We start from the raw sequence: 57,671 nt of genomic DNA, 5'->3' as shown, positions 1-57,671 counted from the left end.
GGGCAGAACCGCTCCCTGAAGGCCCGCCGCAGCTGGGCCGAGCGCGAGCCGCGCCAGTGCCCGGACGCGAAGATGTCGGCCAGCTCGTCCTCGCCGCGCGCCACCGCGCCCGGCGGGAAGGCGCGCACGTCGAAGTAGGTGCCGCGGGCCGCCTCGTACGCCTCCCAGTCGTCGGCGTGCAGGACGATCGGCCGGTCCAGGTTCGCGTAGTCGAACATCAGCGACGAGTAGTCCGTGACCAGGGCGTCCGCCGCCAGGCACAGGCGCCCCGCGTCCGGCTCGCCGGACACGTCGGCCCACCGCCCGGCGAGGTCACCCGGCAGCGGCTGCGCGTCCACGTGCGGGGCGTGCACCAGGACCGTGAAGCGCGGACCGAGGCGGCGCAGGAGCCGCTCCAGGTCGACGCCGAGCCGCTGGGTGCGCCGGTAGTCGCGGTACTCCGGCGCGTACAGGATCGCCGTCGTCCCCGGCCGCACGCCGAGGCTCTCGCGGATCCGCGCCACCTCGGCCGCCGTGGCCCGCTGATAGCGGTCGTTGCGCGGACAGCCGTACTCCAGCGTCGTGTACGTCGCCGGGTACGCCCGCTCACCCGCGAGGGTCGCGTGGCGGTTGGCGGACAGGACGTAGTCCCAGGTGTCGGCGTCGCGCAGCCGCGCCTCGACGTCCGTGCCGCACGCCGCCGCCGGACGCTCCAGGAGGTCGGCGCCCTCGTGCCGCAGGGGCGTGCCCCGGTGGGCCCGCACGACGAGCTGACCGGGGCGCTTGACCGCGCGGCGGTCGAAGCCCGCGTCGCTCACCAGGTACGCGGCGCGCGCGAGGGCCGTCCAGGCCGCGGCCGTGCCGGGCGTGAGCCTGCGGGTCGCGGCCGGCACCGTGTGGTGGTGCGCGGGCGCCGCGAGCCACGCGGTGCGCACGTGCGGCACAAGCTCGCGGAACGCGGCCTCCAGGGCGCCGGGGTCACCGCTGTACCCCCGCCCGTCGCCCGCCGTGAACACCGCGAGGTCCGCCCGCACCGGACGCCGCAGCTGGATCCGGTAGTGCAGCCGCAACAGGGCCTCACGGGCGCGCCCCAGCACCCCGGCAAAGACCCGCGCGGCCGTCGCGCCGCTCCTGCGCACCGCCCGCAGGACCTGGTACGCGCGGTGCGAGCCGAGCCGCACCAGGGCGTGCCGCAGCCGTGCGCCCGCGCGCGGCCGGGAGCCGGGGACGTGGAAGCGGCGGTAGTGGGCACGCGCCCGGCGCAGGAACTCGGGCCGTGATGCGCGCGGGAGCCGCTCCGGCCTGGAGTAGATGGCCAGGAGATGGTCGACCATGCGCCGGAAGACCAGGGCCCGCCACGCCTCCGGCAGCTGGGGCCGCGTATCGAGGAAGGCGAACACCCGCTCGTACTGGTCGAAGACGTCGAAGTGCGCGCGGCCCGCCGTGCCGAGGATCCCGCCGCGCCGCCGCTGCCGGTAGCGGACGCACACCCGGTCGAGCGTCGCGATGGACTTCGCCGACATCATCAGCGGGTACGTCCACGGCGCGTCCTCGTAGGTGCCGGGCGGGAAGGTGAGGCCGGTCCGCTCGACGAACTCGCGGCGGTACGCCTTGTTCCAGGCGACCATGAGCAGCCGCAGCAGGCCGCTCCTGTCGGCCAGTTCGAAGGGGGCCGGGCCGTCCTCGTGGAGGAGGTGCGCGAGCTGGTTGCGGACCCGCTCGCCCGTCCAGTACGTCCGCTCGTAGTCGTAGACCAGGACGTCGGGCTCACCGGTCTCCTTGAGCCGGTCGGCGACGGCCTGGAGGGAGCCGGGCGCCAGGCTGTCGTCGGCGTCGAGGAAGAGCAGGAAGTCGCCGGTGGCGTGCTCCAGCCCCGCGTTCCGGGCGCGGCCGAGGCCCACGTTCTCTTCCAGATGGACGGCCTTGACGCGGGCGTCACGCCCGGCGAACTCGTCGATGATCGCGCCGCAGCCGTCCGGCGAGCGGTCGTCGACCGCGATCAGCTCCCAGTCCGCGAAGCCCTGTTCCAGGACGGAGGTGAGGCACTCGTGCAGATACGCCTGCACCTGGTACGCGGGGACGATGACACTGAACCGGGGCACGGCACATCCATGGGTCGGCGCGGGCACTCTGCCCGGGAACGCCCGGTGAGGTGATCTGGTTACGCCGGGGTGTCCCCATCGGGGGACGCCCGTCAAGCGGACAGAAAGGGGACGGTCCGGTGCCGGACCGTCCCCTTTCGTTCAAGTGGCGCTATGCGTAAGGCAGTTGATCGGCCCGGTGCCGCCGGGCGCGCGGGCGCGTACGCGTCCCCATTTGACGGCGCCCGCCCCGGCCGGCCGGCCCCGCCACCGGCGACGGCGCCCGCCGCTACTTCACGGCTCCCGCCATCACGCCGGACACGAACTGCCGCTGGAACGCGAAGAACACGGCCAGCGGGATCACCATCGAGATGAACGCCCCGGGCGCGAGGATCTGCACGTTGTCTCCGAAGAACCGCACCTGCTGCTGGAGCGCCACCGTGATCGGCGGGCTGCCCGCGTCCGCGAAGATCAGCGCGATCAGCATGTCGTTCCACACCCACAGGAACTGGAAGATGCCGAGCGAGGCGATCGCGGGCGCGCCGAGCGGCATCACCACGCGGAGGAAGAGCCGTAGCTCACCGGCGCCGTCGAGACGCGCCGCCTCGAGCAGCTCGCGGGGGATCTCCGCGAAGAAGTTCCGCAGGAGGAAGATCGCGAACGGCAGCCCGAAGGCGGTGTGGAAGAGCACCACGCCCGTCGTCGTCTCGAAGATCCCCACCTTGCCGAAGAGGTCCGACACCGGGACGAGCGCCACCTGCACCGGCACCACGAGCAGCCCCACCACGCCGAGGAACCACCAGTCCCGGCCCGGGAACTCCATCCAGGCGAACGCGTACCCGGCGAGCGAGCCGATCACCACCACCAGCAGCGTCGCCGGGACGGTGATGGTCACGCTCGTCAGGATCGAGTCGGTGATCGTCTCGTCCTTCAGGAGGCTGGAGTAGTTCTCGAACGTCAGCTGCGACGGCGCGCCGAAGACCTTCCACCAGCCCGTCTCGCTCATGTCCTCCTTGGTGCGCAGCGAGCCGAGCAGCAGGCCGAGCGTGGGCACCAGCCAGAACAGGCCGATGAGGACGAGGAAGACCCGTACCGCGGTGCCGCCGAGCAGCCCCGCGATCCGCCCGCCGAGCGACTGCCTGGCCTTGACCGGGCCCGTCCCCGCCCCCGCGGCGGCCCGAGTGTGCGTGCTCATCGCTTCGCCTCCCGCCGCAGCCGCCGCATGTTGAACCACATCACCGGGATCACGAGGAGGAAGAGCAGCACCGCGATCGCGCTCGCCACACCGTCGTTCTGGTCCCCGAAGGCCGAGTTGTAGAGCTGGACGGCGAGGACGTTCGCCTCGTCCTTGGAGGAGCCCGGCGGGATCACGAAGACCAGGTCGAAGATCTTCATCACGTTGATCATCAGCGTCACCAGGACCACCGCGAGGACGGGCGCGAGCAGCGGCACCGTCACCCGGCGGAACACCTGCCACTCGTTGGCGCCGTCCACGCGCGCCGCCTCCAGGAGTTCGCGCGGCACGCTCGCCAGGCCCGCCGCGATGAGCACCATCGCGAACCCGGCCCACATCCACACGTAGCTGCCGATGACGGCGGGTGTGATGAGCGAGGGGCCGAGCCAGTTCACGCCGTCGTACGGCTCGCGGAAGTTCGACGCGGGGTAGCGCAGCAGCGCCCCGTCCGCCTCCTCGGGCAGGGCGAACGTGCCGTCGTCCGCCGCCTTCGTGGACGCCACCACCTCGCCGTCCTTGACCGCCTCGATCTTGATGCCCGGGTAACCCAGCTCGGCGGCGTCCGGGGCGTTGACCTCGCCGCGGCCCTTGCCGCGGGTGAAGTCCTGCCAGGCCGTGCCGGTGACCTTGCCGGGGTCGGCCTCGGCGGGCTTCGCGGACGCGGCGCTGTCGGGCATCCGGTCGGGCGGCACGCCGGTCAGCGGCAGCGCCACCGGCTGCCCGGCGCGTACGGGGGCGCGCGTGACGAAGGCCCCGCCGCCCGCCTCCTTCATCGGGGACCTCGCGGCGAGGTGCCCGCTGGGGAAGTGCGACGACTCGGCGAACGTGTCGTGCACGCCCACCCACACGGCGTTGGCCACCCCGCGGTCGGGGTTCGCCTCGTACACGAGCCGGAAGATGATCCCCGCCGCCAGCATCGAGATCGCCATCGGCATAAAGATCACGATCTTGAACGCCGTGCCCCAGCGCACCCGTTCGGTGAGCACGGCGAAGATCAGGCCGAGCGCGGTCGCCACGGCGGGCGCCAGCACCACCCAGATCGCCGTGTTCTTGACGGCGGTGCGGATCCCGTCGTCCTCGAACATCGTCTCGTAGTTGTCGACGCCCGCGAAGTCGCCGCCCTGGTCGAAGAAGCTGCGCAGGACGGAGAACCCGATCGGGTACAGCACGAGCGCGCCGAGCAGCACCAGGGCGGGCAGCAGGAACAAGGCCGCCACCGCCTTGCGGGTCCCGGTCACGCTCCTGCGGGGACCGGCGCCGCGCGGGCCGGTCGTGGACGTACGCGCCGTTGGCCTTGCCGGGGGCACCGCGGCGGTGCCCCCGGCGTCCGGAGTCGTCATCGCCCCGTCAGCTCTTCGGGTACGCCTTGGCCGCCGCGTCCTCCAGCGTCCGCTGGGTGCCCGCGACGTCATCCGGGTTCTTCAGGAAGTCCTGGAGCGCCTTCCACTCGCCCTTGCCGGGCGTGCCGCCGAAGGCCGGGGGCGCCTGGTCGGACATGTCGAAGCGGATGTCGTCGCCCGCCGCGATGAGCGCCTTGGCGATACCGCGCTGCACGTCGTTCGGGTACGCGGCCACGTCCAGGTTCTTGTTCGGCGACACGAAGCCGCCCGCCTCCGCCCAGATCCTCGCCGCGTCCGGCGACGCCAGGAAGGTGAGCAGCGCCTGCGCGCCCTTGCCGTCCTTCAGCGCGACCGCGGCGTCACCGCCGACCACCGCGGGGGACTCCTTCCCGACCGCGGGGAACGGGAACGCCTTCGCGTCCGTGCCCACCTTCGCCTTCGTCTCGGAGATCGAGAGCGACACCATGTCGCCCTCGAAGACCATGCCCGCCTTGGGCTGCTCGCCGCCGACGAAGGTCTGCTTCACCGAGGCCGGGAACTCCGTCTGGAGCGCGCCGTCCGCGCCCCCGGCGATGAACCCCTTCTTCCCGAAGAGCCCGCCGAGTGTCGTCAGCGCCTTCTTGACCGAGGGATCCGTCCACTTGATCTTGTGCTGGGCGAGCTGGTCGTACTTCTCGGGGCCCGCCTGCGAGAGATAGACGTTCTCGAACCAGTCGGTGAGCGTCCAGGCCTCCGCCCCGCCCACGGACACCGGCGCGACCCCGGAGTCGTACACCGTCTGGGCGGTCTTCATGAACTCGTCCCAGGTCTTGGGCTCTTCGACGCCCGCGTTCTCGAAGACCTTGGTGTTGTACCAGACCAACGACTTGTTGGCCGCCTTGAAGTACACGCCGTACTGCTTGCCGCCGATGGCCCCGAGGTCCTTCCAGCCCTGCGCGTAGTTCTCGTCCAGCTCCTTCTGCGCCGCCGCGCCGAGCGGCTTGGCCCACTTCTTCTCCACGGCCTGCTTCACCGCGCCGACCTGCGGCAGCATCGCCACGTCCGGGGGCTCGCCGCCCGCCACCTTCGACGCGAGGAAGCTGATGATCGGCTCCTGCGCGGGCACGAACGACACATCGGCGCCCGTCCGCTCCTCGAACTCGTCGAGGACCTCGAGGAACACCTTGCGCTCCGCGCCGCCCCACACAGCCGAGACCGACAGCTTCTGCCCGTCCAGCTTCGGCAGTTGAACGGTGGCCGCCGTGTCTTCCTTGCCGCCCTTGCCGCCCTTGCCGTTCCCCTCGTCGTCCTTGTCGTCGTCACCGCCGCATGCGGTGAGGCCAAGGGCGAGGGCGCCCACCGCCGTGGCGGCGACCACCCTGCCGGTCGTCCGTGTACGAAGAGTGCTGCGCATCGCTGCCCCGTTCTCTTCCCCTGACAGTCCCGTTCCGGCCTGTCTACGCCTGGGGAGGTGGGGCGGCAAGACGGCCTACGCTGTCAAGTCGCCGATCGTGATGCCGTTGTGACGGTCCCTCACCCTCACCTGCCCGCTGTGGCCCGCACCGCGGCGCGGCCTCACAGCAGGGACGGCACCTGGTCCGCCGAGACCTCGCGGGCCGCCCGGTCCAGGGCGCTGGCCAGGAGGGCCAGGTCCGTCGGTCCGTTGCCCAGTTCGCGGACGGGGCGGCGGGTGGGGGGATCCCCCATGCGGTCCCACTCCAGGGGGACCACGGTGGGCCGCAGCGTCGCCGTCCGAGGGATGCGCCCCGTGACCCGCCCCGCCTGGAACGCGGTCACCCGTCCGTCCGGCCCCCGCAGCACACCCCGCCCGGGCGCCGCGTCCTCCGCCCCGCCCCCGGGCGCGTCCAGCGTGACCCGGAGCCCGGCCCGCCGGCCCACCTCCGTGCCGGCCACGCGCTCGGCGTCGCGCACGGCGGCCACCAGATGCACCCCGAGCCGCTCCCCGTCCCGCGCCACCGCGTCGAGCGCCCGGACGACGGACCCGGCGGCGGGCCGCCCCGGCGACCCGAGCGCGGGCGCGAGCAAGGAGTCGTAGTCGTCGACGACCACGACGAGCCGCGCGAGCGGCGGCCCCGGCTCGGGCCGCGCCGCGGCCCCGGGCGGCCGCAGCCGCAGCGTGGAGCTGCTCGGCGCCTCGATGTCCCCGGCCCCCGACGCCTCGGCGTCCACCGCCCCCCGAGGCGCCACGATCCGCCCGGCCACCGCCCGCCCCGTGTGCCACTCGGCGAAACCCTGCCGCCCGAGCAGCTCGGCCCGCCGCTTCAGCTCCGCGGTGAGGGACTGCGCGAACTCCCGCATCCGTACGGGGTCGTTGGCGGCGAGGTGGGTGCCGACGTGGGGCAGGTCCGTACAGGCCCGGAGCCCTTCGCCGGGCCGCTCGCCCGTGCCGGTGCCACCCGCCCCGCCGCCGTCCCGCCCGTCGACCCCGCCGTCGACGAGGACGACGCCGAGCCGGTCGGGCCGCTCGGCCGCGGCGAGGGACGCGGCGACGGACCGCAGCAGCTCCGTGCGCCCGCTGCCGGGCGGACCCGCCACCAGCAGGTGCGGCCCGTCCGCCGCGAGGTCCACCACGACGGGCCCGCGCGGCCCCGCGCCGAGCACCGCCCAGGCCCGCCCGCCCAGGGCGCCCGTGTCGTCCCCCGCCGCCGCCCAGCGCGCCATCAGCGAGGCGGGCGTGGCCCGGGCGAGCCCCAACTCGTCCAGGAGCCGCGCGGACTGCGGCAGCGGCACCGCCACGCGCGCGTGCCCGCCGCCCGTGCCGTCGGGCCGCAGCGGGGCGAGCGCCCGCGCGAAGCGCTGCGCCCACGCCGCCGACACGGCGTCCACGACGGCGACCGTGCCGTGCCCCGCGGGCTGCCCGTCCGCCGTGCGCAGCACCCGCAGGGCCGTCGCCACGTCACCGCTGAGCAGCGCGACCGCACCGCAGGCCCGGAAGGCGGGCGACACCGAGCACGCCGCCTCGTACGTCTCCGTCACCGGCGACGCGGGCGAGGCCGCGGCCGTCTCGGCCAGGCACACCACGTGGATCCCGGCCTTGCCGCCGTCCCGCGCGAGGCGCACGGCGGCCTCCCGCAGCGTGGCCGAACCGGGGTCGCCGTCGACGACCACGACCGTGCGCGGCCCGGGCGCCGCCGCCGTCTCTACCGCCCGCTCTCCGCCGGGGCCCGCCTCTGGGGCGTCCGGCTCGTCCAAGGGCTCGTCCAGGGGCTCGCCCCGGGGCTCTTCCAGCGGCTCGTCCAGGCGGCGCAGCAGCTCGGCCGTGCGCGCCGCCGCCTGCTCGCGGTCGTACGCGAGCAGCAGTCGGCAGTCCTGGCCGTGCGCGGGCCGCAGATGCGGCAGCCAGCCGAGCCAGGCCCACTCCTCGGCGCGCTCGCCCGGCGTGCGCGCGCGGTCCGTGCTGATCAGCACGATCTCCAGGTCCGTGGGGGAGTGCAGCGCGGCCAGCTGCGCGAGCACCGAACGGGCGAGGCCCGCGAGCCGCTCGCGCGGCCCGGCGATCCCGAGCGCCCCCGCCTCCCGGAGGCTCACCGTCACCGGCACGGCGGGCAGCAGCGCGCTCTGGCCGGGCGCCGCCCGGTCGACCGTGCCGAGGCGCACCGCGAGCGCCTCCGGGTGCCCGGGCCCGCGCTCCCACAGCCGCGTCCCCGGCCCGAGCGCCGTCAGGAGCAGCGCCGCCGCGTCGGGCCACACCTCGGGCACGGGCTCCGGGAGCGGGGCGCCCTCGCCCCACTCCTCGTACGCCCCCGGTCCCTCCGGGCCGTCGTACACCTCGTCGTACGCGCTGTGCTCGCGCGCCGTCTCCTCGCCGCGCCCTCCGGTCAGGCGGCGCGCCCACGCGGACAGGCCGCCGCGCTTGCGCGGACCGCGCGGCAGGGGCGTCCCGCGCGCGGGGGTGCCGTTGTGATGCCGCTCGGCCTCGGGCGCTCCGCCCTGCCGGGGCACCACGGGGGGCTCCGCGCCTCCGCCGCCCCCGGAGGCGCCCCACTCGGCCGTGCCGTACGCGTGCTGCGTCGCGCCGTCTCCCGCGGACGCGGGCCGGGCGGGGGCGGCGTGCGTACCCGGTGCGGCGGGGTGGCCGGGCGTCCCCGGCGCCCCGGAGCCTTCCGCGGCGCCCGCCGAGGCCCTGGCGCCCCAGGCGCCGTCCGTGCCCCTCATGCCCCTCATGCCCCCCACGACGCCCGTGCCGGCCGTGGTCCGCGCGCCGCCGAAGCCCGCTCCTTCTTCCTCTCCTCGCCCGGATCCCCGTACAACTCCTTGCCCGGATCCCGATACAGCTCCTTGTGCGGCGACCCGCACGCGCACGTGTCCCTCGCCGTCCGCCGCGGTGTCCAGCACGCCGCCCATGCCGCTGCCCGTGGTCAGCCGGAGCACCGACTCGCCGATGCGCAGGAGCGAGCCGGAGGTGAGCCGCACCGGGCGGTCGGTGAGCACGCGGCCGTCCACCTCCGTGCCGTTCGTCGAGCCGAGGTCCGTGACCGTGACCCGGCCGTCCGGGTCGAGCGTGACCGCGCAGTGCAGCCGGGACACGTCCGGGTCGTCCAGGGGCACATCGGCCTGCGCCGAGCGGCCGACGCGGATCTGGCCGCCGTGCAGCAGGTGCACCCCGCCCGCGTCCGGACCGGCGACGACATGCAGCTGGGCGGCGGCGTCCGCCGGCTCGGGGCCCGGCTCCGCGGGGGTGCCCACGCACAGCACCGCGCCGTCCACCAGCGGGGGCTCGCCGAGCGTGCAGCGCTGGAGGTCAAGACGCTCCGACTCCGCGTAGAGGACGGCGGGGCCCTCGCCCGCGGCGACGGCGGCGGCGAGGCCGGAGGCGACGGCGGCGAGCGCGGTCCCGGCGGGCGCGGTGACCAGCACGTCACAGGCCGCCGCGGGGCGTCCCCCCGGCTCGGCGGTCTGGCCGCCACGCGGCCCGAGGACGGTCAGCCGGATCTGCATGCCGTCAGCGGTCCCTTCTGCGCTGGGCGCCCGGCACGGGGACTCGCGCTGTGATTCCCCCCACCGCACACGGGCACGTCGGCCAGTACGGAAGCATCCTCGCACCTGCCACCGACAACACGCCCGCCCCCCACCCGTAAGTGATCTTGATTGGTCGCCTCTGTACGGAAACGTGCCCGGAAAAGTGCGGGAAGCGGGCCAGAAGGAAAATCGTCACCCCGCGTCCACGAAAACCCCGGCGCGACCCCCTGCCGAACCCCTACCGGAACCCCGCCCCGAGCCCCTTTCGGACGCCCGTCCGGGGCCGTCGGCAACCAACGGCCCTGGTAGCGCGTCTTCCCTGCGAACAAAGGTCCGCACGGGCGGCGGCCACTGGCAAGATCGTCGTCCGGTGCCCCGTCCGGCGGCACTACAGTGGGTCGGAACGCCCATCGCGGCGAGGGCCGACCGGGATCCCCGGGTCACCGGGAGCCTGAGGACCACAGATCCACACCGATCCAGCAGGGAGCGCATGACGTGCGGCCGGTAGGCAGCAAGTACCTGCTCGAGGAGCCGCTCGGGCGCGGCGCCACGGGCACCGTCTGGCGAGCCCGCCAGCGGGAGACCGCGGGTGCCGAGGCGGCCGTCCCCGGCCAGCCCGGCGAGACCGTCGCGATCAAGGTCCTCAAGGAGGAACTCGCGAACGACGCGGACGTCGTGATGCGCTTCCTCAGGGAGCGCTCCGTCCTGCTCCGCCTCACGCACCCGAACATCGTCCGCACCCGCGACCTCGTCGTCGAGGGCGACCTCCTCGCCCTGGTCATGGACCTGGTCGAGGGCCCGGACCTGCACAAGTACCTGCGTGAGAACGGCCCCTTCACCCCGGCCGCCGCCGCCCTGCTCACCGCGCAGATCGCCGACGCCCTGGCCGCGAGCCACGCCGACGGCGTCGTCCACCGCGACCTGAAGCCCGCGAACGTCCTGGTCAAGCAGGACGCCAACGGCATGCACCCGATGCTCACGGACTTCGGCATCGCCCGCCTCGCCGACTCCCCGGGCCTCACCCGCACCCAGGAGTTCGTCGGCACGCCCGCGTACGTCGCGCCGGAGTCCGCGGAGGGCCGCCCGCAGACCAGCGCGGTCGACATCTACGGGGCCGGCATCCTGCTGTACGAGCTGGTCACCGGCCGCCCGCCGTTCGCCGGCGGCTCCGCGCTCGAAGTCCTGCACCAGCACCTGAGCGCCGAGCCGCGCCGCCCCTCCACCGTGCCCGACCCCCTGTGGACGGTCATCGAGCGCTGCTTGAGCAAGGACCCGGACCGCCGCCCCAGCGCCGAGAACCTGGCGCGCGCCCTGCGCACCGTCGCCGACGGCATCGGCGTGCACGCCTCCGCCGCGCAGATCGCCGCCGCCGAGGGCGTCGCCGCCCTGCTCGCGCCCGACCCGGCGCCCGCGCCGGTGCCGGACACCCCCGGCGCGGCCGACCCCACCCAGGTCCTGCCGAACACCTCGGGCCCCGGCGCCTTCGACCCGGCCGCGCCCACCAGCGTCATGCCGCACACCGGCGGCCCGCACGCCGACCCGACGGCCGTCATGCCCCCGGTGGGCCCCGGCCAGGGCCCGGACGACCCGCACCCCTGGCAGAGCCAGATGCGGGCCGCCCGCGACCGCAACGACCAGACGCAGGTGCAGTACCTGGACCCCAGCCAGGACCCCCTGCGCCGCCGCCCGCAGCGCCAGGTCGCCCGGCCCCAGCAGCGACCTCCGCAGCCGCAGCCGTACGCCCCCCAGCACCAGCCGCAGCCGTACCCGCCCCAGCAGCAGTACGCGCCGCAGCACCAGCCCCAGCCCTACGCGCCCCAGCAGCCGCAGCCCTACGCGCCCCCCGCGCCCGCACCCCAGCAGCCGCAGCCGCCCCAGCCCGAGCCGCCCCGCCAGCGCCGCCAGCGCAGCGCGAACCCGACGAAGATCCCGGGCCTCGGCTGCCTCAAGGGCTGCCTGGTCGTCCTCGTCATCCTGTTCGTCGCGAGCTGGCTGGTCTGGGAGCTGAGCCCGCTCCAGGACTGGATCGGCACGACTAAGGGGTACTGGGACCAGCTCCAGGACGTGTGGAACAAGGTCTCGGAGTGGAGTTCGAAGATCAACGGATGAGGACACGCCCGGGCCCCGGCCCGGGCCGGGGTGCGGCAAGACCCTCACGACCCAGGGGATTTGTCGACATCTGAGGGGTGATTTCCGTTCCCGGAGTGAAGGTTGGCGTCACGGACGCGTACTTTTGACGCCAACACACATCCGTAGGAGCAGTCTTGGCACGCAAGATCGGCAGCCGGTACACCGCCCATCAGATCCTGGGCCGTGGCAGCGCCGGCACGGTGTGGCTCGGCGAGGGCCCCGAGGGGCCCGTCGCCATCAAGCTGTTGCGCGAGGACCTGGCCTCCGACCAGGAGCTGGTCGGCCGCTTCGTCCAGGAGCGCACGGCCCTGCTCAGCCTCGACCACGCGCGCGTGGTGGGCGTCCACGACCTGGTCGTCGACGGCAACGACCTCGCGCTCGTCATGGACCTCGTCCGCGGCACGGACCTGCGTACCCGCCTGGAGCGCGAGCGCCGCCTCGCCCCCGAGGCCGCCGTCGCCATCGTCGCGGACGTCGCCGACGCCCTGGCCGCCGCGCACGCCGCCGGAATCGTCCACCGCGACGTCAAGCCCGAGAACGTCCTCCTGGACATGCAGGGCCCCCTCGGCCCCGGCGGCTCCCACCCGGCCCTCCTGACGGACTTCGGCGTCGCCAAACTCATCGACACCCCGCGCCGGACCCGCGCCACGAAGATCATCGGTACGCCGGACTATCTGGCACCCGAGATCATCGAGGGCCTGCCCCCGCGCGCGGCCGTCGACATCTACGCCCTCGCCACCGTCCTCTACGAACTCCTCGCGGGCTTCACCCCCTTCGGCGGCGGCCACCCCGGCGCGGTCCTGCGCCGCCACGTCACCGAGACCGTCGTCCCCCTGCCCGGCATCCCCGAAGAGCTGTGGCAGCTCATGGTCCAGTGCCTGGCCAAGGCGCCCGCGTCCCGGCTGCGCGCCTCCGAGCTGGCCGCCCGCCTGCGCGAACAGCTCCCCCTGCTCGCGGGAATCCCGCCCCTGGACGTCGACGAGCCCGACGCGGAGCCGCAGGGCGCGGACGCGCGCGACGAGGCCCCGCAGGAGCCCCGCCCGCGCCCCCCGCGGCGCGGCGCCGTCCCCCTGGTCCCCGGGGCCACCCCCGCCGACGCCAACCGCGACACCCACACCTCCATGCGCGTCCCCGGCCCCGAGGAACTGGCCGGAGGCGCCCTGGGCACCGCCCGCGTCCCCCGCGAGACCGGCACGGCCCGCCCCGGCTCGGCCCGCCACCGCTCCACCACGCGCCGCCGCCGCATCGCCATCGGGGCGGCGGGGGCGGCACTGGCCGCCGCGATAGGCGCAGGCGCCTGGTACGCCACCACGGACGACCCCCCGCCCCCCACCCCCAAGAACTCGGCACCCCCGGTCCCCTAGCCCTCGGGGCCCCGGAGCCTCCGCCGCGCGAGGGAGCGGGCCGTCGGGGGCGCGGGGCCGGGCCGGGCGCCCCACGGTCCACTCGCCCTCCGCGCCGCCGCCCCCCGACCCGGCGGCCGCCGCGTCGCCCCACCTTCCAGTTGACTAGAACGAACGCTCTATCCAGAGGCTTCTCAGTTTCCCGTGCGGCCCGGTCTCATGGACCCACGCCGACTTCGCGCCGAGGTAGGCCAGGGACCACGGGGGGAGGGACCGTGGCCGCAGCCGTTACGCTGGTGTCGTGGCAGTCGTCGACGTATCCGAAGAGCTCAAGTCCCTCTCCTCGACCATGGAGTCGATCGAGGCCGTCCTGGACCTCGACAAGCTGAGGGCAGACATCGCCGTGCTCGAGGAGCAGGCGGCCGCGCCGTCCCTCTGGGACGACCCCGAAGAGGCGCAGAAGATCACCAGCAAGCTGAGCCACCTCCAGGCGGAGGTGCGCAAGGCGGAGACCCTGCGCGGGCGCATCGACGACCTGGGCGTGCTCTTCGAGATGGCCGAGGAGGAGGACGACCCGGACACCCGCGCGGAGGCCGAGACGGAGCTGACGGCCGTCAAGAAGGCCCTCGACGAGATGGAGGTCCGCACCCTCCTGTCCGGTGAGTACGACGCCCGTGAGGCCCTCGTCACCATCCGCGCGGAGGCCGGCGGCGTCGACGCCTCCGACTTCGCGGAGAAGCTCCAGCGCATGTACCTGCGCTGGGCGGAGCGCCACGGCTACAAGACGGAGCTGTACGAGACGTCGTACGCGGAAGAGGCCGGCATCAAGTCGACCACCTTCGCCGTCCAGGCTCCGTACGCCTACGGCACGCTCTCCGTGGAGCAGGGCACGCACCGCCTGGTGCGCATCTCGCCGTTCGACAACCAGGGCCGTCGGCAGACGTCCTTCGCGGGCGTGGAGATCCTGCCCGTGGTCGAGCAGACGGACCACATCGAGATCGACGAGAGCGAGCTGCGCGTCGACGTGTACCGCTCGTCGGGCCCCGGCGGCCAGGGCGTCAACACGACGGACTCCGCGGTCCGCCTGACCCACCTCCCCACCGGCATCGTCGTCTCCTGTCAGAACGAGCGCTCGCAGATCCAGAACAAGGCGACCGCGATGAACGTCCTCCAGGCGAAGCTCCTCGAGCGCCGCCGCCAGGAGGAGCAGGAGAAGATGAACGCCCTCAAGGGCGACGGCGGAAACTCCTGGGGCAACCAGATGCGTTCGTACGTCCTGCACCCGTACCAGATGGTGAAGGACCTGCGCACGGAGCACGAGGTCGGTAACCCGGAAGCGGTGTTCAACGGCGAGATCGACGGCTTCCTGGAGGCCGGAATTCGCTGGCGCAAGCAGCAGGAGAAGTAATTTCGGCGCTTTGTCGACACGACGGTTTCCCGTCGGGGTCGTCGGGCGCTGTGCGAGATTTCCGGTAACCGCGGCCCACAGGGTCGCGGTTGCCTTGTTTCGCGGGCCAGTTGTGGGCTTCTCGCGTCCTTTACGTCACAGTCGCATGTCCGCTCGATGGGCAACTGAGCGCATAACGGGCATCGCGCGCGCAACGTCCTTGACGGTGCTCAGAAAGGTGGAAGGCTAGCGGGCGGCATGCGCATCTCTGGGGCGCGTGTGATCCGGGGGGCCGATCACGAGCCGCCCCGTGACCGGGGCCCCGGGCGCTGCCTCACTGACGTTTTCAGCTACTGGGGGTAGCAGCCTGATGACCAAGAAGACGCGGATCCGCATCGCGCGGATAGCCGCCGGCGCGGTGATCGCCGCCGGTGCGTCGCTCACCGCCGCCGGTGCCGCCTCGGCCCTGGACGTGGGCGTCGACCTGGGCGGCTCGGGCGCGAGCGCCTCCGCCGACGAGAACGGCGTGGGCGTCGACGTGGACCTCCCGGGTGACGACGACGACCCGCCGGAGCCCTCCAACCCGCCGGAGCCGACCGGGGAGCCGACCGAGCCGACGGAGCCGCCGGAGCCCACCCAGCCGACCCGGCCGCCGGAGCCGACCCAGCCGACGAGGCCGCCGGAGCCCACCAAGCCGCCGAAGCCCACCGAGCCGACGAACCCGCCCAAGCCCACCAGCGACCCGGGCGACCCGGGCGACGGCGGCACGGGCGGCGGCGGCAACGGCGCCGACCCCGCGGGCGGCGGCGACAAGCCCGTCGAGCAGGGCCAGGGCAAGGACAGCCTGACCGACACCGGCACCTCGCCGCAGCAGGTCGACCAGGTGGCCGACACGGGCCAGGGCAAGGACGACGGCGAGCTGGCCGAGACCGGCGCCACCGAGACGACCTTCCTGGTCATCGGTGCCGCGACGATGATCGCGGGCGGCATCGGCTTCCGCCTCCTGCCGCGCCTGGTCGGCAACCGCGGGGCGGCCGCGTAACCCTCCCGGGTGGACGAACCGTGGAAAGGCCCGGAGCCACACGGCTCCGGGCCTTTCCGCACGCACTGCCGGAGGCGGGCACGGCCCGCCCGGGGGTCACGCGGTCTGGTGCGCGAGCAGCGCCACCGCCGCGATCAGGACGACGAGCAGCCCTATCAGGGTCGCGGGGCTGAGGCCGCCGAAGGGGCCCTCCTGCTGCATGCGCTCCCGGTTGGCCCGGCACACGGGGCAGCGGCCCTCGCTCACAGGCGCCGCGCAGTTCGCGCACACCAACCTGTCAAAGGTCATGTGCTTCTCCTCCCGCACAGTCTCAGCCTGCCCAACGCTCTGGGAACCTCAACCGTTCCCCCTACCACTGTGCCAGCTTCCGCGGATTTCGGCGCGGCCCGCCGTCCTGCGCCGGTTTCCGGCCGATCCGTTCCTCCCGGGATCCGCGACAAATCGCGCAACTCAGGACGCCGACTGCGCTCGCGTACCGCATTCGCGTAGGGTCACGCTCACCTACCCCCGGCTACCCGTGGTGCACCCGTGATCCGATTCGACAACGTCTCCAAGGCCTATCCGAAGCAGAACCGCCCGGCGCTCCGCGATGTGTCGCTGGAGATCGAAAAGGGCGAGTTCGTCTTCCTGGTGGGGTCATCCGGCTCCGGAAAGTCCACCTTCCTGCGGCTGATCCTCCGCGAGGAGCGCACCAGCCACGGCCAGGTGCACGTCCTGGGCAAGGACCTGGCCCGGCTCTCCAACTGGAAGGTGCCGCACATGCGCCGCCAGCTGGGCACCGTCTTCCAGGACTTCCGGCTCCTGCCGAACAAGACCGTCGCCGAGAACGTGGCCTTCGCCCAGGAGGTCATCGGCAAATCGCGCGGCGAGATCCGCAAGTCCGTGCCCCAGGTGCTCGACCTCGTCGGGCTCGGCGGCAAGGAGGACCGGATGCCCGGCGAGCTGTCCGGTGGTGAGCAGCAGCGCGTGGCCATCGCCCGCGCCTTCGTCAACCGGCCGAAGCTCCTGATCGCCGACGAGCCGACGGGCAACCTCGACCCGCAGACCTCCGTCGGCATCATGAAGCTGCTCGACCGCATCAACCGGACCGGCACCACCGTCGTGATGGCCACCCACGACCAGCAGATCGTGGACCAGATGCGCAAGCGGGTCATCGAGCTGGAGAAGGGCCGCCTCGTCCGCGACCAGTCCCGCGGCGTCTACGGCTACCAGCACTGATACGACGACCGCCCCGTCGGCGGCCGGCCCCCTCCTGTTCCTGTGCCGGCCCTGACGTCCCGCCTGCCGGAACCACCTGTTCCACCTGATCCACCGAAAGGCCGCCATGCGCGCCCAGTTCGTCCTGTCGGAGATCGGCGTCGGTCTCCGCCGCAACCTCACGATGACGTTCGCCGTCGTCGTCTCCGTCGCCCTCTCGCTCGCCCTGTTCGGCGGCTCGCTGCTCATGCGCGACCAGGTGAGCACGATGAAGGGCTACTGGTACGACAAGGTCAACGTCTCGATCTTCCTGTGCAACAAGGCGGACGCCGAGCAGGACCCCAAGTGCGCCAAGGGCGCCGTCACGAACGAGCAGAAGGACCGGATCCTCACCGACCTCAAGAAGATGTCGGTCGTGGACACCGTCCAGCACGAGACGGCCGACGAGGCGTACAAGCACTACAAGGAGCAGTTCGGCGACTCCCCGCTGTCCAGCTCCCTGACCCCGGACCAGATGCAGGAGTCGTACCGCATCAAGCTGAAGGACCCGGAGAAGTACCAGGTGGTGGCGACCGCCTTCTCCGGGCGTGACGGCGTGCAGTCGGTGGAGGACCAGAAGGGCGTCCTGGACAACCTCTTCGAGCTGCTCAACGGCATGAACAAGGCCGCGCTCGCGGTGATGGCCCTGATGCTGGTCGTCGCCCTGATGCTGATCGTCAACACGGTGCGGGTCTCGGCGTTCAGCCGTCGTCGTGAAACCGGGATCATGCGCCTGGTGGGCGCGTCCAGCCTCTACATCCAGATGCCGTTCATCCTGGAGGCCGCCGTCTCCGGGCTCATCGGCGGCGGCCTCGCCTGCGGGTTCCTGCTGCTCGGGCGGTACTTCATCATCGACCACGGCCTGGAGCTGTCCGAGAAGCTCACGCTGATCAACTTCATCGGCTGGGACTCCGTCTTCGCGGTCCTCCCGCTGGTCCTCGTCATCGGGCTGCTCATGCCGGCCCTTGCCGCGTTCCTCGCGCTGCGCAAGTACCTGAAGGTGTGAGCGACCGGGCGGCGCGGGGTGCCGCTGATGTGAGGAGTGCCTCGGGCGCCGTACGGTCAACGGACCGTACGGCGCCCCTCGTTGTCCTAGACTCACCGACATGTCAGGCCCCGATTGGCTCGCCTCGCCCCGCCGCGTCCGCCGCGGGGCGGCCCTGACATTGGTGTTCGCGAGCGTCCTGGCCACCGGCGCGGCCACCGGCTCCTGGAGCGAGGACGCCCCGGAAGGCCGGAACTCCACGGCGCCTCCCGCCCGTTCCGTCGCCGCCTCGCGCGACCGCGACCGGGACGACGAGGACCGGGGCCGCGACCCCGCCGATCCCGCCGAGGACGCGGCGGACGCCGCCGCCGAGGCCATGGCCGACGGCAAGTCCGGCACGGAGGCCGCCGAAGCCGCCGAGGACGCCGTCAGCCGCAGCGGCGACCGCTGGGCCTCGGTGTACTCCCAGGGCGAGTACAAGGAGTTCGAGCAGGCCCTCGACGGCGTCTACACCGGGGTCGGCCTGTGGGCCCGGCGCACGGCCGACGGCCGCATCGAGGTGTCGAAGGTGCGCGGCGACGGCCCCGCCGCCCGCGCGGGCATCCGCCAGGGCGACCGGCTCACCACCGTCGACGGCCGCGAGGTCAGGGGGCGCCCGGTGACCGAGGTCGTGTCCCTGCTGCGCGGCGCCCGCGAGGGCACCCCGGTCGCGCTCGGCCTGGAGCGCGGCACGCGCGCGTGGCGGACGACGCTGCGCCGCGAGCGCCTGTCGACGGACTCGGTACGCGTGACCCGGCTGACCGGCGGCGCCGTGAAGATCAAGGTGGACGCCTTCACCAAGGGCTCCGGCGCGGCCGTGCGCGACGCGGTGCGGCAGGCCCCCCGGGGCGCGGGCGTCCTGCTCGACCTGCGGGGCAACGCGGGCGGCCTGGTCACCGAGGCCGTCACCGCCGCCTCGGCGCTCCTGGACGGGGGCCTGGTGGCGACGTACGACGTCCGAGGCCGACAGCGCGCGCTGCACGCGCGGCCCGGCGGCGACGCCGCCAGACCCGTGGTCGCGCTCGTCGACGGCGGCACGATGAGCGCGGCCGAGCTGCTCACCGGGGCCCTCCAGGACCGCGGGCGCGCGGTCGTCGTGGGCTCCAGGACCTTCGGCAAGGGCTCGGTGCAGATGCCGAGCCGCCTGCCCGACGGCTCCGTCGCCGAGCTGACCGTCGGGCACTACCGCACCCCTTCGGGGCGGGCGGTCGACGGCCGGGGCATCAGCCCGGACCTGGAGGTCGACGGCGGTGCCCAGGAGCGGGCCGAGACAGTATTGACTGGCCTCGGACCCCCCTCCTAGTGCGAAAATGGCCGCACTATGGCGAAGGAAAAGGTAAAGCGCAAGGCGGCGAAGGCGGAGAGCAAGGCCGCCCGCCCCAAGATGATCGCGCAGAACAAGAAGGCGCGGCACGACTACACCATCCTGGACACGTACGAGTGCGGTGTGGTCCTGATGGGCACCGAGGTCAAGTCCCTCAGGCTCGGCAGGGCCTCCCTGGTGGACGGCTTCGTGCAGATCGACGGCCACGAGGCCTGGCTGCACAACATCCACATCCCGGAGTACGTCCAGGGCACGTGGACCAACCACTCCGCCAAGCGCAAGCGCAAGCTGCTGCTGCACCGCGCGGAGATCGACAAGCTGGAGGCGAAGTCTCAGGAGACGGGGCACACGCTCGTGCCGCTCGCGCTGTACTTCAAGGACAGCCGCGTCAAGGTCGAGATCGCGCTCGCCAAGGGCAAGAAGGAGTACGACAAGCGGCAGACGCTCCGCGAGAAGCAGGACCTGCGCGAGACGAACCGCGCGATCTCCGCGGCCCGGCGGCGCCAGGGCATCGCCTAGGTCCCCCATGGCGGGGAATACGCTGGCACGCGACGGCGTTGGTCACGTACGATGGTTCTTGCCCCGCCGGTGACGGGGCGGCCCCTCCTCGGAGGGCCCTCTTCGGAGGGCTCGAAAAGGGGGTTTGAAAAATCAACATGGGGATGATCGGTTTCGACAGCGGATGTCGAAGCAGGGGAAGCGTGTCGAGGAAGCGGCAATGATCTCGTTAACCATATGTCGCAACCAATAATCGCCAACACCAAGCGCGATTCCTTCACCCTCGCTGCCTAAGTAGCGACTTTGTGAAGTGTCAGCCCGGGGCTGTTCCCGACCCGGATCCTGGCATCAGCTAGGGAACTAAACTTCTGGACCCGGTCACGGGGTCCAGGAGGAAATCAAACAGTGACTGAGCCCGTCGGAGACTTGTCCACGTGATCTCCGGGGCTGAGAAAATCGCAGTGGACTGCACACGGAGAAGCCCTGATTCCGCACCGTTGGACGCGGGTTCGATTCCCGCCATCTCCACGATTCCCATGTGAGACGAAGGCCCGGAGGTCACCCGACCGCCGGGCCTTCGCCGCGCGCGGCGGGGGCTCCGCCACCCGCACCCCCATGGCCCAGGTCGTGGCGCGGCCTACTGTTGCGAGGGGCCGTCATCCGGGATCCTCCAGGGTCATGAGTAGACCCGTGAGTCGCGTCAACATCCGTATGCGCCACTGGATCTGGCCCGCCGTCCTCGGCGTCGCCGCCGCCTCGCTGTCCCTCGGCGCCCCGGCCGGGGCCGACGCCGAGCGCAGCGGGCTCCCCGAAGCCATCGACACCATCCTCGGCGACCCCCGTATGGAAGGCGGCGTCGCCAGTGTCGTGGTCGCCGACGCCAAGAGCGGTGACGTCCTCTACCAGCACCGGCCGACCGGGCGGCTCATGCCCGCGTCCAACACCAAGATGCTCACCTCGGCCGCCGCCCTGGAGCTCCTCGGCCCCGACCACCGGTTCACCACCGACGTCCTCGCCGCAGGCGAGCGGCACGGGCCCGTGCTCAAGGGGGACCTGTATCTGCGCGGCACCGGCGACCCGACGACCCTCGCCAAGGACTACGACGCGCTGGCCGCGAAGGTCGCCGCGGCCGGCGTCAGGCGGGTCTCGGGACGGCTCGTCGCCGACGACACCCGGTTCGACGACCGGCGCGTCGGCGACACCTGGGGCGCCGACGACGAGTCGTCGTACTACGCGGCCCAGATCTCGGCGCTCAGCCTCGCCCCCGACACGGACTACGACACCGGGACCGTCGTCGTCGAGGTGACGCCCGGCGCCCGCCCCGGGGACAAGCCGCGCGTGTCCCTCACCCCGAAGACCGACTACGTGGACATCGATCTGCGGGCCACCACGGGCGCCGCGGGCAGCGGCAACAGCCTGGCCGTCGAGCGGCAGCACGGCGGGAACAGCATCACCGTCACCGGCTCCGTCCCGGCCGGGGCCGCGGCCGTCAAGGAGTGGGTGACCGTGTGGGAGCCCACCCGGTACGCCGCCGCCGTCTTCCGGGACGCGCTCACCGACCACGGGGTGAAGGTCAGCGGGCCCACCAGGGCGGGGCGCGCGACCCCGAAGGACGCGCGCGCACTGGCCTCGCACGCCTCCATGCCGCTCAAAGAGCTGCTGATCCCGTTCATGAAGCTGTCCAACAACATGCACGCCGAGCACCTGACGAAGGCCATGGGGCACAGGGCGACCGGGCGGCCCGGCAGCTGGGCCGACGGGATCGCGGCGATCAGCGGCTATCTGAAGACGGCGGGCGTCGACCCGGGCAGGCTGCGCCAGGTCGACGGCTCCGGCCTCTCGCGCAAGGACAACATCCCCGCCGCGCAGCTCATCACGCTGCTGCGCTCGGCGAAGGGCGAGCCGTGGTTCGCCGACTGGTACCGGTCCCTGCCGGTGGCCTGCGAGCCGGACAAGTTCGTCGGCGGCACTCTGCGCACCCGCATGTGCGGGACGCCCGCCGCCCGTAACGTGCGCGCGAAGACGGGCACGCTGACCGGCGCGTCCGCCCTCTCCGGGTACGTGACCGACGCGGGCGGGCGCGAGCTGGTCTTCAGCATCGTCCTCAACAACCACCTGGCCTCGTCGGTGAAGCCCGTGGAGGACGCGATCGTCGTCACGCTCGCCAAGTCCACCGCGGACAAGGCGGTCCTGGTGAAGCCGCGCTCGCAGCGGGACGGCTCCGGCCCGGGCGGGCGGGGCGGCGGCGACGTCGAGTGCTCGTGGGTCAAGCCCGCCCGGTGCTGACGGCGCGGCCGGCGCCCCGCGTGGGGTCGCCGCCGAGCACCGTCAGGAGCAGCGCGCAGCACGCGGCGGCCACGGGCACGGCGTAACCCGTGGTGGCGCCCAGGTGCTCCACGGTCCAGCCGCTCGTCGCCGCGCCGCAGGCGATGCCCCCGAGGAGGCCGGTCACGGCGAGGGTCATGCCCTCGTTCGCCCGCCCCTCGGGGGTGAGCCGTTGCACGAGCGTCATGCCGGTCACCATCGTCGGCGCGGTGGCCATCCCGGCGCACAGCAGGGCCCCCGCGAGGACGACGAGCGAGCCGGTGGCGGCCGCCGCGAGCAGCGGCAGGCACATCAGGGACGCCATCGCCGCCGCGCACAGCAGTCTGCGGCGGTGCAGCGGGCCGCGCGGCCGTACGGCGCCGAAGACGAGGCCCGCGGCGCACGAACCCGCCGCCTGGAGGGCGAGGACGGCACCCGCGGCCGCCTTGTGGCCCCGCTCGTCGGCGTAGGCGATGGTGACGACCTCCATGGCCCCGAAGACCGCGCCGGTGGCCAGGAAGACGACGAGCAGCGCGGGCATCCCCCGCGCGCGGAGGGGCGAGCCCGTCCTCGCGGCGGTGTCCGTACGCCCGTGGGGCGGCGGTTCCGTCGCGCGCTGGGCGGCGAACAGCAGCACGCCGGTGAGCAGCAGCACGGCGGCCACGAGGGTGCCCGCCTCAGGGAAGAGCGCCCCGCACAGGAACGCCGCGAGCACCGGGCCGAGCATGAAGCACAGCTCGTCCGCCGCCTGCTCGAAGGAGTTGGCGGTGTGCACGGCGCGCGCGTCGCCCTTCAGGAGGTGGGCCCAGCGGGCGCGTGACATGCCGCCGGTGTTCGGGACCGTGGCCGTGGCGGCGTACGAGGCGAACAGGGTCCACGCGGGGGCCCCGTACCGCACGCACAGCAGCAGCGAGAGCGAGCCGAGCACGGCGAACGCGGTGGCGGGCACGGCCACGCGCGCCTGCCCGTGGCGGTCGACGAGCCGCGCCGTCCAGGGCGCCACGACGGCGGTCGCCGCGAGCCCGGTGGCGGTGACGGCGCCCGCGAGCGCGTACGAACCGCGGGACCCGGCGATCATCGTCACCGCGCTCACGCTGAACATGCCCATGGGCAGCCGTGCGATGAGGTTGCCGACGGTGAAGGCGGTGGCTCCGGGGAGGGCGAAGAGACGGGCGTACGGGTTGCGGCGGGGGCCCTGGTCCGTGGCGGCAGGAGCCGTGGCGGATATGTCAGGGGAGTCGGCGGGGGCTTGCGGCATGGCTCCAGGCTCATCGCTGTCCCTAGGAGAGGTCCAACACCTTCTGGAGGGCGATTAACGCGCCCGCGTTGTAAATTCCCGGGATGGTCATCTCACCGCCCGGAGCACCCCGTGATGTGGAGCCCCGCCTGCTCCGCGCCTTCGTAGCCGTCGCCGAGGAGCTGCACTTCACCCGCGCGGCGGCCCGCCTCTACGTCGCCCAGCAGGCACTGAGCCGTGATGTGCGGCGCCTGGAGCGGGAGTTGGGGGTGGATCTGTTCGCCCGGTCGACGCGGCAGGTCGCGCTGACGGCCGAGGGCGAGCGGCTGCTCCCGTACGCCCGGCGGGTCCTGGAGGCGCAGGACGAGCTGACGGCCGCCTTCGCGCGCGGGAGCACCGCCACCGCCCGCCCCCTCCTCGTCGACCTCAACAGCCCCGGCCTCGTCTTCGGGCGGATCCTGGAGCGGGCCCGCCAACTGGTCCCGCACTGCGAGCTGATGGCCCGCTTCGAGAGCGGTCTGACGGGCGCGGCTGCCGAGATCGCGGCGGGCAGGATCGACGCCTCCTTCGGCCGGTACGCGGGGCTGCCCGCGGCTCTGCGCGCCGGGCTCGCGCAACAGCCCGTACGGTACGAGCCGATGGCCGTGCTGCTCCCGGCCGGGCATCCGCTGGCGGCCCTGGACGAGGTGCCGCTGGCCCGGCTCGCGGGGGAGCGCGTGTACGCGGGGGCGGGCAACGACCGCACCCTGGAGTGGACCGACCTGGCCGAGCGGCTCTTCGCGGGCCGGGGCATCGAGGTCGCGCCGCCCGCCCCCCTTGCCGTCGGGCCCGAGGAATTCGCGCGGATCATGGCCAAGCACCGCAACCCCGTGCTCGCCGTGGTCGGATTTCCCGAGCTGCCCGGTGCCGTGCTGCGGCCGCTCGTCGACCCGGTGCCGCTGTCGCCGGTGTCCCTGGTGTGGCGGCGCGGTCTCGACCACCCCGGTCTCGACGCGCTGCGGCGCGCGGCGGCCGAACTCGCAGGGGCGGAAGGCTGGCTGGTCAAGCCCGCGAATGGATGGATTCCAGACAACGATGCACTCATCATGGTGAGTTAAGACTGGCGAGAAAACACGGTTGTCAGCGGCGTGCGCTACATTCGTGGCCCGGGTGCGGTGTGATAAGAGGGGTGCTCGGGCCGGGTGGGGGCCCGGTCCGGACGGCGAGGCCCGGGGAGCCGTCAGCGCGCCCGCATCGGTCCACTGGGGGGTAGCGCGTGCGCAGCGAAACGTGGCGTGAGAACACACTGTCGGACGACCCGACGAGCGTGCTGACAGGCGGTCTACCAGGCGATTCGTCCGGTGACCCGCGCGGTGGCCCGAGGGGTCGGACGCCGGTCGGCCCGGCGGCCCCCGCCGCCTACGCGCACGACCCGCACGAGGTCACGGTCCAGATCGACGGCGTCGGGCGGCACTTGGCGGGCGAGGCCACCGCCGGTGCCGACGGGACACATGTCATGAGCACAGTTTCAGACACCACAGGCATGGCCGAAGGGCCGGTGTTCGTCGACGAGACGGGCCGCCGCAGCCGCAGATACCGCCGCGTCGGCACCTTCGTCGGCCTCGCCTGCGCGGGGTACGCGGTGGTCATCGTCGCCACCCTCGCCTCCGGCAACTCCAGCGCGCCCTGGCTGCCTGTGCCCGACCCCAAGGACGACAAGCCCGCGAGCAAGGTGGACACGCCGAACGGGCCGGCGGAGTCGCCGGGTTCGCCGCCCTCGTCCGGCACATCTCCTTCATCCCCTTCGTCCTCCACCGGCACTCCCGGCTCTTCTGACTCTTCCGGCTCTTCCGGCTCTTCCGGTACGAGGCCGTCGTCCGGCCCTTCGCGGACGACGAGCGGGAGCGCCCCGGACCGGATCGTCGTCCCCACCGGCGGCCCCGGCCCGGCCGCGCCTCCCGCGGCCCGCGACGGCGGCGGGCCGCGCCGCACCGCGGCCCCGGCCCCCACCCACGGCGGCGGCCGGCCCGCGCCCCGGCCCGAGGACGGCGGCGGCACCCCCGCCCCGGCCCCCACGCGAGCCCCCGAGCCCCCGGCCACCCAGCCGTCGCCCGACCCCGAGCCCCCCGCCGCCCCGACCCCCGAGGGCGACGGCGCCGGCAGCGGCTCGGGCGACGGCGCGGAGGCGGGCGAGCCGGGCGGCGAGGCCGCCTCCGGGACACCGTCCGAGACCGAGGCGGGCACCGCCCCACCGGAGGAAGCCCAGCCATGAACTCCCGCTCCGGCGTGCGCGGTACGTCCCACCGCGCCGAGCCCACCCCTGTCCGCGCGCCCCTGCGCCGGGCCGGCCGCCGCCTCCCCATGCGCTATCTCCTGCCCAGCCTCCTGCTCGTGGCCCTGCTCGCGATGCTGCTGCTCCGCGGGTACGTGCACAGCGAGATCCTCGCCGACCACCGCGTGCGCCCGCCCGCCGCCACCGACCAGGTCCCCGAGGGCGTCCTGCGCGGCGGCCCGGTCATCGACACGCGCGGCGACCGCGAGCAGACCCTGCGCGTGCCCGACCGCCACATCGTGCTGACCTTCGACGACGGCCCCGACCCCGAGTGGACCCCGAAGATCCTCGACGTCCTGGCCGCGCACGACGCGCACGGCGTCTTCTTCGTCACCGGCACCATGGCCTCGCGCCACCCCGGCCTGGTCGAGCGGATGGTCCGCGAGGGCCACGAGGTCGGCCTGCACACCTTCAACCACCCGGACCTGTCGTACCAGTCGAAGGGCCGCGTCGACCAGGAGCTGTCCCGGAACCAGCTGGCGCTCGCCGGCGCGGCGGGCATCCGCACCTCGCTCTTCCGCCCGCCGTACTCCTCCTTCGCCGACGCCATGGACAACAGGTCGTGGCCGGTCGCACGCCACATCGGAAGCCGCGGCTATCTGACCGTCCTGAACGACACCGACAGCGAGGACTGGAAGCGCCCCGGCGTCGCCGAGATCGTCCGCCGCGCCACACCGGCCAACGGCAAGGGCGCCATCATCCTCATGCACGACTCGGGCGGCGACCGTTCCCAGACGGTGGCGGCCCTCGACCGCCTCCTGCCGACGCTGAAGCAGCAGGGCTACCGCTTCACCCACCTCACCGAGGCCCTGGAAGCCCCCAGCGCGCACGCGCGCGTGACCGGCGTCGCGCTGTGGCAGGGCCGGATCTGGATCGCCCTGGTCACCGCCGCCGAGCACATCACGGGCATCCTGGTCGTGGGTCTCGCGGTGATCGGCTTCCTGGTCCTCGGCCGGTTCGCCCTGATGCTGGCGCTCTCCGCCCTCCACACCCGTCGCGTCCGCAAACACGGCTTCCGGTGGGGCGCGCCCGTGACGGAGCCGGTCTCGGTGCTCGTGCCCGCTTACAACGAGGCCAAGTGCATCGAGAACACCGTCCGTTCCCTCATGGCGAGCGACCACCCCATCGAGGTCCTCGTCGTCGACGACGGCTCGACGGACGGCACCGCCCGCATCGTCGAGGACCTCGGCCTGCCGAACGTACGCGTCGTCCGCCAGCACAACGCGGGCAAGCCGGCGGCGCTCAACAGGGGCCTGGCCAACGCGCGCCACGACCTCGTCGTGATGATGGACGGCGACACCGTCTTCGAGGCGTCGACCGTACGGGAGCTGGTGCAGCCCTTCGCCGACCCGCGCGTCGGCGCCGTGGCGGGTAACGCGAAGGTCGGCAACAGGGACTCGCTCATCGGCGCCTGGCAGCACATCGAGTACGTGATGGGCTTCAACCTCGACCGGCGCATGTACGACGTGCTGCGCTGCATGCCGACCATCCCCGGTGCCGTCGGCGCATTTCGCCGCTCCGCCCTGGAGCGGGTCGGCGGCATGAGCGACGACACGCTCGCCGAGGACACCGACATCACGATGGCCCTGCACCGCGACGGCTGGCGCGTCGTCTACGCCGAGAACGCCCGCGCCTGGACCGAGGCCCCCGAGACCGTGCGCCAGCTCTGGTCGCAGCGCTACCGCTGGTCGTACGGCACGATGCAGGCGATCTGGAAGCACCGGCGCGCGCTCGTCGACTCCGGCCCCTCGGGCCGCTTCGGCCGCGTCGGCCTGCCCCTGGTGTCCCTGTTCACGGTCCTGGCGCCGCTCCTCGCGCCCCTCATCGACGTCTTCCTCCTCTACGGCCTGGTCTTCGGCCCCACTGAGAAGACGGTCGCGGCCTGGCTCGGCGTCCTCGCCGTCCAGGCGGTGTGCGCGGCGTACGCCTTCCGCCTCGACCGCGAGCGCCCGACCCATCTGCTCTCGCTGCCGCTCCAGCAGATCTTCTACCGGCAGTTGATGTACGTGGTCCTGCTCCAGTCCTGGATCACCGCCCTCACCGGCGGTCGGCTGCGCTGGCAGAAGCTGCGGCGCACGGGCGTGGTGGAGGCGCCGGGCGCGGTGGCGCGGCGGTGGCAGGGCGGCGCGGAAGGGGGGACGGTGGCATGACGCACCCCACGCGCGCGGGGGCGCTTCCCACTCCGGACGCGCAAGCCCCCTCGGCCCCGGCCCCGGCCCCCCGGGACCGCTACCTCGACCTCCTCCGCTCCCTCGCCCTGGTCCGCGTGGTCGTCTACCACCTCTTCGGCTGGGCCTGGCTGACCATCCTGTTCCCCTCGATGGGCGTCATGTTCGCGCTCGCGGGCTCCTTGACGGCGCGCTCCCTGGAACGGCCGGCGTGGCAGGTCATCACGTCCCGTCTACGCCGCCTCCTGCCGCCGCTGTGGGTGTTCGGCGCGGTCGCCCTCCTCCTGCTCCTCGCCGCGGGCTGGAAGCCGGGCGAGGACCCTGACCACGAGGGCGCCTGGGGCCTGCTGAGCCTCGCGCACTACGTCCTTCCCGTCGGGGCGCCGCCCTTTCCCTGGCACCTGGGCGACAAGGCGGGCCTCCTGGAGGACACCTGGGCCGTGCAGGCGGTGGGACCGCTCTGGTACCTCCGCGCGTACCTGTGGTTCGTACTCGCCTCGCCGCTGCTGCTGCGGGCCTTCCGCCGCGCGCCCTGGCCGACGCTCCTCGCACCCCTGGCCCTGACGGCCCTGCTGACCACGGAACTCGTCCACATCCCCGGCGAAACGGGCGACGCCGTCACCGACTTCGCGGTCTACGGAGGCTGCTGGATCCTCGGCTTCGCCCACCAGGAGGGCGTCCTCGCGCGGGTCCCGCGCTATCTTGCCGTCTCCCTCGCCTCCCTCACCATGGCCTTCGGCCTGTGGTGGGCCTCCGGGCACCTCGGGCCCGACGGCTGGGACCTCAACGACATCCCCCTCGCCCAGGCCACCTGGTCCCTCGGCTTCGTCACCGTCCTGCTCGTCCACTCCCCGTCCTGGCAGCGCCTCCCCGGCCGCCTCGCCGCCTGGGACAAGCTCATCACCCTCTCCAACAATCGTGCCGTCACGATCTACCTCTGGCACAACCTCTTGATCTTGGCGACGGTCCCACTGATCGATATGGCGTACGACCTCCCGTTCATGGACGAGCGGGCGATGGCGGCGCTCGACTCGACGTACATGATGTGGATGTTCATGCTGGTGTGGCCGCTGATCGGAGTGATGGTGCTGGCCGTGGGCTGGGTGGAGGACCTGGCGGCGCGGCGGAGGCCACGGGTGTGGCCGGACGGGGCTCCTGGGCGGGAGCGCGAGGGGGCGTAACCGGCCCTGCCGCGTTCTGCGACCGTTACGCAACAACCCCCGCCGGGCGGCGGGGGTATGCCCCCTTCTGCCCCCGTCCTCGGCAAACCTCACCGTCGCGCGCGGCTTTGCCCGTGGATAGCGTGGGTTCACTCAAGTGAACCCACGCCCCATGGGAGCTGACTGTGAACCGCCGACCCACACTGCTCGCCGCCGCGTCTGTGACCGCTGCCGCAGTCCTGTCACTCGCTGCCTGCGGCGGCGGGGACGGCGGCTCTGACGGGGACGACAAGATCGAGGGCGCGGGCTCCGGTACGACGACGTCCGCTTCGCCGGAGCCGAAGGGGTCGACCGACGCGATAGACCGACCTCGGATCAAGCTGCCCGAGGGGGACACGCTCGTCTTCACCCCTGACACGGTGGGCGATTCCAAGAAGGACGCTGTCCTGAGGGACAACGCGAACTATTTGCGTGCCATCGACGAAGCGATCGGTGCGCGCGACCCCAAGTCCAAGACGGTCGCCTTCTACAGCAAGGACTCCGCCTATCTGGGGTCGGTCGACTGGATCGGCGGCTTCATCAAGGACGGGACGACCGTGACGGGAACCGTTCGCTACTTCGACCGCAAAGTCTCGTTCAGCAAGGACGGTTCGGCCGGACTGACGTACTGCGCGGACGAATCGAAGGGTTACACGAAGGACGTCAAGACGGGCAAGACCAACGTCAGCGAGGTCTCCAAGGATTCGTACGTCTTCTACAACGACCGCCTGCGGAAGAACGGCAAGGGCGTGTGGCAGACGACGAGGAGCATCTCGAAGCGGGGAAGTGAGGTGTGCCAACCGTGAAGCACGTAGCCAGGCCCGCGGCGTTGACTCTTGTCGCCGCGCTCTTGATCACCGCTCAAGCGGCCCCTGTGGCCTGGGCCGACCGTACGAACACCGGCGGCACCAGCAAGGATGCCGAAGGCGGTGCCAACGGCCGCACCATCAACGTGAAGACCAGGGTCCAGACGACGGTGAACGGCAACGCCGGCTCGGGCAAGACCGGTGTTCTCTCATCCGTGGACGGCGACTGGACGCCGCCCGCCTGCTGGTACGAACCCGCCTTCTCGCCCAAGGAGATCGAGGCCACCGTCAAGAAGTGGCGGAAGGTGAAGATCCTGGGGCTCGGCGACCTGGTCGGGGACTTGTTCGACGCGTACTACAAGGACGGAAAGCCGTACAAGGACTACAACCTGGACGAGCAGGGCAAGGGCATGTTCTGGGCCGCTGCGATCAATCCCAACAGGAAGGACGAGCCGGAGGCGAGCGCCTGCGACAAGTTGCCTTTCTGGGTGCCCAACAACGACACGCCGAAGGAGCCGCTGGCCATTACACCCAGGGTTCTCGCGGAGTACGCCTATGACGAACTGCCGTTGCCGGACACCGAGATCACCATGGCCCCCAAAACCGAGACCAAGGTGAATCTCCCCACCTGGGTGTGGTCGGACGAGGCGAAGTTCAAGGAGGTTTCGGTCACGGCGAGTCTGCCGGGGACCGGGCTTTCGGCGACGACGACGGCGAAGCCCGTTTCGCTGCGGGTCGAGCCCGGCACGAAGGACGCCGAGACCTATCCCGCCTCGGGGGAGTGCCCCGTGGTGAAGGGGCGGATCGGTGAGCCCTGGGCCAAGGGCAGGGGCGAGGAGACGCCGCCCTGCGGGGTGAAGTACCTGCGGTCGTCGGGGAACGGTTCGTACGGCCTGAAGGCCACGGTCACCTGGAAGATCAGCTGGACGAGCACCACGGAGAAGGGCGACGACCTGCCGGACGGCGAGTTCGGCGCGGACGAGGACGTCGTGGTCAAGGAGATCCAGTCCGTGAACCGCTGAGGGGAAGGGACGAGAGGCGACGAGAGGCGAGGCTGCCCCGGCTCGCGGAGCCGGGGCGGTCGCGTGCCCGGCCCCTCACCGCCCCTGGAGCCGGGGCAGTCGCGTGCCCGGCCCCCGCCGGCCCGCCGGCCCCTCACCGCCCCTCGCCCCCCGCCGTGAGCCCAACGTTCCCCAGTGGTCACCCGTCGGCACAGGGCTGAAACGAGCCGTCCCTACCTTCGGGGTCACCAGTCGGAGGCCGGGGAGGCTTGACATGAGGGCGTGGGGCAAAGGGAGCAGGTGGATCCAGCGGTGGGATCCGGAGGACGACGGGTTCTGGGAGCGGGAGGGGGAGCGCGTCGCCCGGCGGAACCTGGCGTTCTCGGTCCTTTCGGAGCACGTGGGGTTCTCGGTGTGGACCCTGTGGTCGGTCATGGTGCTGTTCATGGGCCCGGAGTACGGCATCGACCCCGCGGGAAAGTTCTTCCTCGTGTCGATGGCGACGCTCGTGGGGGCCGTCGTGCGCGTCCCGTACACCTTCGCCGTCGCCCGGTTCGGGGGACGGAACTGGACGGTCATCGCGGCGGGCCTCCTGCTGCTGCCCACCGTGGCCGCGTTCGCCGTCATGGAGCCCGGCACGTCGTACGGCACGTTCATGGCGTGCGCGCTGCTCACCGGCATCGGCGGCGGGAACTTCGCCTCCTCCATGACCAACATCAACTCCTTCTTCCCGCTGCGCAAGAAGGGCTGGGCCCTCGGGCTCAACGCGGGCGGCGGCAACATCGGCGTGCCCGTGGTGCAGCTGGTCGCGCTCGCCGTCATCGGGGCCGGCGGCGGGCCGCGGCTGCTGCTCGGCGTCTACATCCCGCTGGTCGTCGTCTCCGCCGTCTGTGCCGCGCTGTTCATGGACAACATCGCCTCCGTGCGCAACGACACGGGGGCCGCGCGGGAGGCCGCGCGCGACCCGCACACTTGGATCATGGCGTTCCTGTACGTGGGGACCTTCGGGTCTTTCATCGGCTACAGCTTCGCCTTCGGCCTCGTGCTCCAGACCCAGTTCGGGCGCACCCCGCTGGAGGCCGCGCAGCTCACCTTCGTCGGGCCGCTGCTGGGCTCGCTCGTCCGGCCCGTGGGCGGGCGGCTCGCCGACCGCTACGGCGGGGCCCGGATCACCCTGGGCAACTTCGTCGCCATGGCCGCCGCCACCGGAGTCGTCGTGCTGGCCTCCGTCCGGGAGTCGCTCGGGCTCTTCACCGGGGCGTTCGTGGTGCTTTTCGTGCTCAGCGGCCTCGGCAACGGCTCCACGTACAAGATGATCCCGGGCATCTTCCAGGCCAAGGCCCTGCGCAAGGGGCTCACCGGGGACGAGGCCGACCGCTACGGGCGGCGGCTCTCGGGCGCCGCCATGGGGCTGATCGGGGCCGTCGGCGCGCTCGGCGGGCTCGGGATCAACCTCGCGTTCCGGCAGTCGTTCCAGAGCGTCGGCTCGGGGACCGGCGCCTATCTCTCCTTCCTCGCCTTCTACGCCCTGTGCTTCGGGGTCACTTGGGCCGTATACCTCCGCGGGTCCGCCGCCCGTACGCCGTCCGCGACCGCCGCGGGTGCCGAGCGGGAGCTGTCGTACGCCGAGGTGTGACGTAACACGGTGGACATCGCGGGGATCCAGGGCCGTCACCGGCCGTTGGCAGGCTCCGTGGTCCACCGGGCACCCACCGAGCACCTACGACGAGCGGGACGCCAGACATGAACGTGATCCACGAGCACGGCCCCCTCGCCGGGTTCACCGTCGGCGTCACCGCCGCCCGCCGCGCCGACGAGCTGGGCGCGCTGCTCCAGCGGCGCGGCGCCACCGTGCTGCACGCGCCCGCCCTGCGGATCCTGCCGCTGTCCGACGACGGGCGGCTCCTGGCCGCCACCAAGGAGCTGATCGACCACGCGCCGGACGTCGTGGTCGCCACCACCGCCATCGGCTTCCGGGGGTGGGTGGAGGCCGCCGACGGCTGGGGGCACGGCGAGGCGCTGCTCGCGCGCCTGCGCGGGGTCGAGCTGCTCGCGCGGGGGCCGAAGGTGAAGGGCGCCGTGCGGGCGGCGGGGCTCGTCGAGCACTGGTCGCCGTCGTCGGAGTCGATGGCGGAGGTCCTGGACCGGCTGCTCGCCGAGGGCGTCGCGGGGCGGCGGGTCGCGCTCCAGCTGCACGGCGAGCCGCTGCCCGGGTTCGTGGAGGCGCTGCGGGCCGGGGGAGCGGACGTCGTCCTCGTGCCGGTGTACCGGTGGCTGCCGCCCGCCGACCTCGCGCCCGTGGACCGGCTCCTGGACGCGGCCGTGGGGCGCGGCGTCGACGCGCTCACCTTCACCAGCGCGCCCGCCGCCGCCTCGCTGCTCGCGCGGGCCGACGACCGGGGGATGGCGGGGGAGCTGCGCGCCGCCCTCGCGCACGACGTGCTCGCGGCCTGCGTGGGCCCGGTGACCGCGCTGCCGCTCCAGGGCGTCGGCGTGGACACCGTCCAGCCGGAGCGGTTCAGGCTCGGCCCGCTCGTCCAGCTGCTGTGCCAGGAACTGCCCGCGCGGGCCCGCGCGTTGCCGGTGGCCGGGCACCGGGTGGAGATCCGCGGGCACGCGGTCCTCGTGGACGGCGAGCTGCGGGCCGTGCCGCCCGCGGGGATGGCGCTGCTGCGCTCGCTCGCGCGGCGGCCCGGCTGGGTGGTCGCGCGCGCCGAGCTGCTGCGGGCGCTGCCGGGCGCGGGCCGCGACGAGCACGCCGTCGAGACCGCGATGGCCCGCCTGCGCACGGCACTCGGGGTGCCCAAGCTCGTCCAGACCGTGGTCAAGCGGGGCTACCGGCTCGCGCTCGACCCCGCGGCCGGGTCCAAGTACGGGGCCTGAGCCGGGGCGCCCGCCGGCCTGCCGCGCAGCACGAGCGCCCGGCCGAGCAGGCCGAACGCGAGCGTGCACAGGGCCGCGCGCACGATGTTCCACGCCACCCACGGGTCCTCGAAGTCCGCGCGCACGGCGGCCGGGTCCGCGGTCAGCGCCGGGTCGCCCGCCGCGGCGAGGTCGTCGTTCAGGGGCACGTTCACCACGGCCGTGAGCACGAAGGCGAGCGCGTACGCGGCCAGGGCGCCGCACACCCACCACCGCAGCGGCGTGCGCCGCAGCCGCCACGCGGCGATGCAGGTGCTCAGCAGCGCCCCGAAGAAGCCGAAGAAGAACACCGGGTTCTCGATGGCGTCGTTGATGTGCTGCATGACCTCGATGTACGCGCGGTCCGAGCTGCGCGCGAGGCCGGGCATGACCGCGCACGCGAAGACGTAGAAGGACCCGGCCATCAGGCCCGTGGTGAGCGCCGCCGCGCCCAGGGTGACGCCGTCGGCGGGCCGGCCGGTACGAGGTGTGCCGTTGTTCGTCATGCCGTCGAGTCAAGCCGCGCGCCACCGCCGGGACCATGGCCGGCGAGCGCACCGGCATAAGCGCGCGTCTCCGCCCGCGGTACGCCCGTCTTGCCACGAGGGCGTCCGCGCGCGGTGGCAGGGGTTCCGGACCCGCGCCGGGAAGGGCACTGTAGGAGTACGGACGGGCGTACGGACGGCACGCACCCGCGCGTCGCCACGACCGGAACGGCCCCGACTCACCGGCGACACCGAGGCGGTGACACGCGCATGGCGTTGAGTGCGGCCCCCCAGGAGGCCCCGCACAAGCCCCCGCACAAGGCGACGTACAAGGACCCGTACGAACCCGCGCACAAGCCCGCTCCCAAGCTCGCGTACGCCGAGCTGCGCTTCGACTCGGGGCGGACCTGCCTCGACCTCCTCGCGACGACCCACCCGGTGGAGCGGCTCGACGACGTGGGCCGGCTGTGCGCCTGGCTGGCCGGCGCGGGCCTGGTCCCGCCGGGCACCCCGCTGCCGGAGGCCGAGCCGACCTGGCTCGCCGCCTTCCGCGAACTGCGCGGCCACATCGACCGGTTGGTCGGCGGCGAGCTGGCGGGACGGCCCGCCGACGCGGCGCTCGCCCGCGTGAACGCGCTGGCCGCGGCGGCCCCGCCCGCCCCGCGCGCGGTCCGGCACGCCGACGGCAGCCTCACCCGCGCGCTGCACGGCACGCCGGGGCGCGCCGCCCTGCTCGCGGCCGTCGCCCGCGACGCGGTCGAGCTGCTCACCGACCCGGTGGCCCGCTCGCTGCTGCGCCGGTGCGAGGGCGACAGCTGCCCGATCGTCTACCTCGACACGTCACGGGGGCACCGCCGCCGCTGGTGCTCCAGCGAGGTGTGCGGCAACCGGGAGCGGGTGGCCCGGCACCGGCGGCGGGCGGCGGGACTCACGCGCGCGTGAGCGACGAAAACCTCGCCGCTGCCTGAACACACCCCCCGCTCTGTCCGTATGTCCCTGATGACCAGCCAGCGCGGGCCAGCCGGGCCGAAGCGCGGACAGCGGAGGCAGACGTGCGCAAGGATTCCGCCGTGGCCGATGAACGCCCGCACCGGCATCGTGCGGCGCCCGCGCCGGAGCCGGACGAGGAACTGATGCGCGCGCTCTACCGCGAGCACGCGGGACCACTTCTCGCCTATGTGCTGCGCCTGGTGGCGGGAGACCGGCAGCGCGCCGAAGATGTCGTGCAGGAAACGCTCATCCGTGCCTGGAAGAACGCCGGTCAGCTCAACCGTGCGACCGGTTCGGTACGCCCCTGGCTGGTGACGGTCGCGCGCCGCATCGTCATCGACGGCCACCGCAGCCGGCAGGCCCGGCCGCAGGAGGTCGACCCGTCGCCGCTGGAGGTCATCCCCGCGGAGGACGAGATCGATAAGGCGCTGTGGCTGATGACGCTTTCGGACGCGCTGGAGGACCTGACTCCCGCGCACCGGGAGGTACTTGTCGAGACCTACTTCAAAGGGCGTACGGTCAATGAGGCGGCCGAGACGCTGGGCATACCCAGTGGGACGGTGCGCTCGCGGGTCTTCTACGCGCTGCGCTCGATGAAGCTGGCTCTGGAGGAGCGGGGGGTGACGGCATGAGTACGCCGTACGACGCACACGGCCATGACCCGCGGGGTCCCGGCGCGGTGCACGAGACCGTCGGCGCCTACGCCCTCGGCATCCTGGACGACGCGGAGGCCACCGAGTTCGAGGCGCACCTGGCGGGCTGCGAGATCTGTGCCCGGCAGCTGGAGGAGTTCTCCGGCATGGAGCCGATGCTCGCCGCCCTCGCGGACCTCCCGGGGGCGAGCGGCCAGCCGGACGGGCGGGACGCCTCGGCGGTGCCCCGGCCGCGCGGCCTGCCCGGCATCGGTGAGCAGCTCGCCGCACGGCCGGGCCCGCGCCTCGCCGAACGCCTCGTGGACGAGGTCGCGGACCGGCGCGCGCGGCGGCGCAGGCGCGGCCTGTACCTGGTCGCGGCGGCGGCCGCGCTGATCATCGGCGGGCCCCTCGCGGTGGTCGCGGCCGACGGCGGTGACGACGGCTCGAAGCGGCAGGTGGCGGTCGACCCGCACCCGACATCGCCCGCCGAGGACGCCTTCTTCCACCACATGAAGGAGATGAACTCCGCCACCGACCCGAAGACGAAGGTCACCGCCACGGTCGGCACCGAGAAGAAGGCCTGGGGCACCCACGCCGTCCTGGAGTTGAAGAACGTCAAGGGCCCGCTCAAGTGCTCCCTCGTCGCGGTCGGCAAGGACGGCAAGCGCGAAACCGTGTCGTCCTGGTCGGTGCCCAAGTGGGGCTACGGCATCAAGGACAGCCCGAACAAATGGGCCCGCAACCCGCTGTACGTGCACGGCGGAGCCGCCTTCGACCGCGCCGACATCGACCGCTTCGAGGTCACCACGTTCGACGGCGAACGCCTCGTGTCGGTGGACGTCTGAGGCCCGCACGGCCCCGGCCACCGCTCTGACCAGCAAAGCCCCGGGTCACGGCCTGGCGACGGACGGCGTACGAGACTGCACAAGCGGGCCCCCTTTCGCGTACGGTGGACGGCTGCTCAATACGAGCAGCAGCACGTCAGGAAAGGGGCCCCGGTGGCCGACGTACGCGACCGCGAGATCAGCGTCGAACAGGAACACCTCGACCAGGTCTACCGCCGCCTGGAGGAGAAGATCCACGAGGCCGAGTTCCTGATGAACGACGCCGCCCAGCGTTCCCAGGTCGGTACGCCGGGCGCGCTCGCCGAGCGCGACGCGCAGGTCTTCCGCGCGGGCATCCACCTCAACCGTCTCAACAACGAGTTCGAGGACTTCCTCTTCGGCCGCATCGACCTCCTGCTCGGCAAGGACGGCAAGAAGGGCCCCGACGGCGCCTACACGGCGGTCGAACCCGCCGAGGGCGCGGTCCGTGAGAACGGGTCGGGGCAGCAGGCCGACATCGCCGAGACCCTGCACATCGGCCGCATCGGCGTCCTGGACGCGGACTACTCGCCGCTGGTCATCGACTGGCGCGCGCCCGCCGCCGCCCCCTTCTACCGCTCCACCCCGGTGGACCCCGGCCGGGTCGTGCGCCGCCGCGTCATCCGCTCCAAGGGCCGCAAGGTCCTCGGCGTCGAGGACGACCTGATGCGCCCCGAGCTGACGGCGTACCTGGACGGCGAGGCGCTGGCCGTCGTCGGCGACGGCGCGCTCATGGCCGCGCTCGGGCAGGCCCGCAGCCACACCATGCGCGACATCGTGGCGTCCATCCAGGCCGAGCAGGACCAGGTGATCCGCGCGCCCGCCGCGTCCGTGACGTACGTGGAGGGCGGGCCCGGCACGGGCAAGACGGCGGTCGCGCTGCACCGCGCCGCGTACCTCCTCTACCAGGACCGCCGCCGCTACGCGGGCGGCATCCTCATCGTCTCCCCGACGCCTCTCCTCGTCGCCTACACGGAGGGCGTGCTTCCGTCCCTCGGCGAGGAGGGCCAGGTCGCCATCCGCGCGGTCGGCTCCCTCGTCGACGGCGTGGACGCCACGGTCTACGACACCCCGGCGGTGGCCCGCGTCAAGGGCTCCTCGCGCATGCTGAAGATCCTCCGCAAGGCCGCGCGCGGGGCCCTGGAGACCCCTGCCGCGCCGGCCCCCGCGGAGGAGGGCACCCTCTTCCCGGACCCGGAGCGGCCGACGGCGCCCGGCACCCCCACCCGCCTGCGCGTGGTGGCCTTCGGCCGCCGCCTGGAGCTGGAGGCGGAGGACCTGGCCCGCATCAGACGCAACGCGCTCGGCGGCACCGCGCCGGTGAACCTCCTGCGCCCCCGCGCCCGCAAGCTCCTCCTGGACGCCCTCTGGGACAGGTCCGGCGCGGCCACCCGGCACAGCGACCCGGAACTCGCCGCCGAACTCCGCTCGTCGTTCGACGAGGACATCACCACCGAGGACGCGTTCATCGCGTTCCTGGACGCGTGGTGGCCCGTCCTCACCCCCCGCGGCGTCCTGCGCGCGATGGCCGACGAGAGGCGCCTCGGCCGCTGGGCCCGCCGGGTCCTCTCCCCGGGTGAGGTCCGCAAGCTGGCCCGCTCCCTGCGCCGCGAGGCGTACTCCGTGCACGACATCGCGCTCCTCGACGAGCTACAGGCCATCCTCGGCACCCCCGCGCGGCCGCGGAAGAAGCGCGACCTCGACCCGCTGGACCAGCTCACGGGCCTGGACGAGCTGATGCCGGTGCGCGAGGAGTCCCAGCGCGAGCGGGCCGAGCGGCTCGCCGCCGAGCGCACCGAGTACGCGCACGTCATCGTCGACGAGGCCCAGGACCTCACGCCCATGCAGTGGCGCATGGTGGGCCGCAGGGGCCGCCACGCCACCTGGACGGTCGTGGGCGACCCGGCGCAGTCCTCCTGGTCCGACCCGGACGAGGCCGCCGCGGCCCGCGACGAGGCGCTCGGCACCCGCCCGCGCCGCCGCTTCACGCTGACCGTGAACTACCGCAACCCCGCCGAGATCGCCGACCTCGCCGCCAAGGTCCTGGCCCTTGCCATGCCCGGCTCCGAGTCGCCCTCCGCCGTCCGCTCCACGGGTGTCGAGCCGCGCTTCGCCGTCGTACGGGGCAAGGACCTCGGCGGGTCCGTGCGCGAGGAGGCGGCCCGGTTGCTCGACGAGGTCGAGGGGACCGTCGGCGTCGTCGTCGCCATGCACCGCCGCGACCAGGCGGCCCGCTGGCTCGCCGGGCTCGGCGAGCGCGTCGTGGCGCTCGGCAGCCTGGAGGCCAAGGGCCTGGAGTACGACGCGACGGTCGTCGTGTCGCCCGCCGAGATCGCCGACGAGTCCCCGGCGGGCCTGCGCGTCCTGTACGTGGCGCTGACCCGTGCCACCCAGCAGCTCACGGTCCTGTCGGGCGAGCGCGACGAGCCGGACGCGGACGGCGTGCCGGACCTGCTCAGGGAATGACCCCCTGCTACGGGAATTGCCTTACGGGATTCGTTTGTTACCGTTGATGTGGCACCGGCTCGATCCAAGCCCCCGGGCCCAACCTTCGTCGCTACGAGCGACCACTTGCCGCGAGGCGAGCATGGCGGGTCGGTGTCACTCAACGTGAGAAGAGGTCCGCGTCATCCGTGACGCGGACCTTTTTCTTTGCCCGCTCCCGACTTTCTTTGCCCGCTCTCGACGCGAGCGCCCCTTCCCCGGACCCGGCACTTCTCGTATGGTGGAAGTAGTTTTCCGAAACTACGGTGAACAAAACGTTCTCAATCCGGGGCGGCTACCACGTACTCAGGGGTAGGTGCGACCATCGGACGGCAACAGCTACAAGGTGAAAGCAGAGGAAGTCCGCCATGGCAACGGCGCCCAGCGTCTCCTACTCGATGACGGTCAGGCTGGAGGTGCCCGCGAGCGGAACCGCGGTCTCCCAGCTGACCACGGCCGTGGAGTCCTCCGGCGGCTCCGTCACCGGCCTCGACGTCACGGCGTCCGGCCACGAGAAGCTGCGCATCGACGTCACGATCGCCGCCTCGTCCACCGCGCACGCCGACGAGATCGTCGAGGAGCTGCGCGGCATCGAGGGCGTCACCCTCGGCAAGGTCTCCGACCGTACGTTCCTGATGCACCTCGGCGGCAAGATCGAGATGGCGTCCAAGCACCCCATCCGCAACCGCGACGACCTGTCCATGGTCTACACCCCGGGCGTCGCCCGCGTGTGCATGGCGATCGCCGAGAACCCCGAGGACGCCCGCCGCCTCACCATCAAGCGCAACTCCGTCGCGGTCGTGACGGACGGCTCGGCCGTCCTCGGCCTCGGCAACATCGGCCCCAAGGCCGCGCTGCCCGTCATGGAGGGCAAGGCCGCCCTCTTCAAGCGCTTCGCGGGCATCGACGCCTGGCCGCTCTGCCTGGACACCCAGGACACCGACGCCATCGTCGAGATCGTCAAGGCCATCGCGCCGGGCTTCGCGGGCATCAACCTGGAGGACATCTCGGCGCCCCGCTGCTTCGAGATCGAGGCCCGCCTCCGCGAGGCCCTCGACATCCCCGTCTTCCACGACGACCAGCACGGCACCGCGATCGTCGTGCTCGCCGCGCTGACCAACGCGCTGCGCGTGGTGGGCAAGAGCATCGGTGACGTACGGGTCGTCATGTCCGGCGCGGGCGCGGCCGGCACGGCCATCCTGAAGCTGCTGCTCGCCGCGGGCGTCAAGCACGCCGTCGTCGCCGACATCCACGGCGTCGTGCACGCCGACCGCGCGGACCTGGTGGACGCCGCGGCCGATTCGCCGCTGCGCTGGATCGCCGACAACACCAACCCCGAGGGCATCACCGGCACCCTCAAGGAAGCCGTGCGCGGCGCCGATGTGTTCATCGGCGTCTCGGCGCCGAACGTGCTCGGCGGCGAGGACGTCGCGGCCATGGCCGACGACGCCATCGTGTTCGCGCTCGCGAACCCCGACCCGGAGGTCGACCCGGCCATCGCCCGCCAGACGGCGGCGGTCGTGGCCACCGGCCGCTCGGACTTCCCGAACCAGATCAACAACGTCCTGGTCTTCCCCGGCGTCTTCCGCGGCCTGCTCGACGCCCAGTCGCGCACGGTCAACACCGAGATGATGCTGGCCGCCGCGACCGCCCTCGCGGACGTGGTGACCGAGGACGAACTCAACCCGAACTACATCATCCCGAGCGTCTTCAACGACAAGGTCGCGGGAGCTGTCGCCGGGGCGGTGCGCACCGCGGCCAAGGCCGCGGGCGTGGCGGGCTGAGCCCCCGTCTGTGACGGGTGCCACGGCGCGTCGGCACGGCGCGTCGTGGAACACCGCCCTCAGCGGGCCTCTAGGGTGGCCTGGGCACGGGCCTGCCGGCCCGCGCCGCCCTGACCAGGCCCGCACGCCTGCGGCACCGCTCCGGGAGCGGACGGAGCGTCACCATTTCGAGGCACCTTAACGAAATGGGCGCTTTTCGTGTGACTCCCAGGGGTGCCGGATTGGCTTTCCCGCCGCAGGTGGGGGCAGGATGCGTCTCTGGGCGCGAGGGTCTGACCAAGACCCGGGTCCTGGGCCTGACCGAGACCCTGGCAGCATCGGCTTCGCTGTTGCCTAACATGCGGCTCCGCCGCGTGGCACGCCTCAACGGCAAGAAGAACACGGGAGTACAAACATGAACCGCAGTGAGCTGGTGGCCGCGCTGGCCGACCGCGCCGAGGTGACCCGCAAGGACGCCGACGCCGTGCTGGCCGCGTTCGCCGAGACCGTCGGCGAGATCGTTGCCAAGGGCGACGAGAAGGTCACCATCCCCGGCTTCCTGACCTTCGAGCGCACCCACCGTGCCGCTCGCACCGCCCGCAACCCGCAGACCGGCGAGCCGATCAACATCCCGGCCGGTTACAGCGTCAAGGTTTCGGCGGGCAGCAAGCTCAAGGAAGCCGCGAAGGGCAAGTAGCCTTCAGCAGCGAGGGGCGGCCACCCGGTTCGGGTGGCCGCCCCTTTGGCGTTGTGCTGTGGTTCTTCGTCCGCGGCGGCGTCGTGGCTGGGCGCGCCCGCGCGGCGGAGCCGCAAATCGACAGAGCCCCGCGCCCCTTCGTGCGCTTGGCTAGCTGCCCGGCAGCTCGACCTTCGCGCCCAGCTCCACGAGCTTGTCCATGAAGTTCTCGTAGCCCCGGTTGATCAGGTCGATGCCGTGGACCCGGGACGTGCCCTGCGCGGCGAGGGCGGCGATCAGGTACGAGAAGCCGCCGCGCAGGTCGGGGATGACCAGGTCGGCGCCCTGGAGCTTCGTGGGGCCGCTGACGACCGCGGAGTGCAGGAAGTTGCGCTGGCCGAAGCGGCAGTCCGAGCCGCCGAGGCACTCGCGGTAGAGCTGGATGTGGGCGCCCATCTGGTTCAGCGCCGAGGTGAAGCCGAGGCGGGACTCGTAGACCGTCTCGTGGACGATGGACAGGCCCGTCGCCTGCGTCAGGGCGACGACCAGCGGCTGCTGCCAGTCGGTCTGGAAGCCGGGGTGGACGTCCGTCTCCAGGGCGATGGACTTCAGCCGACCGCCGGGGTGCCAGAAGCGGATGCCCTCGTCGTCGATCTCGAAGGCGCCGCCGACCTTCCGGTACGTGTTCAGGAAGGTCATCATCGAGCGCTGCTGGGCGCCGCGCACGTAGATGTTGCCCTCGGTCGCCAGGGCCGCGGAAGCCCAGGAGGCGGCCTCAAGGCGGTCCGAGAGGGCGTGGTGGTTGTAGCCGCCGAGGCTGTCGACACCGGTGATCCGTATGGTCCGGTCCGTGTCCATGGCGATGATCGCGCCCATTTTCTGCAGGACGCAGATCAGGTCCTCGATCTCCGGCTCGACCGCGGCGTTCGAGAGCTCCGTCACACCCTCGGCGAGCACGGCGGTGAGCAGGACCTGCTCGGTGGCGCCCACGGAGGGGTAGGGCAGGCGGATCTTGGTGCCGCGCAGGCGCTGCGGGGCCTCCAGGTACTGGCCGCCCTCGCGCTTCTCGATGGTCGCGCCGAACTGGCGGAGCACCTCGAAGTGGAAGTCGATCGGCCGGCCACCGATGTCACAGCCGCCGAGACCCGGGATGAAGGCGTGGCCGAGGCGGTGCAGGAGCGGGCCGCAGAACAGGATCGGGATCCGCGAGGAGCCCGCGTGCGCGTCGATGTCGGCGACGTTCGCACTTTCCACATGCGAGGGGTCGAGCACCAGCTCGCCCGGCTCCTCACCCGGGCGGACCGTCACGCCGTGCAGTTGCAGCAGACCGCGTACGACACGGACGTCGCGGATGTCGGGAACGTTGCGCAGACGGCTCGGAGCGCTGCCGAGCAGCGCGGCGACCATGGCCTTGGGCACGAGGTTCTTCGCGCCGCGGACACGGATCTCGCCCTCCAGCGGGGTTCCGCCGTGGACAAGCAGTACGTCTTGGGTGCCGTTGACGGTCATCAATCTCGCGTTCCGATGAGGTGGACGGGGGGATCAAAGGGAAAGCGTAATGGCCGCCCGACCCCCGTCCGTAGGTCCAAGGGGGCACAAGCACGTCATGAGTCCGCTACAACACGAACCGTGCGGAACCGGACGCTCAGGGTCACCTTCCCCGTGCGCCGCCAGGGCCGCCCGCGTACGCCCTGAACTGCGCGCACTTCCGTGGGGCCATTGCCTCCCCGCGCGAGCCCAAGATGCGGGATCATGTCTGGCATGACCGAGGTGTCCTCGCTCACAGGGCGGTTGCTCGTGGCCACGCCGGCCCTGTCGGACCCCAATTTCGACCGTGCGGTGGTGCTGCTCCTCGACCACGACGAGGAGGGCTCCCTGGGCGTGGTCCTCAACCGCCCGACCCCGGTCGGCGTCGGCGACATCCTGGAGGGCTGGGGTGAGCTTGCGGGCGCGCCGGGCGTGGTCTTCCAGGGCGGCCCGGTCTCCCTCGACTCGGCGCTCGGCGTCGCGGTGATCCCCGGTGACGAGGGGGCCGCGGCGGGCGCCCGGCGCAGGCCCGGCCGGGACGACCCCGTCGGCTTCCGGCGGGTGCACGGCGCGATCGGCCTGGTCGACCTGGAGGCACCGCCGGAGCTGCTCGCCGCCGCGCTCGGCTCCCTGCGGATCTTCGCGGGGTACGCGGGCTGGGGCCCGGGCCAGCTGGAGGACGAACTGGTCGACGGCGCGTGGTACGTGGTCGAGTCCGAGCCCGGTGACGTCTCGTCGCCCGATCCGGAGCGGCTGTGGCGGTCGGTGCTGCGGCGCCAGCGCAGCGACCTTGCGATGGTGGCGACGTATCCGGACGACCCGTCGCTGAACTGACGTCCGGTCAGCCGGTCTCCGTCCGCAGATACCGGTCCGCCAGCGGGTGCGGATCCTGCGTCGGGACGGCCAGGTGGACGGTGACCGGGGGCGCGTTCTTCAGGCGTACGTAGCGCAGTCCGGAGTGCGCGTACCGGCGGGCGACCGGCTCCGGCGCGACGCCGACGCCGTGGTCCGCGGCGACGGCCTCCAGCCACTCGTCGAAGTTGTCGGCGGTGCAGGCGAGGTCGGGGCGGCGGCCCGCGGGCCACAGCTCGGGGCGGGTCGTGCCGGTGACGGTGTTCACCACCAGCGGGTACGCGGCCAGCTCCGCCCAGTCGACGACGCGGCGCCCCGCGAGCGCCCCGGAGCCGCGGGCGAGCACGGCGACGCGCGGCTCGTCGAGCAGCTTCCGGCCCCGTACCCCTTCCGGCAGATCACCGCGTACGACCGCCACGTCGCAGGCGCCCGACGTGAGCCCCGCCAGCGGCTCGTCGCGGCGCACCAGGCGCACGAGCGCCCCGGTCGCCTCCTTGAACGCGGTGGTGAGCGGCCCGCAGACCTCCGGGAGCATGGAGGTGAAGCCGAGCCGCAGCTCCGGCCGCCCGGCGCCCGGTGCGCGCAGCGCGGCGTCGAGGCGCGTGAGCAGCGGCGCGAGGTCGTCGCGCAGGCGGCGCCCGGCGTCGGTGAGGCCCACGTGGCGCGTGGTGCGGTCGACGAGGCGGGTGCCGACGGCCTCCTCAAGGGCCCGCACGGTCCGCGTGAGCGCGGGCTGCCCGATGCCGAGCGCGGCCGCCGCGTGCGTGAAGCTCAGCTCGTCGGCGACGGCGAGGAAGCCGCGCAGATGCCGCAGCTCCACGGCGCTGACAGTGCTCGAAGGATCCATGCCTGCCGAGCATAAGCGCACTCCACGGGCATTTCCCTGCCGATCCGGAGACTGCCTACGTTTCCGCACCGGACTACCCGCTGCCTGAAGGGAGCTGATCGTCGGTGCGGAAGATCTGGCTGTTGATGCTGGGGGCCTTCACGTTGGGGCTCGACGCGTACGTGATGGCGGGGCTGCTGCCCGTGGTCGCGGGCGATCTGGGCACGACCGTGTCCCTCGCCGGGCAGATGGTGACCGTGTTCACGCTCGCGTACGCGGTGAGCGCGCCGCTCGTGGCGGGCCTGTTCGCGGGGGTGCGCCCGCGCGTGCTGATCATCGCGGCCCTCGCCGTGTTCACGGTGGGCAACGCCCTGACCGCGCTCGCGCCCGGCCTCGCGGTGCTGCTCGTCTCCCGTGCGGTGGCGGGCGTGGGGGCCGGGGTGTACTCGGCGCTCTCCACGGCGGCCGCCGCCGCGCTCGCCGGACCCGAGAGGCGCGGCCGGGCGCTCGCCCTGGTGATGGGCGGCATGAGTTCGGGCACGGTGCTCGGCGTGCCGCTGGGGGTGCTGCTCGCCGACCACACCTCGTGGCGCTCGACCATGTGGCTGGTGACGGGCCTCGGCGCGGTCGCCCTCGCGGGGCTCGCGGTGGGTCTGCCCGAGATCCCCGCGGCGCCCGCCGTGCCGGTGCGGGCGCGGCTCGGGGCGCTCACGGACCGCGCCGTGCTGCCCGTCGTGGGCGTGTCCTTCCTGGGGGCGGTGTCGAGCCTCGGCCTGTACACGTACCTGGCGCCGGTCCTGGACGCGGTGGGCGGCGTCGGCGAGGGCGACGTGGCGCCGTACCTGTGGGCGTGGGGGATCGGCGGGGTGCTCGGCAGCGTCCTTGCGGGGCCGCTGGTGGACCGTACGGGCCGGGTGCTCGCCCTGGTGACCGGGGTGACGGCGCTCCTGGTCGTATCGGAAGCCTCTCTTCCGCTCCTTGGTGCCGCGGCCTTCCCCGCGCTCGTGGTCTGGGGCGCGGCGGGCTGGGCCTTCCAGGTGCCGCAGCAGCACCGCCTGTTGGCCCTCAGCGCCGAGCGCGGCACGGTGGCCCTCGCCCTCAACAACTCCGCCCTCTACCTGGGCAGCGCGGTCGGGTCCGGCGTCGCGGGACTCGCCCTTTCGGCGGGCCTCGGCGCGGGCGCGCTGCCGTGGGCGGCCGCCGGGGTCGCGGCCCTGGGCCTCGCCGTGCACCTGGTGGCGGGGCGCGGTGCGCGCGGAGCCGACAGCCGCTGCCAGGACGCGCCGGGCGTGAGTACCCTTGGCACCTATGAGCACTCTTGAGCCCGAGCCCGAGCGCGGGGCAGGTACGGGGACCCTCGTAGAGCCGACGCCACAGGTGTCGCACGGTGACGGCGACCACGAGCGCTATGCGCACTACGTCCAGAAGGACAAGATCATGGCGAGCGCGCTCGACGGGACTCCCGTCGTGGCGCTCTGCGGCAAGGTGTGGGTCCCCGGCCGCGACCCGAAGAAGTACCCCGTCTGTCCCATGTGCAAGGAGATCTACGAGTCCATGGGCGCCGGCGGCGACAAGGACAAGGGCGGTAAGGACGGCGGCAAGAAGTAGCCGTTCCCCTGCCCGGCCGATCTGTGTGAGCCCCCGCCGCGCCTGCCCGCGCGCCGGGGGCTCACCCGTGTCTTGACCTGGGCGTGCGCGCTCCGGGTCAGGTCCGGCGCCCGAGGGCGAGGGGCGTGGCGCCGAGGGCCGTCCACGGCCCCGGGACCGGCCCCCGTTGCATATGCCGCAAAGGCCCTTTTGCCCTGTGCAAGGCCGTGGCAGCCTCCTCCCCATGACCTTTGAGCAACTGATCCCGGCGCCCGCACGCGCCGAGGGCACACCGGGCGGCACCGGCTTCACCGTCGACAGGTCGACCACGCTCTGGGCGGGCCCGGGCACCGAGTCCACCGAGCGCTGGCTGCGCGCGACGCTGGGCGGCACCTTCCATCTGCCGCTCGCGCCGGGCGCGGAGACCGCCCCGGGCACCGTCGTCCTGCGCGTCGACGACGAGGGCGGGGCCCTCGCGGCCGAGGCGTACCGGCTCACCGTCACCGCCGACCGCGTCGAGATCCGCGGCGGCGGCCCGGCCGGCGTCTTCTGGGGCGCCCAGACGCTGCGTCAACTCCTCGGCCCTGACGCCTTCCGCCGGGCCCCGCTCGCCACGGAGGGCACGCTCACCGTCCCCGAGGGCGTCGTCGAGGACGCCCCCCGGTTCGGCTGGCGCGGCATGATGCTCGACGTGTCGCGGCACTTCATGTCCAAGGACGGGGTCCTGCGCTATCTGGACCTGCTCGCCGCGCACAAGCTCAACGTCTTCCACTTCCACCTCACCGACGACCAGGGCTGGCGCCTGGAGATCAAGCGCTACCCCCGGCTCACCGAGGTGGGCGCGTGGCGGTCGCGCACCAAGTGGGGCCACCGCCAGTCGGACCTGTGGAACGAGAACCCGCACGGCGGCTTCTACACCCAGGACGACATCCGCGAGATCGTCGCCTACGCGGCGGCGCGGCACATCACCGTCGTACCGGAGATCGAGATTCCGGGGCACTCGCAGGCCGCCATCGCCGCCTATCCGGAACTCGGCAACGCCGACGTCATCGACACGAACGCCCTGTCCGTCTGGGACAACTGGGGCGTCACGCCGAACGTGCTCGCGCCCACCGAGGGCACCCTCCGCTTCTACGAAGGGGTCTTCGAGGAGGTCCTGGAGCTGTTCCCGTCGACGTTCATCCACGTCGGCGGCGACGAGTGCCCCAAGGAGCAGTGGAAGGACTCCCAGGTCGCGCAGGACCGCATCGAGCAGCTCGGGGTCAGCAACGAGGACGAGTTGCAGAGCTGGTTCATCCGGCACTTCGACAAGTGGCTGGCCGCGCGCGGGCGTCGGCTCATCGGCTGGGACGAGATCCTGGAGGGCGGGCTCGCGGAGGGCGCGGCCGTGTCCTCCTGGCGCGGCTACAGCGGCGGCATCGCGGCGGCCAAGGCGGGCCACGACGTCGTCATGTGCCCCGAGCAGCACGTGTATCTGGACCACCGTCAGCACGGCGGCCCCGACGAGCCGGTGCCCATCGGCTGGGTGCGCACGCTGGAGGACGTCTACCGCTTCGAGCCGGTGCCGGACAAGCTCACCGAGGACGAGGCCCGGCACGTGCTCGGCACCCAGGCCAACGTGTGGACCGAGGTGATGGAGAACGAGGACCGCGTCGACTACCAGGTCTTCCCCAGGCTCGCGGCGCTCTCGGAGGTCGCCTGGAGCGAGCTTCCCGCCCCCGCCGAGCGCGACTTCGCGGCCTTCGAGGAGCGAATGACGGCCCACTACGCGCGACTTGACGCCTTCGGTGTCTCCTACCGCAGGCCGGAAGGACCGCTGCCCTGGCAGCAGCGACCGGGCGTGTTCGGACGCCCGATCGAGGGGGCGCCCCCAAACGTGTGAGGTCCGCCCCGCGCACGTGCTCCCGGCGGCCCGCCCTGCGACCGTGGGCCGCCAGGAGAAAGCCGTACAAGGCTCACCGAAGAGTGGCAATTCCCGCTGACCGGCGAGGGAGTGCGAAAACGGCATATCCCCCAGGTCTGCGGACGAACGTCTCCTAGCGGACCCCCGCGCCGGGGCCCGGTGAAGATGTGCCAGAGTTGCCACGTCCGGGTTGTGAGCACGTACCGTACGGCGGAACAGGCGTAACGGTGAGCGCGGCACGCAAGTGGCCGGGCCATCGGGAAGGGGCAGCCGGTTTTGACCACGCACGCACCGCGGGCGGCGCAGGGGGCGCAGTCTGTGTCGCTGCCCGCCACGCTCGACGAGGCCGTCGCGGCGCTCACCGCCGTGCCCGCAGCCGTGCCCGTCGCGGGCGGCACGGACCTGATGTCGTCGGTCAACGCCGGCCTGCTGCGCCCCGCCGCGCTCGTCGGCCTCGGCCGCATCAGCGAGATCCGCGGCTGGCAGTACCAGGACGGGCACGCCCTGCTCGGCGCCGGGCTCACGCACGCGCGCATGGGACGCCCGGACTTCGCGGCGCTCATCCCGGCGCTCGCCGCGGCCGCGCGCGCCGCGGGACCGCCCCAGATCCGCAACGCGGGCACCCTCGGCGGCAACATCGCCTCCGCCGCGCCGACCGGTGACGCGCTGCCCGTACTCGCCGCGCTCGAAGCCGTGTTGATCATCGTGGGCCCCGGCGGCTCCCGCCGCGAGGTCCCGGTCTCGCACCTGCTCACGGGCATGGAGATGCTGCGCCCTGGCGAACTCATCGGATTTGTCCGCGTACCGCTCCTGCACGCCCCCCAGGTCTTCCTGAAGGCCACGGGGCGTACGGGTCCGGGCCGCGCCATCGCGTCCGTCGCGCTGGTCCTCGACCCCGCGCGCCGGGGCGTGCGATGCGCGGTGGGGGCGATCGCGCCCATGCCCCTGCGCCCCCTGGAGGCGGAGCAGTGGGTGGCCGGGCTCATCGACTGGGACGGCGAGCGCGGGCTCGTACCGGAGGCCCTGGCGGCGTTCGGTGACTACGTGGCGGCGGCGTGCATCCCGGACCAGCCGCCCGCCGAGGACGGCGGCGAGCGGCCGCATCCGCCCGCCGTACTGCATCTGCGGCGCACCGTCGCCGCGCTGGCCCGACGAGCACTGGGGAGGGCGCTGTCGTGACCGACGCTCAGAGGAACGGGACGGGTGGGGGCTGGCAGCCGCACCCGCAGGGCGAGTACGACGCCGACGCCACGGCGTTCGTGCAGCTCCCGGAGGGCGCTGTCGACGCGGTGAGCACGCCGCTCGCCGCCCCCGGGCACGGCTATGTGCCGCCGCAGATAACGGTCGCGCCGACGGCCGCCGACGCCACCGACCCCGCCGCCACGGGCGTGTGGGTGCTGCCCCCGGAGATCACCGGCATCGCGCCCGCGACCGGCGAGGCCCCGGCCGCGAGCTGGCCGGACCCCGCCGCGCGGCCCGGACCCGGGGGCCACGAGGCGTACGACGAGCCGCACGGGCCGTACGACGGGCCGCACGAGCCGCACGAGCCGCACGGACCGTACGAGCAGCACGTCCAGCACGCTCAGCACGTCCAGGACGCCTACGACCCGCGGGCCACCGGTCAGTGGACCTTCCCGGACGCGGTGCCGCCGGAGCAGCCCGCGCCGGGGCACGCGCACGCGCACGCGCCCGCTGCCCACGATGTGACCGGGCAGTGGTCCATCCCCGTCGCGGATGGGGACCTCCCGGACGAATCGGGCGAGTTCACCACGTCGTCGCTCGCGCAGCAGTGGGGCGGTACGCCACCCGCGACGCTGCCCGGGGGGGCTCCGGCACCCTGGGCCTCGGCGCTCGCGGCGATGCCGGAACCGATGGCTCCGCAGGCGCCGGACGCCTTCGCCGAGCAGCCCTTTGCGGAGCAGCCCTACGGTGAGCAGCCTTTCGCCGAGCAGCCCTTCGCCGAGCAGCCGCCGGTGGAGCAGCCCTCCCCTGAGCAGCAGCCCCCCGGGGAGCCGCCCGCCGTCGAGGAGACCCCCTTCGAGCGGACGGCCAAGCTGTTCGTCGTCGAGCGGCGTCCGGACGGTTCGCTCGGGCCGAGGGGAGGGGTGCCGGAGGAGGAGGCGGAGCCGCAGCCGCTGGTCGCCCCGGAGCCGGTGGCCGCCGGGCCGGAGGCCGAGCCGGAGCCTGGCCCCGAGCTTGAGCCCGAGCCCGGGCCGCCGGCCGCCCCTGAGCCGCTCGCCCTGCCGGAGCCCGAGCCGGAGCCCGCCCCCGTGGCGGCCGAGGCCCCTGCCCCGGTCGAACTCCCGGAGGCCCCGGCCCCGGTGGAGCCCGCCGTCGAGGAGGGGCCGGTCGTCGCCCCGGAGGAGCCGGTCGAAGCGCCGGAGGCCGGACCGGAGCCGGAGCCGGAGCCCGAGGCCGGGGAGGTCGCGGCGGAGCCCCCCGCCCCTGAACTGGAATTGACCCCTCCGGTCGAGGCCGAGGCGGCCGTCGACGCCCAGGAGACGGCGACCGGGACAGCCGTAGCGGCGGTGGAGGCCGTGGCGGCCACCGAGGTCGCTGAGGCCGCTGAGGCCGCCGAGACCGGAGAGGCCGCCGAGGCGGAGCCCGCGCCCGAGCCCCAGCCCGTCCACGACGAACACCCCCTCGTCTCCTACGTCCTGCGCGTCAACGGCGCCGACCGGCCCGTCACCGACGCCTGGATCGGCGAGTCGCTCCTGTACGTGCTGCGCGAGCGACTCGGCCTCGCGGGCGCCAAGGACGGCTGCTCGCAGGGCGAGTGCGGCGCCTGCAACGTCCAGGTGGACGGCCGGCTCGTGGCCTCCTGCCTGGTGCCCGCCGCCACCACGGCGGGCAGCGAGGTGCGCACCGTCGAGGGCCTCGCCGCCGACGGACAGCCCTCCGACGTCCAGCGGGCCCTCGCCAACTGCGGCGCCGTGCAGTGCGGCTTCTGCGTCCCGGGCATGGCCATGACGTTGCACGACCTCCTGGAGGGCAACCCCGCGCCCAGCGACCTGGAGACCCGCCGCGCCCTGTGCGGCAACCTGTGCCGCTGCTCGGGCTACCGCGGCGTGCTCGACGCGGTGCGCGACGTCGTCGCCGAGCGCGCGGCCAAGGGCGCCGCCGAGCAGGAGCAGGACGAGCAGGCCCCCGGGCAGACGCGCATCCCGCACCAGGCGGGACCGTACGGGCAGGACGGAGACCAGGCGTGACCGGCGTGACCAACGAGGCCGTCACCTCCCCCGGGGGGGCCGAGCAACTGCCGCACGGCATCGGCTCCTCGCTGCCGTCGGCGGACATCAGGGCCAAGACCGAGGGCACCTTCCCCTACGCCTCCGACCTGTGGGCGGAGGGCCTGCTGTGGGCGGCCGTCCTGCGCTCCCCGCACGCGCACGCGCGCGTGGTGTCCATCGACACCACCCACGCGCGCGAGCTGCCGGGCGTCCGCGCGGTCGTCACGCACGAGGACGTGCCGGGCGCGGCCCTGCACGGCCGCGGTACCGCCGACCGGCCGGTCTTCGCCTCCGACGTCGTGCGCCACCACGGCGAGCCCATCGCCGCCGTCGCCGCCGACCACCCGGACACCGCCCGGATGGCCGCCGCCGCGATCATCGTCGAGTACGAGGTGCTCGACCCGGTCACCGACCCGGAGAAGGCCTTCGAGGCGCCGCCGCTGCACCCGGACGGCAATCTGATCCGGCACATCCCGCTGCGCCACGGCGACCCGGAGGCGACCGGCGAGGTCGTCGTCGAGGGCCTGTACCGCATCGGCCGCCAGGACCCGGCGCCGATCGGCGCGGAGGCGGGCCTCGCGGTGCCGCGCCCGGACGGCGGCGTCGAGCTGTACGTCGCCTCGACCGACCCGCACGGCGACCGGGACCGGGCCGCCGCCGTGTACGGCCTCACGCCGGACCTGGTGAAGGTCGTCGTCACGGGCGTGCCGGGGGCCACCGCCGACCGCGAGGACCCGGGCTTCCAGCTGCCGCTCGGCCTGCTCGCGCTGCGGACGGGCTGCCCGGTCAAGATCACCGCGACGCGCGAGGAGTCCTTCCTCGGCCACGCCCACCGCCACCCCACGCTCCTGCGCTACCGCCACCACGCGGACGCGGAGGGCAAGCTGGTGAAGGTGGAGGCGCAGATCCTGCTCGACGGGGGCGCGTACGCGGACACCTCGCCGCAGGTGCTCGCCGCCGCGGTGTCCTTCGCCTGCGGCCCGTACGTCGTGCCGAACGCCTTCATCGAGGGCTGGGTGGTGCGCACGAACAACCCGCCCTCCGGCCACGTGCGCGGCGAGGGCGCCTTCCAGGTCTGCGCGGCGTACGAGGCGCAGATGGACAAGCTCGCCAAGAAGCTGGGCGTCGACCCGGCCGAGGTGCGCCTGCGCAACGCGATGGCGACCGGTGACGTCCTGCCCACGGGACAGACCGTGACGTGCCCGGCCCCCACGGCCGAACTCCTGACCGCCGTACGCGACTTCCCGCTGCCCGAGCTGCCGAAGGACACCCCGCAGGACGAGTGGCTGCTGCCCGGGGGCCCCGAGGGCGCGGGCGAACCGTCCGCCGTGCGGCGCGGCGTCGGCTACGGCCTCGGCATGGTCCAGCTCCTCGGCGCGGAGGGCACCGACGAGGTCTCCACCGCCACCGTGAAGGTCCACGACGGCGTGGCGACGGTCATCTGCGCGGCCGTCGAGACCGGCCAGGGCTTCGCGACGCTCGCCCGCCAGATCGTCCAGGAGACGCTCGGCGTCGACGACGTGCGCGTGGCCCCCGTGGACACCGACCAGCCCCCCGCGGGCCCGAGCTGCCACGGCCGCCACACCTGGGTGTCGGGCGGCGCGGTGGAGCGGGCCGCGAAGATGGTCCGCACCCAGCTCCTCCAGCCCCTGGCCCACAAGTTCGGCATGTCCACCGAGCTGCTCCAGATCGCCGACGGCAAGATCACCTCGTACGACGGCGTCCTCTCCACGACCGTGGAGGAGGCGATGGACGGCAAGGAGCTGTGGGCCACGGCCCAGTGCCGCCCGCACCCGACCGAGCCGCTCGACGCCGACGGGCAGGGCGACGCCTTCGTGGGCATGGTCTTCTGCGCGATCCGCGCGGTCGTGGACGTGGACATCGAACTCGGCTCGGTCCGGGTCGTGGAGCTGGCGGTCGCCCAGGACGTCGGCCGCGTCCTCAACCCCGCGCAGCTGCGGGTCCGCATCGAGGCGGGCGTCACCCAGGGCCTCGGCGCGGCGCTGACGGAGAACCTCCGCACCCCGCGCGGCATCGTCCGCCACCCCGACCTGACGGGCTACGCCCTGCCGACGGCCCTGGACGCGCCGGACATCCGCATCGTCAAGCTCGTCGAGGAGCGCGACGTCGTCGCCCCGTTCGGCGCGAAGGCGGCCAGCGCGGTGCCGGTCGTCACGACCCCCGCGGCGATCGCGTCCGCGGTGCGGGCGGCGACGGGCCGCCCCGTGAACCGGCTGCCGATCCGGCCGCAGGCCGCCGTGGGGGCGGAGCTGGCCTGAGCCGCGTTCCACCCACCGAAAAAGGAGGGGAACCCGGGCCCGTCCGTGCGATACGTTCGCGCGCGTGAACGCACACACGGGTACCGCGGGTGACGGCGTCGAGGGCGTCATCCTCATCACCGGCATCATGGCGGCGGGCAAGTCCACGGTCGCGCAGGCCCTCGCGGAGCGGCTGCCGCGCGCGGCGCACGTCCGGGGCGATGTGTTCCGCCGCATGATCGTCTCGGGGCGCGAGGAGTACGAGCCCGGGGCCGGCGGCGAGGCCGAGGCTCAACTCCGGCTCCGCTACGGCCTGTCGGCGTCGACGGCCGACGCGTACGCCGCCGCGGGCTTCACCGCGATCGTCCAGGACGTCGTCCTCGGCCCCGAGCTGAAGCGCTACGTCGACCTGGTGCGGACCCGCCCCCTGTACGTCGTCGTCCTCGCCCCGCGCCCCGGAGCGGTCGCCGCCCGCGAGGCCGCCCGCGCCAAGACCGGCTACGGCGAGTGGACCGTCGAGGCCCTCGACGCCGGTCTGCGCGCCGAGACCCCGCGCATCGGACTGTGGCTGGACAGCTCCGAGTTGACGGTGGACCAGACGGTGGCGGAGATCCTCGCGCGCCTGGACGACGCGGCGGTGACCTGAGCGCGGAATGTCTCGTACCGGCGCCCGTACGGTCGCGAGGTCGTCCCAGGCTCCTCATGACCCCATAAATCCCTTTTAAATCGGGCGAGTCACGAGGCACCATCGTAGGAGTCCCGAACCACTCACCGCACGATCCGACTCACTACGGGGGAGAGACGTCATGGGGGATGACAACGACACCGGCTGGGGCTGACGGCCTCACGCTCTGAGACGCACAAGGGGCGGCTCCGGTTGGAGCCGCCCTCACTCGTGTGCGTCCCCCTGCTCCGGTCCGTTCCCCTGCTCCGGTCCGTCCCCGGCCCGCGGGGCCTGGCCTCGCACCGTCACCACCGCGCCCGGTGACAGCCGTCCGTACACCCACTTCGCGTCGGCGGAGCGGAGCCCGATCCATCCCCGTGTGGTGGCCCGCTTGCCCGGCGCGTCCTCCGCGTACGTCATCGCGACGATGAAGTTGCTGCGCCCGTCGGGCCCCCGCAGTTCGACGACCCACGGCAGCGACACGTCGTACGCGCTCCCGAGCCCCACCGTCTCACTGGCGAGCCGCTTGGTGCGGTACTTGGCGACGACCGTCATGCGGCCGGTCCGCGTCGGGTGGGAGGCGCTCCCGGAGGAGACGGGCACGCGCCGCCCGTCCAGGGCCAGCGTGCGCGAGCCGAGGTCGACGGTCGCGGCGGGCGGCGCTGCGGAGCGCGTGCCGGGGGCCGCGGGCGGCGCGGGCCGGGCGTCGGAGCCGCCGCCGAGGGCACTGGTGACGCCGAACGCGAGGGCGGCCACGGCGACGGCGGCGCCCCCCGCGAGCGCGGCGCGCCGGCGTCGGCGCCGGGCCACGGCGCGGCGCCTGACCTGGGCACCGGCCATGGGGGCTGGCACCGCGCCGCTCCCGGCGAGCGCGCGCAGGGAGGCGGACAGCTCCGGGGCCGGGGCGTCGGCGGACGGCTCGCGGTGCAGGTCATCGGACACGGCCGGTCTCCTTCTCGCCGGGCCCGCCGAGGGCCTCGTTCCCGCTCGCCGAGAGGAGCCGGGCGAGCGCCGCGCGGCCGCGTGCCAGGCGGGCCTTGACCGTCCCCGTGGGGGCTCCGGTCTCCGCGGCCACCTGCTCCACGCTGAGGTCGCACAGGTGGTGCAGCACGATCGCGAGGCGCTGCGCCTCGGGAAGCTGCCGCAGCGCCTGCACGAGGGCGAGGTGGTCGGGGCCGGGGCCCGGCGCGTGCTCGGCAGGCGGGGTGCGGCGCACGAGGTCGAGCCAGCGCCGGGCCCGCCGCCAGTGGCTGATGGCCAGGCGCATGGCGACCGTACGGATCCACGCCTCCGGTGCCTGGGTGGCGAGGAAGTCGCGCCGCCGGTCCCAGGCGCGGACGAACGCCTCCTGGACGACGTCCTGGGCCTGTCCGTGGTCCCCGGTGAAGGCGTACACCTGGCCGACGACGCGCGGGAACGCCGACGCGTAGAACGCGTCGAACTCGTCCTCCGTCATGCCGCCCCCGAGGGTCCCGAAAAGTTTCTCGCACGGCATGCAACCCGGTGACCCCTGGCATGCGTACAGGTCGCGTACATCGAAGCACACCACACAGGGGGGCTCTGTTGACCAGGGAAAACAAGGGAAGCAAGGGAAACAAGGGAAGCAAGGAGAGCAGGGGACAGCGCGGCATCAGAGGCAACGCCCGCATCTGGGGGAGCAGGTCGGCCGCCGCGGCGCTCGGCGCGCTGCTGCTCGCGGGCTGCGGGGCCGGCGGCGGCGAGGGCGAGGCGGGCGGCGCGAACGGCGGCGGGGGCGACAAGCCCGCCGCCGCGGCCCCGGCCGCCAAGCCGTCCCCGCGCGCGAAGCCGCTGCCGGAGGCGCTGCGGGAGGGCGCCAAGGTCAACCTCTTCGACGGGCAGACGGTCGGCGTCGGCATGCCCGTGTCGGTGACGTTCGCCCGCCCTGTCCCGGCGGCCGAGCGGGCCGCTGTGGAGAAGCGCCTGAAGGTGACCACCGACAACGGCACGACCGGCTCCTGGAGCTGGGTCAAGGACCGCAACCTGCACGAGGGGCAGCGGATCGACTACCGCCCCGAGACGTACTGGAAGCCCGGCACGAAAATCACCCTCCGGGCGGGCAGAACCATCGACAGGACGGTCACGGTGGGCCGCTCACTGGTGGCCACGGTCGACGTGCGCCGCCACACCATGACCGTCGTGAAGGCCGGTGCGACGCGCCGTGTCCCCATCACGGCGGGCGCCCCAGGGATGGACACCTGGAACGGCACCATGGTCGTCTCCGACAAGCAGCGCCGCGTCTTCATGGACTCCCGGACCGTCGGCTACGGAGACGCGTACAAGGGCTACTACGACTACGCGGTGCACCTGACGACGTCGGGGACGTATCTGCACCAGAACCCGAAGGCCAACACGTACGCGGGGAACACCAACGTGACCCACGGCTGCATAGGTCTGGCCACGGACGGCACGGCACGGCGCTTCTACGAAGAGGTGATCCCCGGGGACGTCATCCGCGTCACCGGCTCCACGGAGACGGTGGCCGCGGGGAACGGGTACGGCGACTGGAACGTGCCGTGGGACCAGTGGAAGGCGGGCAGCGCCCTGTAGGCGCCGCCCGCTCGGTCCTGGAGGCCGTGACCGGAATCGAACCGGTGTGCTTCGCTTTGCAGGCGAATCCCTAAACCACTCGGGCACACGGCCAGGCTGTGCTCTCTTGTCCTCGACCGTAGGCGGGGCCGCGGCCTCCCTCAAGGTCGCGGCCCGGGTCGCAACGGGACTGCCATACGGCGTTCATGAACCCGGGGAGGCCGTGGACGCCCGGGGCGAGCCCGGAGAAGGCGGGGCGGGAGGGTCTCCGGGTGAACTCCGGGTCGGGGTAGGGGACTTCCCCGATGTGGCGGGCGCGGTCGCGGCGTGACCATGAACGCATGACATCTCAGCGGATCTCACGGCGGGCCGCCGCCCGTGCCTCGGTGACCCGGTCGGGCAGCCCCTTGACCACACCAGCGGACTGCCCGCCCACCGGAGGCTGGACCTCAGGCCGCAGCCGTGTCATACGTGTAGTGCCGCGTGTGGTCCAGCATGTCCGCCGGGGTCACGTCGCCCCACGGGCGCATCGTGTCGTGGAGGTCGACGACGTTGCGGGTGCCCGCCGCGGGCAGGTAGGGCGAGTTGGGGTGGCGGGACTGCCACTGGGCCCACAGCTTGTCCACATAGGCGTGGTGGAGCCAGAAGACGGGGTCGTTGGGGGAGGCCCCGGTGGCCATGTGGCCGCCGACCCAGACGTGGACGCGGTTGTGGAGGTTCACCCCGCGCCAGCCCTCCAGGTGGTTGCGGAAGCCGTCGGACGCGCTGTTCCACGGCGGGGCGTCATAGGTGGACATCGCGAGGACGGAGTCGACCTCGGCCTTGGTGGGGAGTTGGATGCCGCCGGAGCCGAGGCTGCGGCGGAGGAAGTCGCGGC

At 73.2% G+C, this 57,671-nt stretch carries 45 protein-coding genes, 1 tRNA gene and 1 other RNA gene (2 of these 47 only partly in view); 33 read left to right on the top strand and 14 right to left on the bottom strand.

The annotated features are described in order from the left end of the window. The 5 genes from AC07GB_RS29510 to AC07GB_RS29490 form a co-directional block, all read right to left on the bottom strand. Nucleotides 1–2,081, bottom strand: partial view of a bifunctional glycosyltransferase/CDP-glycerol:glycerophosphate glycerophosphotransferase gene (locus AC07GB_RS29510; protein WP_478850689.1) — the 5' portion only. The gene continues 196 nt to the left of window position 1, outside the view; only the first 2,081 of its 2,277 coding nucleotides appear in the window; the start codon lies at nucleotides 2,079–2,081; its stop codon lies beyond the left edge, outside the window. Between the two features lie 268 nt (nucleotides 2,082–2,349). After that, nucleotides 2,350–3,255, bottom strand: a complete 906-nt coding sequence (locus AC07GB_RS29505) for a carbohydrate ABC transporter permease (RefSeq protein WP_478850687.1) — start codon at nucleotides 3,253–3,255, stop codon at nucleotides 2,350–2,352. Next, nucleotides 3,252–4,532 carry a carbohydrate ABC transporter permease gene (locus AC07GB_RS29500; protein WP_478850685.1) on the bottom strand — a complete coding sequence of 427 codons (1,281 nt, stop codon included), beginning with the start codon at nucleotides 4,530–4,532 and terminating at the stop codon, nucleotides 3,252–3,254. The genes AC07GB_RS29505 and AC07GB_RS29500 overlap by 4 nt, the downstream gene beginning before the upstream one ends. A gap of 109 nt (nucleotides 4,533–4,641) precedes the next feature. After that, a complete protein-coding gene (locus tag AC07GB_RS29495; protein ID WP_478850683.1) occupies nucleotides 4,642–6,027 on the bottom strand; it encodes an ABC transporter substrate-binding protein in 1,386 nt (461 codons plus the stop codon). A 161-nt stretch (nucleotides 6,028–6,188) separates the two neighbouring features. Next, on the bottom strand, nucleotides 6,189–9,572 hold the full coding sequence (locus tag AC07GB_RS29490; protein ID WP_478850681.1) for an FHA domain-containing protein: 3,384 nt from the start codon (nucleotides 9,570–9,572) through the stop codon (nucleotides 6,189–6,191). Between the two features lie 516 nt (nucleotides 9,573–10,088). Here AC07GB_RS29490 and AC07GB_RS29485 point away from each other — a divergent pair. The 4 genes from AC07GB_RS29485 (at nucleotide 10,089) to AC07GB_RS29470 (ending at nucleotide 15,495) form a co-directional block, all read left to right on the top strand. Then, the gene (locus tag AC07GB_RS29485; protein ID WP_478850679.1) at nucleotides 10,089–11,702 is read left to right on the top strand and encodes a serine/threonine-protein kinase; all 1,614 of its coding nucleotides are present in this window, start codon (nucleotides 10,089–10,091) and stop codon (nucleotides 11,700–11,702) included. A gap of 155 nt (nucleotides 11,703–11,857) precedes the next feature. Continuing rightward, complete coding sequence (locus tag AC07GB_RS29480) at nucleotides 11,858–13,087, top strand: serine/threonine-protein kinase (RefSeq protein WP_478850677.1); 1,230 nt, start codon at nucleotides 11,858–11,860, stop codon at nucleotides 13,085–13,087. Nucleotides 13,088–13,367: 280 nt separating this feature from the next. Then, nucleotides 13,368–14,474: a peptide chain release factor 2 gene (prfB, locus tag AC07GB_RS29475; protein WP_478850675.1), complete on the top strand. Its 1,107-nt coding sequence runs from the start codon at nucleotides 13,368–13,370 to the stop codon at nucleotides 14,472–14,474. Nucleotides 14,475–14,823: 349 nt separating this feature from the next. Next, entirely contained in the window at nucleotides 14,824–15,495 is a 672-nt protein-coding gene (locus tag AC07GB_RS29470) for a hypothetical protein (protein ID WP_478850674.1), read from the top strand. Between the two features lie 96 nt (nucleotides 15,496–15,591). Here the strand turns inward: AC07GB_RS29470 and AC07GB_RS29465 are convergent, their stop codons facing one another. Continuing rightward, a complete protein-coding gene (locus AC07GB_RS29465; protein WP_478850673.1) occupies nucleotides 15,592–15,783 on the bottom strand; it encodes a hypothetical protein in 192 nt (63 codons plus the stop codon). A gap of 240 nt (nucleotides 15,784–16,023) precedes the next feature. Here AC07GB_RS29465 and ftsE point away from each other — a divergent pair, with 240 nt between their 5' ends. From ftsE to dacB, 6 genes are all read left to right on the top strand, one after another. After that, nucleotides 16,024–16,713: a cell division ATP-binding protein FtsE gene (ftsE, locus tag AC07GB_RS29460; protein WP_016644946.1), complete on the top strand. Its 690-nt coding sequence runs from the start codon at nucleotides 16,024–16,026 to the stop codon at nucleotides 16,711–16,713. 106 nt (nucleotides 16,714–16,819) lie between these two features. Then, complete coding sequence (gene ftsX / locus AC07GB_RS29455; protein ID WP_478850672.1) at nucleotides 16,820–17,737, top strand: permease-like cell division protein FtsX; 918 nt, start codon at nucleotides 16,820–16,822, stop codon at nucleotides 17,735–17,737. A gap of 100 nt (nucleotides 17,738–17,837) precedes the next feature. Beyond that, nucleotides 17,838–19,058 (top strand): S41 family peptidase, encoded by a 1,221-nt coding sequence (locus tag AC07GB_RS29450; protein ID WP_478850670.1) that lies wholly within the window; start codon nucleotides 17,838–17,840, stop codon nucleotides 19,056–19,058. Nucleotides 19,059–19,076: 18 nt separating this feature from the next. Then, nucleotides 19,077–19,598, top strand: a complete 522-nt coding sequence (smpB, locus tag AC07GB_RS29445; RefSeq protein ID WP_478850668.1) for an SsrA-binding protein SmpB — start codon at nucleotides 19,077–19,079, stop codon at nucleotides 19,596–19,598. Between the two features lie 139 nt (nucleotides 19,599–19,737). Then, nucleotides 19,738–20,108, top strand: a transfer-messenger RNA (tmRNA) gene (ssrA, locus tag AC07GB_RS29440). A 147-nt stretch (nucleotides 20,109–20,255) separates the two neighbouring features. Then, on the top strand, nucleotides 20,256–21,863 hold the full coding sequence (dacB, locus tag AC07GB_RS29435; protein WP_478850666.1) for a D-alanyl-D-alanine carboxypeptidase/D-alanyl-D-alanine endopeptidase: 1,608 nt from the start codon (nucleotides 20,256–20,258) through the stop codon (nucleotides 21,861–21,863). Here dacB and AC07GB_RS29430 read toward each other — a convergent pair. Continuing rightward, nucleotides 21,844–23,139, bottom strand: a complete 1,296-nt coding sequence (locus AC07GB_RS29430; protein ID WP_478850664.1) for an MFS transporter — start codon at nucleotides 23,137–23,139, stop codon at nucleotides 21,844–21,846. The genes dacB and AC07GB_RS29430 overlap by 20 nt on opposite strands. A gap of 83 nt (nucleotides 23,140–23,222) precedes the next feature. On the opposite strand from AC07GB_RS29430, the gene AC07GB_RS29425 reads away from it, so the two are divergent. From AC07GB_RS29425 to AC07GB_RS29390, 8 genes are all read left to right on the top strand, one after another. Continuing rightward, a complete protein-coding gene (locus tag AC07GB_RS29425) occupies nucleotides 23,223–24,215 on the top strand; it encodes a LysR family transcriptional regulator (RefSeq protein WP_478850662.1) in 993 nt (330 codons plus the stop codon). Between the two features lie 398 nt (nucleotides 24,216–24,613). Further along, nucleotides 24,614–25,369: a hypothetical protein gene (locus AC07GB_RS29420; protein WP_478850660.1), complete on the top strand. Its 756-nt coding sequence runs from the start codon at nucleotides 24,614–24,616 to the stop codon at nucleotides 25,367–25,369. After that, on the top strand, nucleotides 25,366–27,579 hold the full coding sequence (locus AC07GB_RS29415; RefSeq protein WP_478850658.1) for a bifunctional polysaccharide deacetylase/glycosyltransferase family 2 protein: 2,214 nt from the start codon (nucleotides 25,366–25,368) through the stop codon (nucleotides 27,577–27,579). Before AC07GB_RS29420 ends, AC07GB_RS29415 begins: the two co-directional genes overlap by 4 nt. Then, nucleotides 27,576–28,778, top strand: a complete 1,203-nt coding sequence (locus AC07GB_RS29410) for an acyltransferase family protein (RefSeq protein WP_478850657.1) — start codon at nucleotides 27,576–27,578, stop codon at nucleotides 28,776–28,778. The genes AC07GB_RS29415 and AC07GB_RS29410 overlap by 4 nt, the downstream gene beginning before the upstream one ends. 164 nt (nucleotides 28,779–28,942) lie before the next feature. Continuing rightward, a complete protein-coding gene (locus AC07GB_RS29405) occupies nucleotides 28,943–29,602 on the top strand; it encodes a hypothetical protein (RefSeq protein WP_478850655.1) in 660 nt (219 codons plus the stop codon). After that, on the top strand, nucleotides 29,599–30,624 hold the full coding sequence (locus tag AC07GB_RS29400) for a hypothetical protein (RefSeq protein ID WP_478850653.1): 1,026 nt from the start codon (nucleotides 29,599–29,601) through the stop codon (nucleotides 30,622–30,624). Before AC07GB_RS29405 ends, AC07GB_RS29400 begins: the two co-directional genes overlap by 4 nt. A gap of 253 nt (nucleotides 30,625–30,877) precedes the next feature. Beyond that, nucleotides 30,878–32,239, top strand: coding sequence for a nitrate/nitrite transporter (locus tag AC07GB_RS29395; protein ID WP_478850651.1), 1,362 nt, complete (start codon nucleotides 30,878–30,880; stop codon nucleotides 32,237–32,239). 107 nt (nucleotides 32,240–32,346) lie between these two features. Next, nucleotides 32,347–33,486, top strand: a complete 1,140-nt coding sequence (locus AC07GB_RS29390) for a uroporphyrinogen-III synthase (protein ID WP_478850649.1) — start codon at nucleotides 32,347–32,349, stop codon at nucleotides 33,484–33,486. Here AC07GB_RS29390 and AC07GB_RS29385 read toward each other — a convergent pair. After that, nucleotides 33,438–34,010 (bottom strand): anthrone oxygenase family protein, encoded by a 573-nt coding sequence (locus AC07GB_RS29385; protein WP_478850647.1) that lies wholly within the window; start codon nucleotides 34,008–34,010, stop codon nucleotides 33,438–33,440. The two genes, AC07GB_RS29390 and AC07GB_RS29385, sit on opposite strands and share 49 nt — an antisense overlap. Nucleotides 34,011–34,259: 249 nt before the next feature. Here AC07GB_RS29385 and AC07GB_RS29380 point away from each other — a divergent pair, with 249 nt between their 5' ends. The 6 genes from AC07GB_RS29380 (at nucleotide 34,260) to AC07GB_RS29355 (ending at nucleotide 41,421) form a co-directional block, all read left to right on the top strand. Further along, the gene (locus tag AC07GB_RS29380) at nucleotides 34,260–34,931 is read left to right on the top strand and encodes a CGNR zinc finger domain-containing protein (protein ID WP_478850645.1); all 672 of its coding nucleotides are present in this window, start codon (nucleotides 34,260–34,262) and stop codon (nucleotides 34,929–34,931) included. A gap of 110 nt (nucleotides 34,932–35,041) precedes the next feature. Next, nucleotides 35,042–35,611, top strand: a complete 570-nt coding sequence (locus AC07GB_RS29375) for a sigma-70 family RNA polymerase sigma factor (protein ID WP_138959997.1) — start codon at nucleotides 35,042–35,044, stop codon at nucleotides 35,609–35,611. Beyond that, nucleotides 35,608–36,459 (top strand): anti-sigma factor family protein, encoded by an 852-nt coding sequence (locus AC07GB_RS29370; RefSeq protein WP_478850643.1) that lies wholly within the window; start codon nucleotides 35,608–35,610, stop codon nucleotides 36,457–36,459. Before AC07GB_RS29375 ends, AC07GB_RS29370 begins: the two co-directional genes overlap by 4 nt. A gap of 153 nt (nucleotides 36,460–36,612) precedes the next feature. Further along, nucleotides 36,613–38,943: a HelD family protein gene (locus tag AC07GB_RS29365; RefSeq protein WP_478850641.1), complete on the top strand. Its 2,331-nt coding sequence runs from the start codon at nucleotides 36,613–36,615 to the stop codon at nucleotides 38,941–38,943. Between the two features lie 386 nt (nucleotides 38,944–39,329). Further along, nucleotides 39,330–40,745 carry an NAD-dependent malic enzyme gene (locus tag AC07GB_RS29360; protein ID WP_478850639.1) on the top strand — a complete coding sequence of 472 codons (1,416 nt, stop codon included), beginning with the start codon at nucleotides 39,330–39,332 and terminating at the stop codon, nucleotides 40,743–40,745. A 394-nt stretch (nucleotides 40,746–41,139) separates the two neighbouring features. Then, nucleotides 41,140–41,421, top strand: a complete 282-nt coding sequence (locus AC07GB_RS29355) for an HU family DNA-binding protein (protein ID WP_016645140.1) — start codon at nucleotides 41,140–41,142, stop codon at nucleotides 41,419–41,421. 150 nt (nucleotides 41,422–41,571) lie between these two features. On the opposite strand, the gene murA is transcribed toward AC07GB_RS29355, so the two are convergent. Beyond that, nucleotides 41,572–42,909, bottom strand: coding sequence for a UDP-N-acetylglucosamine 1-carboxyvinyltransferase (gene murA / locus AC07GB_RS29350; protein WP_478850637.1), 1,338 nt, complete (start codon nucleotides 42,907–42,909; stop codon nucleotides 41,572–41,574). A 243-nt stretch (nucleotides 42,910–43,152) separates the two neighbouring features. Here murA and AC07GB_RS29345 point away from each other — a divergent pair, with 243 nt between their 5' ends. Further along, nucleotides 43,153–43,761 (top strand): YqgE/AlgH family protein, encoded by a 609-nt coding sequence (locus tag AC07GB_RS29345; RefSeq protein ID WP_478850635.1) that lies wholly within the window; start codon nucleotides 43,153–43,155, stop codon nucleotides 43,759–43,761. Nucleotides 43,762–43,768: 7 nt separating this feature from the next. On the opposite strand, the gene AC07GB_RS29340 is transcribed toward AC07GB_RS29345, so the two are convergent. Next, nucleotides 43,769–44,626: a LysR family transcriptional regulator gene (locus tag AC07GB_RS29340; protein WP_478850634.1), complete on the bottom strand. Its 858-nt coding sequence runs from the start codon at nucleotides 44,624–44,626 to the stop codon at nucleotides 43,769–43,771. A gap of 104 nt (nucleotides 44,627–44,730) precedes the next feature. Here AC07GB_RS29340 and AC07GB_RS29335 point away from each other — a divergent pair, with 104 nt between their 5' ends. The 7 genes from AC07GB_RS29335 (at nucleotide 44,731) to AC07GB_RS29305 (ending at nucleotide 54,229) form a co-directional block, all read left to right on the top strand. Continuing rightward, entirely contained in the window at nucleotides 44,731–45,927 is a 1,197-nt protein-coding gene (locus AC07GB_RS29335) for an MFS transporter (RefSeq protein WP_478850632.1), read from the top strand. Then, nucleotides 45,914–46,213 carry a DUF3039 domain-containing protein gene (locus AC07GB_RS29330; protein WP_037825937.1) on the top strand — a complete coding sequence of 100 codons (300 nt, stop codon included), beginning with the start codon at nucleotides 45,914–45,916 and terminating at the stop codon, nucleotides 46,211–46,213. The genes AC07GB_RS29335 and AC07GB_RS29330 overlap by 14 nt, the downstream gene beginning before the upstream one ends. Before the next feature lie 223 nt (nucleotides 46,214–46,436). Beyond that, nucleotides 46,437–48,074: a beta-N-acetylhexosaminidase gene (locus tag AC07GB_RS29325; protein WP_478850630.1), complete on the top strand. Its 1,638-nt coding sequence runs from the start codon at nucleotides 46,437–46,439 to the stop codon at nucleotides 48,072–48,074. Nucleotides 48,075–48,371: 297 nt separating this feature from the next. Further along, nucleotides 48,372–49,274 (top strand): FAD binding domain-containing protein, encoded by a 903-nt coding sequence (locus AC07GB_RS29320; RefSeq protein ID WP_478850628.1) that lies wholly within the window; start codon nucleotides 48,372–48,374, stop codon nucleotides 49,272–49,274. Further along, nucleotides 49,271–51,304, top strand: coding sequence for a (2Fe-2S)-binding protein (locus AC07GB_RS29315; protein ID WP_478850626.1), 2,034 nt, complete (start codon nucleotides 49,271–49,273; stop codon nucleotides 51,302–51,304). Before AC07GB_RS29320 ends, AC07GB_RS29315 begins: the two co-directional genes overlap by 4 nt. A 5-nt stretch (nucleotides 51,305–51,309) precedes the next feature. Next, nucleotides 51,310–53,604 (top strand): xanthine dehydrogenase family protein molybdopterin-binding subunit, encoded by a 2,295-nt coding sequence (locus tag AC07GB_RS29310; protein WP_478850716.1) that lies wholly within the window; start codon nucleotides 51,310–51,312, stop codon nucleotides 53,602–53,604. Between the two features lie 64 nt (nucleotides 53,605–53,668). Further along, complete coding sequence (locus AC07GB_RS29305) at nucleotides 53,669–54,229, top strand: AAA family ATPase (RefSeq protein WP_478850624.1); 561 nt, start codon at nucleotides 53,669–53,671, stop codon at nucleotides 54,227–54,229. A gap of 243 nt (nucleotides 54,230–54,472) precedes the next feature. Here the strand turns inward: AC07GB_RS29305 and AC07GB_RS29300 are convergent, their stop codons facing one another. Then, nucleotides 54,473–55,189, bottom strand: coding sequence for a L,D-transpeptidase (locus AC07GB_RS29300; RefSeq protein WP_478850622.1), 717 nt, complete (start codon nucleotides 55,187–55,189; stop codon nucleotides 54,473–54,475). Further along, entirely contained in the window at nucleotides 55,179–55,703 is a 525-nt protein-coding gene (locus AC07GB_RS29295; protein WP_478850620.1) for a SigE family RNA polymerase sigma factor, read from the bottom strand. Before AC07GB_RS29295 ends, AC07GB_RS29300 begins: the two co-directional genes overlap by 11 nt. Before the next feature lie 107 nt (nucleotides 55,704–55,810). On the opposite strand from AC07GB_RS29295, the gene AC07GB_RS29290 reads away from it, so the two are divergent. Further along, a complete protein-coding gene (locus AC07GB_RS29290; protein ID WP_478850618.1) occupies nucleotides 55,811–56,815 on the top strand; it encodes a L,D-transpeptidase in 1,005 nt (334 codons plus the stop codon). 18 nt (nucleotides 56,816–56,833) lie between these two features. Here AC07GB_RS29290 and AC07GB_RS29285 read toward each other — a convergent pair. Then, a tRNA-Cys gene (locus tag AC07GB_RS29285) sits at nucleotides 56,834–56,908 on the bottom strand. 335 nt (nucleotides 56,909–57,243) lie between these two features. Beyond that, nucleotides 57,244–57,671, bottom strand: partial view of a tyrosinase MelC2 gene (gene melC2, locus AC07GB_RS29280; protein WP_478850616.1) — the 3' portion only. Its footprint extends 403 nt past the window's final position; 428 of the gene's 831 nt are visible here — the last part of the coding sequence; its start codon lies off the right edge, out of view — the gene reads right to left on this strand; it ends in the stop codon at nucleotides 57,244–57,246.

The sequence above is a fragment of the Streptomyces sp. NPDC045778 genome, from assembly GCF_056431945.1.
This window is presented reverse-complemented; position numbering and strand designations above follow the sequence as displayed.

What these genes read in the sequence shown, in the direction of transcription:
- AC07GB_RS29355 (WP_016645140.1), top strand. Translation starts at nt 41,140, where the DNA reads ATGAACCGCAGTGAGCTGGTGGCCGCGCTGGCCGACCGCGCCGAGGTG.
- AC07GB_RS29505 (WP_478850687.1), bottom strand. Translation starts at nt 3,255, where the DNA reads ATGAGCACGCACACTCGGGCCGCCGCGGGGGCGGGGACGGGCCCGGTC.
- AC07GB_RS29295 (WP_478850620.1), bottom strand. Translation starts at nt 55,703, where the DNA reads ATGACGGAGGACGAGTTCGACGCGTTCTACGCGTCGGCGTTCCCGCGC.
- AC07GB_RS29415 (WP_478850658.1), top strand. Translation starts at nt 25,366, where the DNA reads ATGAACTCCCGCTCCGGCGTGCGCGGTACGTCCCACCGCGCCGAGCCC.
- AC07GB_RS29450 (WP_478850670.1), top strand. Translation starts at nt 17,838, where the DNA reads ATGTCAGGCCCCGATTGGCTCGCCTCGCCCCGCCGCGTCCGCCGCGGG.
- AC07GB_RS29330 (WP_037825937.1), top strand. Translation starts at nt 45,914, where the DNA reads ATGAGCACTCTTGAGCCCGAGCCCGAGCGCGGGGCAGGTACGGGGACC.
- AC07GB_RS29495 (WP_478850683.1), bottom strand. Translation starts at nt 6,027, where the DNA reads ATGCGCAGCACTCTTCGTACACGGACGACCGGCAGGGTGGTCGCCGCC.
- murA (WP_478850637.1), bottom strand. Translation starts at nt 42,909, where the DNA reads ATGACCGTCAACGGCACCCAAGACGTACTGCTTGTCCACGGCGGAACC.
- AC07GB_RS29370 (WP_478850643.1), top strand. Translation starts at nt 35,608, where the DNA reads ATGAGTACGCCGTACGACGCACACGGCCATGACCCGCGGGGTCCCGGC.
- AC07GB_RS29390 (WP_478850649.1), top strand. Translation starts at nt 32,347, where the DNA reads ATGAACGTGATCCACGAGCACGGCCCCCTCGCCGGGTTCACCGTCGGC.
- ftsX (WP_478850672.1), top strand. Translation starts at nt 16,820, where the DNA reads ATGCGCGCCCAGTTCGTCCTGTCGGAGATCGGCGTCGGTCTCCGCCGC.
- AC07GB_RS29410 (WP_478850657.1), top strand. Translation starts at nt 27,576, where the DNA reads ATGACGCACCCCACGCGCGCGGGGGCGCTTCCCACTCCGGACGCGCAA.
- smpB (WP_478850668.1), top strand. Translation starts at nt 19,077, where the DNA reads ATGGCGAAGGAAAAGGTAAAGCGCAAGGCGGCGAAGGCGGAGAGCAAG.
- AC07GB_RS29420 (WP_478850660.1), top strand. Translation starts at nt 24,614, where the DNA reads ATGAGCACAGTTTCAGACACCACAGGCATGGCCGAAGGGCCGGTGTTC.
- AC07GB_RS29395 (WP_478850651.1), top strand. Translation starts at nt 30,878, where the DNA reads ATGAGGGCGTGGGGCAAAGGGAGCAGGTGGATCCAGCGGTGGGATCCG.
- AC07GB_RS29470 (WP_478850674.1), top strand. Translation starts at nt 14,824, where the DNA reads ATGACCAAGAAGACGCGGATCCGCATCGCGCGGATAGCCGCCGGCGCG.
- AC07GB_RS29385 (WP_478850647.1), bottom strand. Translation starts at nt 34,010, where the DNA reads ATGACGAACAACGGCACACCTCGTACCGGCCGGCCCGCCGACGGCGTC.
- AC07GB_RS29345 (WP_478850635.1), top strand. Translation starts at nt 43,153, where the DNA reads ATGTCTGGCATGACCGAGGTGTCCTCGCTCACAGGGCGGTTGCTCGTG.
- AC07GB_RS29430 (WP_478850664.1), bottom strand. Translation starts at nt 23,139, where the DNA reads ATGCCGCAAGCCCCCGCCGACTCCCCTGACATATCCGCCACGGCTCCT.
- dacB (WP_478850666.1), top strand. Translation starts at nt 20,256, where the DNA reads ATGAGTAGACCCGTGAGTCGCGTCAACATCCGTATGCGCCACTGGATC.
- AC07GB_RS29465 (WP_478850673.1), bottom strand. Translation starts at nt 15,783, where the DNA reads ATGACCTTTGACAGGTTGGTGTGCGCGAACTGCGCGGCGCCTGTGAGC.
- AC07GB_RS29380 (WP_478850645.1), top strand. Translation starts at nt 34,260, where the DNA reads ATGGCGTTGAGTGCGGCCCCCCAGGAGGCCCCGCACAAGCCCCCGCAC.
- AC07GB_RS29425 (WP_478850662.1), top strand. Translation starts at nt 23,223, where the DNA reads ATGGTCATCTCACCGCCCGGAGCACCCCGTGATGTGGAGCCCCGCCTG.
- AC07GB_RS29325 (WP_478850630.1), top strand. Translation starts at nt 46,437, where the DNA reads ATGACCTTTGAGCAACTGATCCCGGCGCCCGCACGCGCCGAGGGCACA.
- AC07GB_RS29490 (WP_478850681.1), bottom strand. Translation starts at nt 9,572, where the DNA reads ATGCAGATCCGGCTGACCGTCCTCGGGCCGCGTGGCGGCCAGACCGCC.
- AC07GB_RS29340 (WP_478850634.1), bottom strand. Translation starts at nt 44,626, where the DNA reads ATGGATCCTTCGAGCACTGTCAGCGCCGTGGAGCTGCGGCATCTGCGC.
- AC07GB_RS29360 (WP_478850639.1), top strand. Translation starts at nt 39,330, where the DNA reads ATGGCAACGGCGCCCAGCGTCTCCTACTCGATGACGGTCAGGCTGGAG.